The organism is Schleiferilactobacillus harbinensis, from assembly GCF_008694105.1.
In the GTDB taxonomy this organism is placed as follows: domain Bacteria; phylum Bacillota; class Bacilli; order Lactobacillales; family Lactobacillaceae; genus Schleiferilactobacillus; species Schleiferilactobacillus harbinensis.
Genome location: NZ_CP041364.1, coordinates 798,034 through 855,704, shown reverse-complemented (window position 1 = coordinate 855,704; position 57,671 = coordinate 798,034). Strand labels below are relative to the sequence as shown.

50 protein-coding genes, 1 other RNA gene and 1 pseudogene (2 of these 52 only partly in view) are annotated in these 57,671 nt (G+C 53.4%); 40 read left to right on the top strand and 12 right to left on the bottom strand.

Going from position 1 to position 57,671, the window contains the following annotated elements:
• The 4 genes from FMM01_RS04510 to FMM01_RS04495 all read right to left on the bottom strand — a co-directional run.
• Nucleotides 1-808, bottom strand: the 5' portion of a protein-coding gene (locus FMM01_RS04510; protein ID WP_150391772.1) for a phosphoenolpyruvate hydrolase family protein. Its footprint begins 23 nt before the window's first position; the window shows 808 of its 831 coding nt (coding positions 1-808); the start codon lies at nt 806-808; its stop codon lies beyond the left edge, outside the window.
• Nucleotides 808-2,046, bottom strand: a complete 1,239-nt coding sequence (locus FMM01_RS04505) for a Tm-1-like ATP-binding domain-containing protein (protein ID WP_150391771.1) — start codon at nt 2,044-2,046, stop codon at nt 808-810. The genes FMM01_RS04510 and FMM01_RS04505 overlap by 1 nt, the downstream gene beginning before the upstream one ends.
• A 65-nt stretch (nt 2,047-2,111) precedes the next feature.
• A complete protein-coding gene (locus tag FMM01_RS04500; protein WP_223850000.1) occupies nt 2,112-3,332 on the bottom strand; it encodes a phosphoenolpyruvate hydrolase family protein in 1,221 nt (406 codons plus the stop codon).
• A gap of 117 nt (nt 3,333-3,449) precedes the next feature.
• Nucleotides 3,450-4,607 (bottom strand): glycerate kinase family protein, encoded by a 1,158-nt coding sequence (locus FMM01_RS04495; RefSeq protein WP_150391770.1) that lies wholly within the window; start codon nt 4,605-4,607, stop codon nt 3,450-3,452.
• A gap of 511 nt (nt 4,608-5,118) precedes the next feature.
• On the opposite strand from FMM01_RS04495, the gene FMM01_RS04490 reads away from it, so the two are divergent.
• The 4 genes from FMM01_RS04490 (at nt 5,119) to FMM01_RS04475 (ending at nt 11,443) form a co-directional block, all read left to right on the top strand.
• Nucleotides 5,119-5,415, top strand: coding sequence for a hypothetical protein (locus FMM01_RS04490; protein ID WP_150391769.1), 297 nt, complete (start codon nt 5,119-5,121; stop codon nt 5,413-5,415).
• A gap of 99 nt (nt 5,416-5,514) precedes the next feature.
• Nucleotides 5,515-7,665 carry a glycoside hydrolase family 65 protein gene (locus FMM01_RS04485; protein WP_150391768.1) on the top strand — a complete coding sequence of 717 codons (2,151 nt, stop codon included), beginning with the start codon at nt 5,515-5,517 and terminating at the stop codon, nt 7,663-7,665.
• Between the two features lie 332 nt (nt 7,666-7,997).
• Nucleotides 7,998-10,241 carry an alpha-galactosidase gene (locus FMM01_RS04480; RefSeq protein ID WP_150391767.1) on the top strand — a complete coding sequence of 748 codons (2,244 nt, stop codon included), beginning with the start codon at nt 7,998-8,000 and terminating at the stop codon, nt 10,239-10,241.
• Between the two features lie 11 nt (nt 10,242-10,252).
• Complete coding sequence (locus tag FMM01_RS04475) at nt 10,253-11,443, top strand: MFS transporter (protein ID WP_146993707.1); 1,191 nt, start codon at nt 10,253-10,255, stop codon at nt 11,441-11,443.
• Nucleotides 11,444-11,548: 105 nt separating this feature from the next.
• Here FMM01_RS04475 and FMM01_RS04470 read toward each other — a convergent pair whose 3' ends face one another.
• Together FMM01_RS04470 and recU are read right to left on the bottom strand one after the other, a co-directional pair.
• Complete coding sequence (locus FMM01_RS04470; RefSeq protein WP_150391766.1) at nt 11,549-13,864, bottom strand: PBP1A family penicillin-binding protein; 2,316 nt, start codon at nt 13,862-13,864, stop codon at nt 11,549-11,551.
• A gap of 16 nt (nt 13,865-13,880) precedes the next feature.
• Entirely contained in the window at nt 13,881-14,507 is a 627-nt protein-coding gene (gene recU / locus FMM01_RS04465) for a Holliday junction resolvase RecU (protein ID WP_150391765.1), read from the bottom strand.
• A 72-nt stretch (nt 14,508-14,579) separates the two neighbouring features.
• Here recU and FMM01_RS04460 point away from each other — a divergent pair, with 72 nt between their 5' ends.
• From FMM01_RS04460 to FMM01_RS04430, 7 genes and pseudogenes are all read left to right on the top strand, one after another.
• Entirely contained in the window at nt 14,580-15,149 is a 570-nt protein-coding gene (locus FMM01_RS04460) for an SLOG family protein (RefSeq protein WP_027827462.1), read from the top strand.
• Nucleotides 15,150-15,323: 174 nt separating this feature from the next.
• Nucleotides 15,324-15,644 (top strand): annotated as a pseudogene (gene gpsB, locus FMM01_RS16420) (cell division regulator GpsB); the annotation flags it as partial.
• 462 nt (nt 15,645-16,106) lie between these two features.
• An RNA gene (gene rnpB / locus FMM01_RS04450) (RNase P RNA component class B) lies at nt 16,107-16,464 on the top strand.
• Between the two features lie 316 nt (nt 16,465-16,780).
• A complete protein-coding gene (locus FMM01_RS04445; RefSeq protein WP_146993711.1) occupies nt 16,781-17,965 on the top strand; it encodes a THUMP domain-containing class I SAM-dependent RNA methyltransferase in 1,185 nt (394 codons plus the stop codon).
• A 108-nt stretch (nt 17,966-18,073) separates the two neighbouring features.
• The gene (locus tag FMM01_RS04440; RefSeq protein WP_027827461.1) at nt 18,074-18,307 is read left to right on the top strand and encodes a hypothetical protein; all 234 of its coding nucleotides are present in this window, start codon (nt 18,074-18,076) and stop codon (nt 18,305-18,307) included.
• Between the two features lie 144 nt (nt 18,308-18,451).
• Nucleotides 18,452-19,822: an IS4 family transposase gene (locus FMM01_RS04435; protein ID WP_150391763.1), complete on the top strand. Its 1,371-nt coding sequence runs from the start codon at nt 18,452-18,454 to the stop codon at nt 19,820-19,822.
• 189 nt (nt 19,823-20,011) lie between these two features.
• Entirely contained in the window at nt 20,012-20,353 is a 342-nt protein-coding gene (locus FMM01_RS04430) for a hypothetical protein (protein ID WP_027827460.1), read from the top strand.
• 51 nt (nt 20,354-20,404) lie between these two features.
• Here the strand turns inward: FMM01_RS04430 and FMM01_RS04425 are convergent, their stop codons facing one another.
• Nucleotides 20,405-21,292, bottom strand: coding sequence for a DegV family protein (locus FMM01_RS04425; RefSeq protein ID WP_150391762.1), 888 nt, complete (start codon nt 21,290-21,292; stop codon nt 20,405-20,407).
• 146 nt (nt 21,293-21,438) lie between these two features.
• Here FMM01_RS04425 and FMM01_RS04420 point away from each other — a divergent pair, with 146 nt between their 5' ends.
• The gene (locus FMM01_RS04420) at nt 21,439-22,041 is read left to right on the top strand and encodes a nitroreductase family protein (protein WP_063515268.1); all 603 of its coding nucleotides are present in this window, start codon (nt 21,439-21,441) and stop codon (nt 22,039-22,041) included.
• Between the two features lie 74 nt (nt 22,042-22,115).
• On the opposite strand, the gene FMM01_RS04415 is transcribed toward FMM01_RS04420, so the two are convergent.
• Nucleotides 22,116-22,508, bottom strand: coding sequence for a reverse transcriptase-like protein (locus FMM01_RS04415; protein ID WP_150391761.1), 393 nt, complete (start codon nt 22,506-22,508; stop codon nt 22,116-22,118).
• Nucleotides 22,509-22,573: 65 nt separating this feature from the next.
• Here FMM01_RS04415 and FMM01_RS04410 point away from each other — a divergent pair, with 65 nt between their 5' ends.
• The 13 genes from FMM01_RS04410 to FMM01_RS04350 all read left to right on the top strand — a co-directional run bounded on the left by FMM01_RS04410 (nt 22,574) and on the right by FMM01_RS04350 (nt 37,237).
• Nucleotides 22,574-23,005 carry an EbsA family protein gene (locus tag FMM01_RS04410; protein ID WP_027827457.1) on the top strand — a complete coding sequence of 144 codons (432 nt, stop codon included), beginning with the start codon at nt 22,574-22,576 and terminating at the stop codon, nt 23,003-23,005.
• A gap of 27 nt (nt 23,006-23,032) precedes the next feature.
• Nucleotides 23,033-24,709: a formate--tetrahydrofolate ligase gene (locus FMM01_RS04405; RefSeq protein WP_150391760.1), complete on the top strand. Its 1,677-nt coding sequence runs from the start codon at nt 23,033-23,035 to the stop codon at nt 24,707-24,709.
• Nucleotides 24,684-25,169: a signal peptidase II gene (gene lspA / locus FMM01_RS04400; RefSeq protein WP_146993714.1), complete on the top strand. Its 486-nt coding sequence runs from the start codon at nt 24,684-24,686 to the stop codon at nt 25,167-25,169. Before FMM01_RS04405 ends, lspA begins: the two co-directional genes overlap by 26 nt.
• Nucleotides 25,166-26,086 carry an RluA family pseudouridine synthase gene (locus FMM01_RS04395; protein WP_150391759.1) on the top strand — a complete coding sequence of 307 codons (921 nt, stop codon included), beginning with the start codon at nt 25,166-25,168 and terminating at the stop codon, nt 26,084-26,086. The genes lspA and FMM01_RS04395 overlap by 4 nt, the downstream gene beginning before the upstream one ends.
• A gap of 287 nt (nt 26,087-26,373) precedes the next feature.
• Nucleotides 26,374-28,332 (top strand): ABC transporter ATP-binding protein, encoded by a 1,959-nt coding sequence (locus FMM01_RS04390; RefSeq protein ID WP_150391758.1) that lies wholly within the window; start codon nt 26,374-26,376, stop codon nt 28,330-28,332.
• Nucleotides 28,325-29,434 carry a hypothetical protein gene (locus FMM01_RS04385; RefSeq protein ID WP_150391757.1) on the top strand — a complete coding sequence of 370 codons (1,110 nt, stop codon included), beginning with the start codon at nt 28,325-28,327 and terminating at the stop codon, nt 29,432-29,434. The genes FMM01_RS04390 and FMM01_RS04385 overlap by 8 nt, the downstream gene beginning before the upstream one ends.
• A gap of 126 nt (nt 29,435-29,560) precedes the next feature.
• Entirely contained in the window at nt 29,561-29,776 is a 216-nt protein-coding gene (locus tag FMM01_RS04380) for a hypothetical protein (RefSeq protein WP_150391756.1), read from the top strand.
• Nucleotides 29,777-29,871: 95 nt separating this feature from the next.
• Complete coding sequence (locus tag FMM01_RS04375; protein WP_150391755.1) at nt 29,872-30,447, top strand: GDSL-type esterase/lipase family protein; 576 nt, start codon at nt 29,872-29,874, stop codon at nt 30,445-30,447.
• Between the two features lie 231 nt (nt 30,448-30,678).
• On the top strand, nt 30,679-31,182 hold the full coding sequence (gene pyrR, locus FMM01_RS04370; protein WP_051225075.1) for a bifunctional pyr operon transcriptional regulator/uracil phosphoribosyltransferase PyrR: 504 nt from the start codon (nt 30,679-30,681) through the stop codon (nt 31,180-31,182).
• Nucleotides 31,183-31,197: 15 nt separating this feature from the next.
• Nucleotides 31,198-32,517: a uracil-xanthine permease family protein gene (locus FMM01_RS04365; RefSeq protein ID WP_027827447.1), complete on the top strand. Its 1,320-nt coding sequence runs from the start codon at nt 31,198-31,200 to the stop codon at nt 32,515-32,517.
• Nucleotides 32,518-32,522: 5 nt separating this feature from the next.
• Complete coding sequence (locus tag FMM01_RS04360; protein WP_027827446.1) at nt 32,523-33,617, top strand: carbamoyl phosphate synthase small subunit; 1,095 nt, start codon at nt 32,523-32,525, stop codon at nt 33,615-33,617.
• On the top strand, nt 33,610-36,780 hold the full coding sequence (locus FMM01_RS04355; RefSeq protein ID WP_150391754.1) for a carbamoyl phosphate synthase large subunit: 3,171 nt from the start codon (nt 33,610-33,612) through the stop codon (nt 36,778-36,780). Before FMM01_RS04360 ends, FMM01_RS04355 begins: the two co-directional genes overlap by 8 nt.
• Nucleotides 36,781-36,919: 139 nt before the next feature.
• Nucleotides 36,920-37,237, top strand: a complete 318-nt coding sequence (locus tag FMM01_RS04350; RefSeq protein ID WP_150391753.1) for a hypothetical protein — start codon at nt 36,920-36,922, stop codon at nt 37,235-37,237.
• Nucleotides 37,238-37,305: 68 nt separating this feature from the next.
• Here the strand turns inward: FMM01_RS04350 and FMM01_RS04345 are convergent, their stop codons facing one another.
• Nucleotides 37,306-39,021, bottom strand: a complete 1,716-nt coding sequence (locus FMM01_RS04345) for an NFACT RNA binding domain-containing protein (protein ID WP_150391752.1) — start codon at nt 39,019-39,021, stop codon at nt 37,306-37,308.
• A 147-nt stretch (nt 39,022-39,168) separates the two neighbouring features.
• Here FMM01_RS04345 and FMM01_RS04340 point away from each other — a divergent pair, with 147 nt between their 5' ends.
• Nucleotides 39,169-39,462 carry a hypothetical protein gene (locus tag FMM01_RS04340; protein WP_063515250.1) on the top strand — a complete coding sequence of 98 codons (294 nt, stop codon included), beginning with the start codon at nt 39,169-39,171 and terminating at the stop codon, nt 39,460-39,462.
• A gap of 44 nt (nt 39,463-39,506) precedes the next feature.
• Here FMM01_RS04340 and FMM01_RS04335 read toward each other — a convergent pair whose 3' ends face one another.
• Together FMM01_RS04335 and FMM01_RS04330 are read right to left on the bottom strand one after the other, a co-directional pair.
• Complete coding sequence (locus FMM01_RS04335) at nt 39,507-40,235, bottom strand: hypothetical protein (protein WP_150391751.1); 729 nt, start codon at nt 40,233-40,235, stop codon at nt 39,507-39,509.
• Nucleotides 40,225-41,010, bottom strand: coding sequence for an ABC transporter ATP-binding protein (locus tag FMM01_RS04330; protein WP_223850041.1), 786 nt, complete (start codon nt 41,008-41,010; stop codon nt 40,225-40,227). Before FMM01_RS04330 ends, FMM01_RS04335 begins: the two co-directional genes overlap by 11 nt.
• A gap of 202 nt (nt 41,011-41,212) precedes the next feature.
• Between FMM01_RS04330 and FMM01_RS04325 the strand changes: the two genes are divergently transcribed.
• From FMM01_RS04325 to FMM01_RS04295, 7 genes are all read left to right on the top strand, one after another.
• Nucleotides 41,213-42,769, top strand: a complete 1,557-nt coding sequence (locus tag FMM01_RS04325; protein WP_150391749.1) for a serine hydrolase domain-containing protein — start codon at nt 41,213-41,215, stop codon at nt 42,767-42,769.
• An 84-nt stretch (nt 42,770-42,853) separates the two neighbouring features.
• Nucleotides 42,854-44,155: an alkaline phosphatase family protein gene (locus FMM01_RS04320; RefSeq protein ID WP_035439611.1), complete on the top strand. Its 1,302-nt coding sequence runs from the start codon at nt 42,854-42,856 to the stop codon at nt 44,153-44,155.
• A 27-nt stretch (nt 44,156-44,182) separates the two neighbouring features.
• Nucleotides 44,183-45,052, top strand: coding sequence for a DegV family protein (locus tag FMM01_RS04315; protein WP_027827439.1), 870 nt, complete (start codon nt 44,183-44,185; stop codon nt 45,050-45,052).
• A 152-nt stretch (nt 45,053-45,204) separates the two neighbouring features.
• Nucleotides 45,205-45,978: an ABC transporter ATP-binding protein gene (locus FMM01_RS04310; protein WP_150391748.1), complete on the top strand. Its 774-nt coding sequence runs from the start codon at nt 45,205-45,207 to the stop codon at nt 45,976-45,978.
• A 6-nt stretch (nt 45,979-45,984) separates the two neighbouring features.
• Entirely contained in the window at nt 45,985-47,763 is a 1,779-nt protein-coding gene (locus FMM01_RS04305) for a hypothetical protein (protein ID WP_150391747.1), read from the top strand.
• Between the two features lie 38 nt (nt 47,764-47,801).
• On the top strand, nt 47,802-49,574 hold the full coding sequence (locus FMM01_RS04300) for a hypothetical protein (RefSeq protein WP_150391746.1): 1,773 nt from the start codon (nt 47,802-47,804) through the stop codon (nt 49,572-49,574).
• A gap of 141 nt (nt 49,575-49,715) precedes the next feature.
• Entirely contained in the window at nt 49,716-51,140 is a 1,425-nt protein-coding gene (locus tag FMM01_RS04295; protein ID WP_150393235.1) for an MFS transporter, read from the top strand.
• 45 nt (nt 51,141-51,185) lie between these two features.
• On the opposite strand, the gene FMM01_RS04290 is transcribed toward FMM01_RS04295, so the two are convergent.
• Nucleotides 51,186-52,664 carry an alpha-amylase gene (locus FMM01_RS04290; RefSeq protein ID WP_150391745.1) on the bottom strand — a complete coding sequence of 493 codons (1,479 nt, stop codon included), beginning with the start codon at nt 52,662-52,664 and terminating at the stop codon, nt 51,186-51,188.
• 161 nt (nt 52,665-52,825) lie between these two features.
• On the opposite strand from FMM01_RS04290, the gene FMM01_RS04285 reads away from it, so the two are divergent.
• The 7 genes from FMM01_RS04285 to FMM01_RS04255 form a co-directional block, all read left to right on the top strand.
• Nucleotides 52,826-53,383 (top strand): NUDIX hydrolase, encoded by a 558-nt coding sequence (locus FMM01_RS04285; RefSeq protein ID WP_063515238.1) that lies wholly within the window; start codon nt 52,826-52,828, stop codon nt 53,381-53,383.
• 9 nt (nt 53,384-53,392) lie between these two features.
• Entirely contained in the window at nt 53,393-54,238 is an 846-nt protein-coding gene (locus FMM01_RS04280) for an aldo/keto reductase (protein WP_027827432.1), read from the top strand.
• A 102-nt stretch (nt 54,239-54,340) separates the two neighbouring features.
• Nucleotides 54,341-55,039 carry a deoxynucleoside kinase gene (locus FMM01_RS04275; RefSeq protein ID WP_051225072.1) on the top strand — a complete coding sequence of 233 codons (699 nt, stop codon included), beginning with the start codon at nt 54,341-54,343 and terminating at the stop codon, nt 55,037-55,039.
• A gap of 153 nt (nt 55,040-55,192) precedes the next feature.
• Nucleotides 55,193-56,002 (top strand): HAD family hydrolase, encoded by an 810-nt coding sequence (locus FMM01_RS04270; protein ID WP_150391744.1) that lies wholly within the window; start codon nt 55,193-55,195, stop codon nt 56,000-56,002.
• Nucleotides 56,003-56,094: 92 nt separating this feature from the next.
• A complete protein-coding gene (locus tag FMM01_RS04265; protein ID WP_150391743.1) occupies nt 56,095-57,132 on the top strand; it encodes a zinc ribbon domain-containing protein in 1,038 nt (345 codons plus the stop codon).
• An 85-nt stretch (nt 57,133-57,217) separates the two neighbouring features.
• Nucleotides 57,218-57,493, top strand: a complete 276-nt coding sequence (locus tag FMM01_RS04260; protein WP_051225060.1) for a hypothetical protein — start codon at nt 57,218-57,220, stop codon at nt 57,491-57,493.
• 41 nt (nt 57,494-57,534) lie between these two features.
• A protein-coding gene (locus tag FMM01_RS04255) for an inorganic diphosphatase (protein WP_035439609.1) crosses the window boundary here: on the top strand, nt 57,535-57,671 show its 5' end (the start). Its footprint extends 202 nt past the window's final position; 137 of the gene's 339 nt are visible here — the first part of the coding sequence; the start codon lies at nt 57,535-57,537; its stop codon lies beyond the right edge, outside the window.

Sequence of the window (57,671 nt, the reverse complement as noted above, 5' to 3'; positions counted from 1 at the left end):
CTTCCGTCTGAGCCTTAATACTAATCTCCGCGGCGAGCCGTTCAATGCTGGAGGCCCCGAAGAATCCGTCAATGCCGTTTACCCGCTGGATGACGTACTGGGCATCCTTGGGTTCAGCGATTGGTCCGCCGTGACAGATTACCATCACATCAGGGTTCACAGCCCGGCCGGCATCAAGAATATCTTGGACCTTCTTGACGCAGTCATCCAGCGTCAAGGCCGTTTTCGCCCCAATGGCGCCCTTGGTAGTCAGTCCCATGTGGGCGACCAGGATATCGGCACCGGCCTTAGCCATGGCGGTGGCTTGTTCTGGATTAAAGACGTAAGGTGTAGTCAGCATATCCAAGTCGTGGGCTTTACGAATCATGTCAACTTCCAAGTCATAACCCATGCCGGTCTCTTCCAGATTTTTACGGAAGGTACCATCAATCAAGCCAACGGTCGGGAAGTTCTGGACACCATTAAAGCCTTGATCCTTCAATCCTTTGAGGTATACGTCCATGATCCGGAAGGGGTCAGTCCCGTTGACACCGGCCAGGACTGGGGTATGCTTGACGACCGGGATAACTTCGCGACCCATTTCTTCCACAATCGCATTGGCATCGCCATAAGCCAGCAGACCAGCGAGAGAGCCGCGGCCAGCCATCCGATATCGGCCCGAATTGTAGATAACGAAAACATCGGCGCCGCCGGCTTCGCTGCTTTTTGCTGTAATCCCGGTACCGGCACCGACGCCGATCAGGAATTCTCCATGGCTTCTTTTTTCCTTGAAATCAGCAATGATTTGTTTTCGAGTACGCTTATCCATTATGCAGTAACCTCTTTCTTTGTTTTATCTTGTTTGGCCTTGATCAGGGCCAATAATTCATCGTCAGCCACCTGCGTAAACTCTGGATCATTAATGTTCATATCCAGTTCAATAACCTTAACGCAGTCGTTAGCCAGCGTGTCCTTAAACGCCTTGAACAAGGCTGCGTCTTCTTCCGGTCCAAAGAATGGCTGACCCGCCGCATCAATCTTCGAAATCCCTTTCAATGGGATCATCACGGTCACCGGCGCCGTGGCTTTGTTCACTTTACGAGCAATTTCCTGCCCAAGCTGAACATTTTCGGCCACAGTGGTCCGCATCAAAGTCGTTGTCGGATTATGTTTAAAGAAATTTCGATCCTTAAATTGCGCCGGCACTGAATCATACGGACCAAAGTTGACCATGTCCAGTGCCCCAAACGAAATTACCTGAGGAATCTGCGCGGCGATGCCAGCTTCTAAGCGATGCGGCCCAGCAGAAAGGACACCACCCACCAAGTTGTCGGCCATCTCGGTTGTTGTCAAATCTAGGATACCGGTGAAGTAACCACCCTTGATCAAATGCTCCATAGTCCGCCCACCAGTACCAGTAGCGTGGAAGACCAGTGTTTCATAACCTTTTTGATCCAACAGTTCTCGGGCATGATCGACAGCCGGGGTAGTCACACCGAACATGGTTGCGCCAACCAAAGGCCGAACATCGACATCCTGGACAAAGTGAGCATTCACCATACCGGAAATCGCAGCGGCTGCGTTGTCATAAATCACTTTGGATAATTTGTTCAAACCGGAAACATCGACAATTGATGGCATCATCATGATGTCGCTGGTCCCAACATAAAAACTAGTATCACCGGAAGCCACGGTGGACACCATAATCTTAGGCACTCCGATTGGCAACTCACGCATTCCTGGAGTAACCAGAGATGTGCCGCCAGAACCGCCAAAGGAAAGGATCCCATCGAAGCGATGCGCCTGATACAATTTTGGCAGTATCTTGGCAAATTCCTGACTCAAAGTGGCGGTGGCCTCACCCCGATCCGCATCACGGATGGACTGGATAGAAACACCCATTGCATCCGCCAAAACGGACGAATCAACATCGGGTACAAAGAACGGCTGATACACACCGGTGTGAATGGTGAAAACTTGATTACCTAACGATTCCAGAATTTGTTTGACATATGCAAACTCTCGACCTTTAGTATCGAACGTGCCGGCTAGTGCGACTGTTCCCACGATTGCTTACCTCCTTCTGAAGCTTACAAATTCAGTCTACGAGGTAAGCCCTTACTTGAAAAGGTTTACATGTTTGTATCGGTAGTGTCTATGTTAGAAGATTGAATTTGATATTTTTTAGGGGAAATGCCGAAATATACCCGGAAGACTTTATTGAACTGGGCATAATCCGAATAACCGACCAGTTGAGCGATTTCCTTCAGTGGCAAAGATGTCGATTTAATGAGCTCTACTGCCTTATTGAGTCGAAACCGAATGAGGTAAGTCGTGAAGGATACTCCGGCTTTCTTTTTAAATAGGGTACTCAGGTATGAAGCAGACATATGCAGCATATCAGCTAATTCTCCGATATAAACCGGCGCAGCATAATTTTCATCAATATAGCGCTTGATAAAGTCGGTAGGGGTGTAATAGTTTTGCGCGCCCTCCAGAATTTGAACAGTGAGGGTATCACTGGCCGTTGTTTCTGCCGATTTGAAAGCACGCATTTGTTCACTGATTGTTTGCTCTGGAATCAATCGTTTAAAGGTCGACCCGCCAATATAACCTTGAATCGCTGGAACACGATTGTACAAATAGCGTACTTCGGTGAGATCATTGATAATACCGCCGTAAATCATCAGGAAGCTGTGACTGTCGGCCGCTTTCAGGGCCTGGCAGATTTCATTGACCCGTTTGATCATACTGGTAAAACTGCGCACTCGCCTGGCGCCTAACAAACCGCCTTCTGTCAGACCGAGGTGAATACAAATAATATCTGTTGGAATTTGAGCAGCGAGGATGCCTTCATCAGGCGTTGTGACAAATGCCGCCGTACACAACTTACGTTCATGGGCCGCTTTGATTAAAACCATTTCCTGCGCAAAGGTTGCACCTTCCTCAGTCAAAGCCTCTCGAAATTGGCCGTCAATCAAGGTAACAGTTGGGTAGTTCACCACACCGACAATGGGCAGCTGCTGGAGCAGCGTCAGCAACTGCTCGGGTGATTGCGTCGGGTCGGTGGCGTTGAGGCCGACAAAAGTCGGGAAGCCATTAACGATTGGCAGAATTTCTTGGCGGACAATGGTCATGATCTGCTGATTGCTGTTGGTGAAGGCAAGGTAACCACCGAGGGAACTGCGGCCCATCTGACGAAATTTACCGGAATTCAGGACCATCACAAAATCAGCGCCAGAATTCTTTGCGTGTAAGGCGTTCATCCCCGTGGCGGTACTCACGCCAAGCAGATGATTTCCTTGGCGGATCTGTTGATGCAGGGCGTTCAAAAATTTGCTTTGAATCGTCAAGTTGGTGTCTTCCTTTCACTGCTCCTGTTCGTATTATCCCACAGAAGAAATGGGAAATGGGAACTAGAAACCAGCAGTCACCTGAGAATTGTTAACTACGGGTCAACCCCAGCATCCTCAATTTTGTTTACTGCGCTGTATCGCCGCAATCAGCCGGCCAATGTTCTCAGAGACTAGTTCAATATCTGATGCGGCGTCTGCGATTGCTTTTGCCAACGATTTAGCCGCCGTTGCCGTCGGAAAAATCGCATCAATGGCGTCTGGTCGATATAGAATGCTGAGACCGTCTCCAATATTACCGGAAAGGACGATCACTGGCGCCGTTGGGGCAACTGATTTAGCGGCGAGTGCCACACCAAAGGGAGTTTTGCCGTACTGAGTCTGGGAGTCGATGCCGCCTTCACCGGTAAAGACAAAATCAGCGTCTTGGACCCGTTCCTTCAAATGGGTGTATTCAATCACGAGGTCAATGCCTTTTTTCATTTGTGAGTTAGTAAAGGCCATCAATCCTGCTCCAAGTCCGCCAGCGGCACCAGCCCCGGGTGCATGGGCAATGTTTTTTCCCAGATCGTGCTTGATTATGGCCGCATAGCGGACCAGATTAGCGTCCAACCTCTTCACCATTTCTGATGTTGCCCCTTTTTGCGGACCGAAGATAACGGAAGCGCCGGTTTCACCAACCAGAGGATTAGTCACGTCTGAAGCAATCAAAATCTTAGTCTTGGGAATACGGGGATCAACATGGCGGATATCGATGGTTGCCAGGTTATCTAATTGCCCGCCGCCAGGCGCTAACTCATTGCCTTCAATATCCCGCAAATGGACCCCAATCGCTTGGGCCATCCCGGCACCGCCATCATTGGTGGCAGAACCGCCAATACCCAGAATGATTTTCTGAGCGCCATGATTCAGAGCGTCCATGATCAACTCCCCGGTGCCGTATGTTGTGGTAATCATTGGGTTGTGTGTGGCTTCATTGACGTATTGAATGCCGCTGGCTTGGGCCATCTCAATTGCAGCTGTTGTTCCATCGCCCAGCAGACCGTAAGAAGCCATGACTTTATTGCCCAGCGGGCCGGTCACCGAGACGGTAATCATTTCTCCGTGGGTGGCATCCACTAACGATTGAACGGTACCTTCACCGCCATCAGCCATCGGCACTAAATCATACTCTGCCTCTGGGAAAACTCGGCTCAGGCCGGTTTTCATCGCTGTGGCCACTTCGATTGCGGAACAACCGCCTTTGAAGGAATCAGGAGCAAGAACAAATTTCATAATCATTGGGCCTCCTTTTACATATTATGTGTTGATTCTCAATAGAATTACCAGCCACACCAACATTACCAGCCGGCCTGATATTTTCAAAGTGCACGACTGAGTGTTTCAATGACTAAAATGTTGGAAAGTTTGCTGACCGAAAGCGGCGTGCTTCAAGTGGGCAAAACAGTACAGCGGTGGCGGCTATCCGCTTTTGACAGCTGCGGTTAATTTTGGCGACCTTCGACAGCTCCTGCACAATATAAAGTACAAGGGCTCTCTCTTGACACCGCTTACAATGTACTGCTATGCTGGCTACGCCGACTGGATATTAGTCCTTAATCATATCGCGTAAGGAGGTTTTGACTTCATCATTGATTACCCAGGGTAGGGGGTATTTCCTAACTCATTCCTCGGAACAAAACGACGGTTGCGCTGCTTGCATCGTCCTGCGGTACAAAATGCAGAATGGCCCGGCATTGGGGTATCAGGCCTGGGTGTTGGTCGCGCGGAATGGAGAGATGGAAAAATGAGTCAACGAACACGACAAGTACAGGATTATATCGTTAACAAGTTCAAATTTATTCCGGTTTATACTAATATTAAGATTGACCAGAGCAAGATGGATTCGCTCTCCTTAGCAATATACAAGGCCGCCCAATCAGTAAACACCATGAGTGCGTCCACGAGTGCCTGGCCAGTGGGGGCGATTGACACCACCTTTGCGCCGATCACAGAAAAGTTTTTCTCCAATAAGTCGATGACTGGCCAGGAGTTGATGAAAGAAATTTCCGCCGGTTTTGTCTCGACGGCCAAGAGCAAATAAGTAAGTATGTTTTGAGCGTTACAGGCGCCGGAGCGGTCATCGTCCAGGCGCCTATTTTTGAGGACAATACGCTGCACCCAACTACGAGGGGGAAAGAGAATGTTTGATCCATACAAATTACAACTTGACGACTTAAAGAACCGGGATCCCAAATATCTGGAAACTATTTTTTCGATCAGCAACGGTCATTTCGGTTCCCGCGCCACCGATCCGCTCAAGCCGACCCATGACGGCGGTACGGTCATCAACGGCTTTTACGAAAGCAGCCCGATCATTTACGGCGAACAAGCTTACGGCTACGCCAAGAATCATCAAACGATCATTAATCTGCCGGATTTGCGCAGCATCCAGATTGCGGAAGGAGACGGCCAGTTCTTTGCGACTGAGCAGCTGATTAGTCAAACACTGAATCTGAAAACCGGTATCATGACGACGGAGAGTACTCTGACCAGCCCCAGCGGCCATCGGATCCGTTTGGCCCTGCAGGCGATTCTTGGCCAACATCGGCAGCAGGCGGCGGCTTTTCGATACACCTTAACCGCCCTGAACTTTTCCGGACCAGTCCGGATGGCAAAACAACTATGGTTGGATGCGGCGGACACCCAATCCGATGATCCGCGCCTGGCCCGCAGTGTGCAAACCTTGAATTTTACGCACAGTGCCAACGAAAGCGGACAGCAAGTTGTTGTCACTACTGACCGAAGCCAACTCCAGGCGGGGATAAAAATCGACGCGCCCGCGAAATGGGAACTGACCCTCGACGAAAGCATCAGCAGCTCGTTTGACGTTCTGGCAGCAGTCGGACCGATCGTGGATGCGGCAGCTGCGTATCCGGAGCTTGCTCTGCCTGAATCATTTGACATCCTGGCCGAAGATGCCCAAACCTATTGGAACAAGACCTGGGCGAACGGAAATGTGGAAATCAAAGGGGATGACGCGCTTGCCCAGGGTATTCACTACAACCTATTTCAACTGAACTCTTCCGCTGGCCGGGACGGTCTGACGAATATCGCGGCCAAAGGGGTCAGCGGCACCGGCTATGAGGGCCACTACTTTTGGGATACGGAAATGTACATGCTGCCGTATTTCACGTTGACTAATCCGACCATTGCCCGCAATTTGCTGGCGTACCGCTATCATGTGCTGCCAGCGGCTAAAAAGCGGGCGCGCGAACTCGGTGTTGATCACGGTGCTTTATTCGCCTGGCGCACGATCAATGGGGAAGAAGCGAGTGCCTACTATCCTGCCGGCACGGCTCAATATCACATCAACGGCGATATTGCCTATGCCATTGGCCAGTATTTTGCGGCGACGGGAGACTTTGCTTTCATGAGAGACATGGGTTTCGAGATGCTCCTTGAAACAGCAAAGTTCTGGGCGAATTTCGGGTCGTGGTTCACTGTTCATGGAGAAAGCCATTTTGGCTTCTTCGACGTCACCGGACCCGATGAGTACACCGCCATCGTCGACAATAACTTCTACACGAACAAAATCGCCCAGCACAACCTGCAACTCGTGGTGGCCGCGGCCCGGGCGTTTGAAAAAGCCGGCCAAGCGATCCCGCTCGGGGTTACTGAAAGCGATCTGACCGAGTTAGCCCGCATCGCCAAGGGCATCTATCTGCCCGTCGATGACGCCCTCAAGATCCATCCCCAGGACGACAGCTTCCTCAAAAAGCCGCGCTGGCCGTTTGCAACGACGCCGAAGGACAAATACCCGCTGCTGCTGCATTTCCACCCGCTGACCATCTATCGCTATCAGGTCAACAAGCAGGCCGATACGCTGCTGGCGGATTACTTGTTCCCGGACAGCATCAGCGATAGTCAGACCCAACGCGATTATGCATACTATGAGCCTGTAACGACCCATGATTCATCTTTGTCCCGGGCCATCTTCAGTGCTGTCGCCGCACGGCTGGGCATGGCGGACAAAGCTTACGCCTACTTTACCGACACTGCTCGCATGGATCTGGTTGATCTGCAAGGGAACGCCGCCGACGGGCTGCATCTCGCGAACCTTGGCGGCAGCTGGTTGTCGATCATCACCGGGTTTGCCGGCGTGAAATACACCGGCGCACAGTTATCTGTGACCAACCATCTGCCGGAGCAGTGGGAATCGTTAGCTTTCATTATTAACTATCAGGGGCGGGTGCTGAAGTTTACGCTGACCCATGGGACCACAACGGCAAGTTTGGAGTTTGGTGAGCCGATTGACGTGGTGATTGATGGGCATCAGACGGTGGTTTCTTAAAACCAGAATCAGTATTTTCGCCATATGTCAATCATTACAGATCATCCAGCAACAGTATGAATAACTTGTGAAATCGTGTTGAGTTTAACTCCCGCAACTTGTGCAGCGGTAGTAAAACTCAACACGATTTTTGAATGATTCAGATTGCCACGCCATAATGCGTTAATGTGTGAACAGGCATAATTATTGACGGTAATAAATGTTAGCGGTTACACTAGTCACGTCAAAATGTTCCCACCTCGAATGAAAGCTTTATTAACAGCACCGAATACTTGGCTACCGTCTCGGCAATGGTGCAAACCCTTGTCACTCCTAAAGGGAGGTAATTAGAAATGGGGATTTTCGTCACTCCAGATCATCACTTTGAACTCACCACTGATCACACAAGTTATTTGTTTAATGTCTTAGAAAGCGGCGATCTTGGTCATGTGTACTATGGTCCGAAGCTCGCTTGGCCAAATTATGCCAATTTAGAAGCCAATGAGTTTCGGATGGTTATGCCCGTCCTGCGGCCGGACACGCCGGAATTTTCGCTGGATAATTTGAAACAAGAATATCCCAGTTATGGTCATGGCGATTTTCGCTATCCAGCGTATCAAATCACTTACCCTGATGGATCACGCATTTCTGAATTTCAATATGACCATTATGCCATTGTCAGGGGAAAAACGGCCTTGCCGCATTTCCCCTCAGCGTTTAGTGACGGTGACCAAGACGATGTAGAAACTTTGACTGTCTATCTTGAAGATAAAACGGCCAAACTTTCTCTAGCTTTAAATTATAGTGTGTTTCCCCATCAAGACGTCATTGTACGGAGCGCTGCCTTCACAAATACAGGCACTGGTTCAGTTACTTTGGACGCCGCGGGCAGTTTCGCTGTTGATCTGCCCAGCAGCTGCTTCGACTTGTATCAACTATCGGGAGCGTGGGCTCGCGAGCGGCATCTGTATCATCGGCCGCTGACCCGGGGTATTCAGTCCGTCAGCAGCACCCGCAATAGCAGTTCTGCACAACAAAACCCGTTCATCGCCCTCGGATCCAAACAAATTGATGACGCTAATGGTGCTGTATACGGTTTTAGCCTAATCTATAGCGGCAGCTTTTTGGCTCAAGCGGAAGTGGACTATTACGACACAACTCGGGTGACCATGGGTATTAATCCATTTGATTTTGTGTGGCAATTGGCTCCAGAGGAGTCTTTCCAAACACCAGAGGGCATCTTAACGTATTCTGATCAGGGCTGGAATGGCATGAGCGATAACTTCCATCAATTCCTGACCCACCATCTTTTACCCCAACGGTGGGTCAATCAGAATCGTCCAATTCTGATCAACAATTGGGAGGCAACGTACTTCAATTTCAATGAGGAAAAGCTGGTTGCGCTAGGCGAGAAGGCCAAAGCGTTAGGTATTGAACTGCTTGTTTTAGACGATGGCTGGTTTGGCAAGCGTAATGATGCGACGACCTCGCTTGGTGATTGGGAGGCCAACTTGGCTAAGCTGCCCAATGGCTTGGCGGGGTTGAGCAAAAAAATTCATGGTTTGGGCCTGAAATTCGGTTTATGGTTTGAGCCGGAAATGGTTTCCCAGGAAAGCAATCTGTACAAGGCCCACCCAGACTGGGTAATTCACGTCCCTACTCGGCGGATGACACCGTCAAGAAATCAATTTGTCCTGGATTTCTCCCGGACAGAAGTTATTGATTATTTGTACAGGGCAATGAGTCAGGCAATCCAAGAGGCCCAGTTGGATTATATTAAGTGGGATATGAATCGCCATATCACTGAATTATACAGTCTGGCACTGCCGCCAGAACGCGAAAAAGAGCTGGGCTACCGCTATATTCGGGGCGTCTATCAATTGTATGAACGGTTAACTACCGCTTTCCCGGATGTTTTATTTGAATCCTGTGCAAGCGGGGGCGGTCGGTTTGATCCGGGCCTGCTGTACTATGCACCGCAAGCCTGGACCAGCGATGACACAGACGCAATGGAGCGGTTGAAAATTCAGTGGGGGACCTCACTAGTTTACCCGCTAAGTACAATGGGGGCCCATGTGTCAGCCGTGCCCAATCACCAAACTCGCCGGATCACTAGTTTGAAGACACGGGCCGAGGTAGCTTATTTTGGTTTGTTAGGTTATGAGTTGGATATTACCAAACTGAGTTTGGCAGACGAAACAACCATTAAAGATCAGATTCGTTTTTATAAGACCCATCGGACTTTACTGCAGCACGGAAAATTCATCCGACTGGTGAGCCCCTATGCCAATGATGGCAACGTCACCGCTTGGATGGTCATCAGTCCAGACGGAACGGAAGCAATCGCTGCCCGTTATCAAGTCTTAGCCGAACCCAACCCAGATTATCACTGGTTAAAGTTTACCGGGCTTGATCCCCAAGCAGTTTACACGATCAACGGCCAGGGCCAGTATGGCGGGGATGAATTGATGTCCGCCGGGTTGTTTATTCCCCAACTATTCGATATTCGAAAGGCTCGCGATCCAAGTTTTGACCAGAAACACAGCTTTGATTTCTCGTCGGCATTGTTTTTAATTAAAAGAGTTGCACCCCGTTAGGAGGGATTCAAATGACTCGTGCCCGTTCATTACTCACTGAATTTGGTTTGTTATCGATTTCCTTGGTGCTGACCTCCGCTTATGTGATGTCTGTCAGCCTGCCCGCGATGGAAAAGCAATTTACTAATGTCAGCCAATCATCTATCGAACTGCTGGCCACTTTACCCGCATTTTCGGTGATGATCATGGTCTTATTGAGCGGCTTTATCGCTGAAAAAATTGGCAACAAAAACACTACCGCGATTGGTTTGCTAATTGCTGGAACAGCGGGGATCATTCCGGTCTTCACCAATAGTTTTGCGATCATTTTTGCATCTCGTTTATTACTAGGGGTGGGGTTAGGGATGTTTAATTCCTTGGCAGTCAGTATGATTGGTTTCTTGTACAAGGACAAGCAGAAAGCTAATTTGATGGGCTTTCGCAGTGCTTTTGAAAATCTGGGCCAATCATTTCTGCTCTTCATTGCCAGTTATTTGATCTCAATTAACTGGCATGCTACTTTCTGGGTTTATGCCATGGCTTACGTGGTTTTGATTATTTTTTACACTACGGTGCCGGAACCAGAGAATCCAGCCAGCGCGAAGAACCAAGCCAACGGTAAACGGCCCAAGCAGCACATCAATATTAAAGTAGCCGGATTGGCACTCTTTTTCTTCTTTCTCGTGATGATTCACATTGCGATTATTGTTCATTTACCGTTTATCGTCACCGGTTTGAAATATGGCACTGCTGCTAATGCTGGGATGATTACTGGGTCCATGACAATTTTAGGAGTGATTGCGGCTATCCTCTATGGTCAGATTTATAAAGTGATCGGTCATTTTGTCCTACCGATTGGGCTGGCCTTCCTAGCGGTTGGGGTTCTGATCATGGCATTCTCCCGTAGTTTTGCAGTCACGTTGACCGGCGCGTGGATTTTTGGCGTTGCTTACCCTTTGATTGCTGCGCACATGTTCAATAATGTGTCCAAAGTCGCATCGCCTAACTCGGAAACCTTGACGGCGTCAATATTTCTGGTCGGTACAAACTCAGGCGCACTGTTAGCTCCATATGGTATTAAACTGCTCGCTGTGATTACCAATGACACGATTGGGGCTAAGACTTTTGTTTTATTGGGCGGGTTGTTGGCAGTTGCCACTTTAGTTGCTTTTGGCATTTCATTGAGGACAAGTCGTAAGAAAGTAAAGCCCTCGCTAACCTAGCCGTAATCAACAGAAGCCGATCATTTTTCTCGCACCAAGTCCATTTGAACTTGACTACGAGAAAATGATCGGCTTCTTCGCATTATTAGGATATTGATTTTAACTTTACGGCGTTTGTCCGCCGCCTTGATTATTACTGTTACTGCTGCTTTCAGCCGGCGGGGTGGTCGTACCGCCCGTTCCACCGGTATTGGTGCTCGACGAACTGGCCGCGCCGCCCTGACCTTGGTCGGTACCGGTGCCGGTACCGTCTTGTCCTTGATCCGTACCGGTGCCCGTTCCGGGCTGGTTTTCAGTCGTACTGCTGGCGGACGACGATTCTGCCCCCGGACCAGTGCCGGACGATGCGCTGCTGCTGGAACTGTTCTGGGCTGACCCATCTTCAGCGGCGGAACCGTCATTACGCTGGCTTTCCGAACTGGAGGAAGACCCCGGTGTCACAGTGGCCGCTGGTTGGGTCCCGCGGATGTAGAGTTCCTGACCAGAGCGGACGACATCACTGGGTTTCTTCCAATCGGTGTTGGTCTGCTTTTCAGCCAGATAACTCATGATTTGGCGATAGAAGAGGATCGCCGTGTTTTGTTCACTGCCGGCGAGGCCGCGTTTATTAGCCTGATCATATCCTGTCCAAATGGCGACAGAGAAGTGGCGGGTGTAGCCGGCCATCCAAGAATCCCGCACGGTATTATTCAACGCGGAATTATTGGCCAGAGTCGTGCTGTCGTAGTCGGTAGTCCCGGTCTTGCCGGCTTGATAGAGGCCGCTGATATTGGCCGCAGTGGCCGTGCCGCTAGTGAAGACACCCTTGAGCATATCAGTGATCATGTATGCCGTACTGGCCTTCATAGCCTGGCGGTGGGCGGCAGAATACGTATGGTCCACGCCGTCGGCCGTCGTGATTTTATTGACGTACTGCGGTTCGTAATAAGTGCCGCCATTGCTGAAGGCACTGTATGCGGCAGAAAGCTGAAGCGGGGAGACGTCGCTGCCGATACCGACGGATAAACCGGCCGTGCTGGGAATCTTGATGCCTAAACCGCTGGCAAAGGTAGATGCCCGGGATAGACCGACTTTCTCCAGCGTCCGAATTGCCGGCACATTCCGGGATTGGACCAACGCCTGACGCATGGTCATTTGCCCCATGTACTGGCGGTCCCAATCGTACAATTGAATGTCCGTCCCCGGATAGGTGTAGGCGGTATCGGATACCGGTTCGCTAGTTGGCCAATTCAGATATTCAATTGCCGGCCCGTAATCCATGATCGGCTTCATCGTTGAGCCATTGCTCCGGTCCGCGGTGACGGCTCGGTTCAAGGCCAGGCGCACATTGCCGAGTTTCCGTCCGCCAAGCATCGCCACCACCTGGCCGTTGTTCGGATTGGTAATGGCCACCCCGGTTTGCATTAGATTGTTGGTAAATACTCCGCCATCCGCGTTGGCCAAATCATAAAGCTGTTTCTGGACATCATAATCCACATTGGTATAAATCTTCAGATTATCGATATAGGGGTTATACCCCTTGGCCTTGACGTCATCAATGACCTGCTTCAAATACGGGTCCAGCACTAAATCCGTGGTATCGTTACTTTGGTGGCTTTCCTTCGGCTGCAGGCCATCGGTGATGGCCGTAGCCTTCGCCGCGGCGCCTTGCTGGGCAGTGATTTTCTTATTAGTCACCATGGCATTCAGCACCTGATTGCGGCGGTTGGTCGCCTTACTGGGGTCCTTGTATGGATCATAGGACTCCGGCGCCTGGGGCATGCCGGCCAGGGTAGCAGTCTGGGCGATGGACAGCTGGCTCAAGTCCTTATTGAAGTAATATTTCGCCGCGGTGGCCATACCATAAATGCCATTACCCATGTACACTTTGTTAATGTAGAATTCCAGCACCTGATCCTTCGAATAATCCCGGGTTACTTTGAAAGACAGCCAGGCTTCCTGGGCCTTGCGCCGCAACGTCTGATCTGATGCTTTAGTGGAGAAAACGGTCAATTTGACTAACTGCTGGGTAATGGTACTGCCGCCCTGGAGCGAATCGGTGGTCACGTTGTTGACGAAGGCGGAGGCGATTCGCAGGGGATCCACGCCCAGAAATTCCTGGTAGAAACGGCGATCCTCGATGGACACCACGGCATCCTTCAATTGCTGGGGAATCTTATCTCCGGTGACGTAAGTCCGGTTTTGACTGCCCAAGCGGGTGAGCTGCTTGCCATCGGCGCCGTAAATGATGGAGGAGCCGCCGCTTTGCAGATCATCTTGGGTAATGGCCGGGGCGTCCTTCGCGTAGTACGCAAAAAGCGCCGTGCCGGCCAGCAGCACGGTGACCAAAAGAATTGCCAGCCACTTGAAAAAGCGGCGGATCGGATGCCGTTTTTTCGGCTGGTGCTGCCGCCGTAATTCAGGTTGTTCTTTATCACTCATCTAATTTATCGTTCCTTTATTTTTGTGCTTCTGTCCGGGTAATCAGGGCATCCACAGCGTCAAGATAGGGAATTGGCGGGGCAAAGCCGACAGTCAGCTCAAACCCGGCGGCAGCGACTTCTTTGCGCGGAATCGAGTGCCGGCCTTGATACTGGTCCCAGTAAGCCAGCAGCGTCGTCGCCGGAAAGAGATAGACCGTCTCAGGATCCGCAAACTGCATCAGCGTAAAGCAGATGCCGTCTTGGGCCAAGCACCGGCGAAAATGATCGATCTGGTGCTGGTGGTAGTTCTTCAAGGGAAAGGACTGTTTATTCTTGGTTTGTTTGGCTTCGAAGTCCAGATAGTAGCCGCGATACACCCCGTTGTAATCGGTGGTGGAGGGTGTGCGGAAATAGGCTTCTTTGATCACGGCTTGGGAACGGGCGAGATAATCCACATGCACAATTTGCACGGGCGTGGGTTTCTTATACACCACAGCTTGATCATGAACGCGATAATAGTCGTTGCTTTCATTGATCGCGTCCTCCAGCCGCATGCCCCGTTTGCCGAAAATTACATGGTCATTCTCGTTTTTTTTCACCGGCGTCGGAGAATCTTGCGCTGGCGCGAGATATTTCTTACCATTAGGGTACGAGATCGTCATCGATAACACCTGCCTGTGAGCTTATTATACCAAGTCGCGGGCATAATTTGTACAGGAGAAGGGAACGAGAGTTTGGAACGTGTGTGGATCACGGGTTACCGCAGCTATGAACTCGGCGTTTATGGCGCTCAGGACCCGAAACTCAAAGTAATTAAGTATTTATTAGATCGTACCCTGCGCCGGTATGTCGACGACGGCTTGCGCTGGGTGATCACCGGCGGCCAGCTGGGCGTCGAGCAGTGGGCCTTGGAGACCGCACTGGCCATTAAAGCCGACATTGGCTTGCCCAAAGCGGCAATGATGCTGCCATTTGCGGATTTCGGGCAGAAATGGAACGAAGAAAATCAGGGCCATTTGGCGGCCCTGAAAAGTCAGGCGGATTTTTCCGCTAGCGTCACCTCAGCGACCTACCAAAGCTGGCGCCAGTTGCAAGCATACCAGCAGTTCATGCTGGGCCATACCGACGGTGCCATCCTGATTTACGATACGGAGCAAGAGGGCAAGCCGAAATACGATTACGACATTATAACGAAATACCAGGAAACGCGGCCTTATCCGCTGGAATTAATCGATTTTTATACATTGCAGGATGCCGCCAATGAGTATGAGGAGAGCCAGCGGCCGGATCAATGGGACGAATAAGGACATAAGAAATCCCGGTTGCCTTTCTCTCACCCCGGCACTTTGCTATACTGAAAGGGACAACATACTTGCTGTGGGTTTTTTAGTTGAATTACGAGGTGGATAAGAATGGATAATCGGAATAATCAAGCACAAGCCGGGCAGGGCGGGACCAATGCGCCGCAAAACCGGCGGTTGAACCTGACCCCGACGGATATTGTGAATCAAGACTTTGGTCATAAGATGCGCGGTTATGACGTGGAAGAGGTCGACAATTATCTTGATCTCGTCATCAAGGACTACGAAACATATAATGAGCAGATCAAGGCCTTTCAACAGGAAAATAACCGGTTGAAGTCCCGGATCGATGAATTGACGAAACAGATGAATGCCCAGGGCGGTCCGGCTGTGGCCGGTGCCGCTAATCCGGGCAGCAATGTTTCAAATTACGATATTTTGAAGCGGATCTCTAATTTGGAACGGCACGTCTTTGGTGCCAGCAAGGCCAACACCACGCCGAGTATGCCGCGCTCTTATACGGCGCCGCGGTTCTCCGCACCGCAGCCGCAACAGCCGAATCCATCGGCCGCGCCGGCGGGTTATGGTCCGGCACCTAAACCAAGCACGGAACCGTCGTTCGCCAGCGGCAGCCCGTTTCAAGAGTCCAGCCAACCGCGGCCGGCTCAGCAGCAAAGCGGTCAACCGCAGCAGTCCGCGGCGCCCCGCAATGAACCAAATCCCTATCAGGGCGGCGGTACGCAATACCGCAACTACGGTCCGGCGGCCAATAATGGCGGCCAGCCCGCCCCGCAACCGAATAATGCTCCGTACGGCAATCCGCGTCCCAGCAACCCAGCGCCCCAAAACGGACCGGAACAGTCGGCCAATGGCGAAAACAACAACGGCTATCGGCCGCAACAACCCCAGCAGTAAAGCCAGTGGACACCGGCATACCAATGGTGTATGATAATTAATCGTGGTCTTGAGTAATCGCGGTCAAGTTAGCTTGGCTGAGGAAAGTCCATGCCCGCACAGGCTGCGATGCCTGTAGTGTTCGTGCGTCGCCCAATAAGCGGCGGTACGCTTCGGCGTAACGGCAAGACTTAAGCTAAGGGTCCTCGGATCTATGCGGCGGTCTTTGAAAGTGCCACAGTGACGATCCCGTTTGGAAACAGACGGGTTGGAACGGGTAAACCCCGCGAGCGAGTAACCCAAACTTTTTGGTAGGGGCGTCCCATGAGGGAACTGAACTGGACATGGGAGCACTTCGGTGCAGATAGATGATTACTGAAGAGACGGCCGACACCCGTCTTGGAACGGAACATGGCTTATAGAGACCACATGTCAGCGACTGGTTCAGAGCGATCTGCCAGTCGCTTTTTGCATACAGAGAGCGAAAGCGGCCGTTCAGAAGCGTAGGCGTAAGACAAAGCGGGCCGAAAACCCGCCCTTAGGTTTTTGGCCCGCTTTGTCTTACGCCCTAGCTTCTGGCCGCTTGAGCCCGTTTAAGCGGAAGACACCTCTTCGAACCCGTGCCAAGTGCTCCGCACTTGGCACTAGATAGGCTGAAAAACTGGACCTGCCCAATTCAGAAACAAAACATCTATATTATTAAAAACCGATCAACCAGCAGAGGAGAAACACAAAAAAATATGGCAACAAAATACAAATTAATGGCCGCCATGGCCGGCGGTTTCGAAGCCGTCACCGCCCGAGAACTGATGGATATGGGCTACCAGACCCACAACGAAACCGGGCGGGTGGCTTTCGAAGGCACCATGGCTGACGTTTACCGCACCAATCTCTGGCTGCGCAGCGCAGATCGCATCTTGATCGTGCTGAAAGAATTCAAGGCCCTGACTTTTGACGACTTGTTTGAAAGTGTCAAAGCCTTTCCGTGGGAAGATTGGCTGCCGATGACGGCCCATTTCCCGGTCACGGCCAAGGCGGTCAAGTCGAAGCTGCACAGTGAACCTGATATTCAAAGTATCGCCAAAAAGGCCATCGTGGAGCGCTTAAGCACCTATTACCACCGGCGCACGCGGCTGCCCGAAACTGGCTCGACCTACCACATTGATGTGCGGATCACCAAGGATGAGGTTCGGCTCACGCTGGATACCACTGGTGAGAGTCTCTTCAAGCGCGGGTATCGGGCAGAATCCGCCGGGGCTCCGTTGAAGGAAAATTTTGCGGCTGCGTTGGTGCTGTTGACCCGCTGGCACCCGGAAGACATGCCGTTTTTGGACCCGACCTGCGGGAGCGGCACAATTCCCATTGAGGCGGCGTTACTGGCCCGAAATATTGCCCCCGGCATCCAGCGGCACTTTGCCTTCGAAGAATTCCAAGTCTTTGATCCCCAAGAATTTGCGGCCCAAAAAGAACAAGCGGTGGCCGGCCAAAAGAATGATCCGCTGATGATTTTCGGCCAGGATATCGACCAGAACATGGTCGAGCTCTCCCGCACCAACGCCCAGAAGGCAGGGGTACTGCACGACATTCGCTTCAAGCAGCTGGCCGTCAAGGATTTCAAGACCAGTGTGCCCAACGGGGTGATTGTCGCCAACCCGCCATACGGGAAGCGGCTTTCTGATGCGGCTGGCGTCCATGAGCTGTACAAACAAATGGGCGACGTGTTCCGGCCCCTGACCACCTGGAGCAAATACTTCCTGACCAGCGATCTGGCTTTCGAAAATCTGTATGGGGCTAAGGCCACGAAGCGTCGGAAACTTTACAACGGCGCGATGCGGGTCGATTTCTTCCAGTACTGGGGCAAACCGGATTGGAAACAACCCAAGGCTCTGGTCACATCGTTAAGCGACCCGGTAAAGGAAGACTAAAGCCGGGCTGGATTTCCCTATTCTCATCCCTCAGCGTGGTATAATAAAGCTACAGTGATATCGGTTACACCGATGCACTGCAATCGTTTCGAAAGGGTGGATGAGATTATGGCACATCGTCAAGATCTTCAAGAAATTTCTACTATTCTCGACCAGTCGCTGCAAAATGAGGCACCGGTCAAGATCAAGACCATCGACCACCGGACCTTGGGTGGTATCGTGACGGGCTTTGAAAATGGGACTGTGAAGCCCTACTTTGAACGGCGCACCGTCTTCCTTAACACCCGAAAAGGCATGAAACGGATTAAACAATATGCGATTCAGCAGGTCCTTGCTCAATAATTTGTGACTAAACTGAAACTTGAAAGCTGGAAATCACGTTAAACATGCGTGGTTCCTGGCTTTTTTGGCACAAAAATAAGCGCAGACTCTCCTGCGTTGTATACTTGATTCGACCAAAAATCTGATACAGAGGAGAGACGCGCCATGAATATTATAGAACATACACGGACTGAATTGGGACTTAAGAACATCATTCTTCGTTTTTCGTCACTCGTGGGCTTGAGCAAGCTGACAAAAAAGGCGAATTTTAGAAGACGCTCATCAATTTCACTGACCAAGGTGCTGGCATGGCTGATCCAAACCAAGTTTTTGGGCCGTTCCCTTTACCGAGCGATGCCCGATCCGGATTGTACGATTCGGACGGTCCGTAATGATCTGAACGATGGCCGTATCAATTGGCAACGACTGACTTGTCTGGTTGGGGCCGCGATTATTAAACATCTACGACCATACATTGATGCCCGCCGACGATTCGCGTTTATTCTGGATGATACCCTTTTTGCACGGGATTATTCCACCAAGACAGAACTGCTTGCCCGTGTGTTTAACCACGACGATCATGTCTATCAACGCGGATTCCGGGCACTCACTTTGGCTTGGAGCGATGGTAACACCCTGTTACCAGTGGATTATGCGCTGATGTCCTCTAAGAGTGCTGCCCAGCGACTGGGGAGCCCAGCTAAAACTACCAGTGGCCGGTCAATTGCTGGTCAACGCCGTGTTCAAGCCCAAGGCAAAATGAATGACGTCTCGGTAGAACTGCTAACGCAGGCTCTGGCAAATCATATTCCGGCTCACTACGTACTTTTCGACAGTTGGTTCAGTTCACCGCGGATGTTCTATACCTTGAAAACAATGGGGTTAGCCGGTATCGGGATGATCAAGCGCACGAAGAAGATCTACTACCGCTATCGTGGCCGACTTTACTCCGTCAAGGATCTCTACGAACGGTTCTGCGCTTCACGCCGGCAAACGCACACCAATTATCAGTACAGCCCCATCGTCACAGCTTATGTGAACTTGGATGATGGGACGCAAGTAGCGTACCCACTGAAGCTGGTATTTGTGACTAACCGGAAGAATGCCAGTAGTTATCTGGTATTAGCTACGACCCAAACTAATTTGCGTCCTGAAGAAATTATCCAGATGTACGGTCGTCGGTGGCAGATTGAAGGCTATTTCAAAGTAGCCAAGCAGTATCTACGTTTGGACAAGTCCCAGGTTCAAAGCTATGACGGTCTTTGCGGTCATTTGGCCGTCGTGATGATGACGTATGACCTGTTGGCGTGGCAACAGCGGTTAAACGAGGATGAACGCACACTTGGCGATCTGTTTTACGAGATGAATGAAGTCATGCCAGACATTGCAGTAACGCAAGCACTGGCATGGCTTCTGAAGGCACTATCCACACTGGGAGCCACTTTAGTGGGCACGGCAGAGGAAGTAATAAATAACATCGTTGACCATTTTGTCAGTTTTCTTCCGAAGAATCTTGTCAACCTATTGGGAATCTGACAAAAACAAGATCATTCCCGCCGCCATCTCACAATTACCAAGGCATCAGTGCACTTTCGGGCTTTCAAGTTTCAGGACTAAAACCAAAGACGCTGTACCGGCCGTTGTGGGGTCGGGCAGCGTCTTTTTATTTTTCTGAGCCGCTGGGGCGGCGAGGTGCGCTATAATCGAAGCATAGGAGTGATTACGATGGCAAAGAAGAAGCAACGCGAAGCGCGGCACCAGGCAATTGTGGATATGAACGACTTTTTATTCAATTACGCGCATAAAACATTGCCGGACGTACCTTTGGACCAATTGGCCGAAAAAGTGATCAGCGCGGCCAAGCCGGATTTGAAGGGGTTGGACGGGTTGTTCCATGATAACGGCATTGGCCGAGAGGATAATTTCTATGCGATCGGCCTCGGATTCGTCAAGGATTATTATGATCTGGGCGGCGAACAAGCCAAGCAGGAGACGGACAAACTGGCCGAAGAAGCGCTGGATTACCTCGGCGGGCACAGCAGCGACTTTGTACGTTGGGAACATTAAGCAGTGATGCAAAAAGCGCCTCGGCAATTAAATTTGCTGAGGCGTTTTGCATTATTGGGCGTACTTTGCTGCTAGGTCTTGATAATCCTGGGTCCAGATAATGGCCATGGTGCCTTTACCGGTATGCACCCCGATCACCGGGCCGATGATACTTTGATCAACTTGGACTTGCGGGAAGGAATCCTGCAGGTCCTTGACCCATTCAGCCTTCATCTTCGGCTCATCAGCATCGAAGACCGTGACCCGGACTGGATAGTCCACATTGGCGATCGCATCACCGAAGTCTTTTTTAATATGCTCAAAGGCCTTCTTTGCCTGACGCTCCTTGGCAATCGCCGTGATCTTACCAGCGCCCTGGATATCAATGGTCAAAATCGGCTTCACTTTCAGCAGCCCGCCGATTGTGGCCGAAACACCGCTCAAGCGGCCAGTCCGACGCAGATGGGCCAGATCATCCACCATGAACCGGACCCCCATCCGGTCACGCATCACTTCCAGCGCCTTTTCCACAGTATCCAAATCATTGCCCTGTTCCAGCATCGTCGCCGCCAGCAGATCCATGTAGCGCAGTCCGGCACAGGTGATGTGGGAATCGTAGGTCACCACTTTAATGGTGTTGAAGTGTTCTGCGAACGCGCGCAGATTGTCCACAAAGGACGAAATGCCGGAGGACAAGACGATACACAGCACGTTGTCGTACCCCTCGGCGGCTAATTTCTTGAAAGTCTCTTCCATTTCGCCCAACGCGGGGAACGAAGAAGTCGGCTGGACCGGATCGGATACCAGCCGGTCGTAAAAGTCAGTGAAAGAAATGTCGATCAGGTCGCGGTACGTGTTTTCTCCCCAATGAATCGTGACCGGGACGACGGTAATGTGATGCTTGGCCGCTTCCTCGGGGGTCAGGTAAGCAGTGGAATCAGTAACAATAGCTGTCTTCATAGATGTAAGCCCCTTAGTTTAGAATAATTGCAGTACATCATTGATTTTACCATGCTTGGCCAGAAAAACTGGCAAAAACCGGTTGACTTACTTTAAGTAAGCATGATAAAGTCTTGATAACGCTAAAAACAAGGTGGTAAACAATTTTGAATGATCAAGTTTTGACAACCCTGAAGAACCGTCGCTCCATCTATCAATTGGGCAAGAACGTCAGCCAGAAGCCGGCAGACATCGTTAAGCTGGCCGAGGATATTATTATGGATTCCCCGACTGCCTTCAACGGTCAAACGGTACGCGCCGTCTTCCTATTCGGCGCCAGCCACGACAAGCTCTGGGACATGACCGGCGCTCGGTTGAAGAGTGAAGTTCCGACTGAAGAGGCGTACCAGCGCACCCTCGACAAGATCAACGGCTTCAAGGCCGCTTTCGGGACGATCCTGTTCTTCCGCGATCAAGACATTGTCACCCAGGAAGAGAACGATTTTGTCCTCTACCGGGACAACTTCCACGATTGGGCCGAACAAGGCCAGGGTGGGGCGCAGCAAGCTATTTGGGCCGCTTTTGCGCAAAACAATATTGGCGCCAATTTGCAGCACTACAACCCGCTGATTGACGACCTGGTAGCCAAGGAATTCGATATTCCCAGCAACTGGGTTCTGCGGGCGCAAATGCCGTTCGGTTCCATTGAAGGTCAAGCTGGCGAGAAGGAATACTTGGCCCGGGAAGACCGGTTCAAGACGTTTGGTTAATTAATCGATTGATCACTCCCCACAAGAGTTGAAAAAAGGCCGGCACGTTTGTCATATTTGGCAGGCGTGTCGGCTTATTTTTTTCGTTGCCGCTGCAGCGCCTGCTGGGCCAGCGCATGGGCCTGATGGGTTTCTTTCTCCGGCACCCATTTGGGGAAAACTAATTGAAAGCGATCAGTGACCGCCAGCAGCGCGGTCAAATCATCCCCGTAACCATGACTGTACCGTTTCTGCATGGCGGTCACCACGGCTTTAGAATCCGTGGTAAACTGAATAATGTTGTCCGCCAGGCCCAAATCGTTAAGAATTTGGAAACCGGCCAGAGCCGCGGCGAACTCAGCGGCGTGGTTGTCCCGGGCACTGATCACTCGGCTGATTTGCTTGGTATCACTGTCTTTTTGCCACAAAATCCCCGCCCCGGCCAGACCGTCGGGGGCGAAGGCGCCATCGGTTTGTAACCGAATCATTGCAAAAGTCCTTCCTTGATAAGGTATACTGTATTACGTATCTTAACACGAAAGCAGGGATTGCTTTGCAGAGCAAGCACCGCAAGTTGTACTACCAGCCTGGTATTCCGGTGACCATCATTTACTGGTCCCTGACGATTGGGCTGATCCTCATCGGCTGTATCTGGGAAATGGAGTCGGCCAACTTCCATTGGTGGGCATTTGCCCTTTGGATCCCCGGAGTACTGCTGGCGATTTATGGCATTCTGGCCAACACGGTGACCCTGAGCGATGCAGCGGATGAACTGATTTTTCGCCGGATCTTTTGGCTCAAACCGCGGACCGTGCGGCTGGTCAATGTGGCGCGGGTCGAAACCACGAAGATTACTCGCACGGTGCAGTACAAACACCCGCGATATATGCGGCACGAGTTCATCTTTTTGAAAAAAGACCGGGCCCGTTTCGATGAGTGGACGCACGCGGTCCGCCGTATCAAGCGGCCGGACCAAGCAGAATAAGAAGTTTGCAGAAGGGAACGATGTTTAGTGAAAACTGATTTGGCGATTGCCCAAGAAAATGAAAAAAACGAGATCAAGCCAATTACAGACGTTGCCCAACAAGTCGGCCTGAGTACCGATGACATTGAAGTCTATGGCAAATACAAAGCAAAGCTGTCCTATGCAGCGATGAAGCGGCTGCAGCAGCAGAAACAAGGCAAGCTGGTTCTGGTGACCTCCATCAACCCGACCCCCGCTGGGGAAGGGAAGTCCACCGTCACCATCGGCCTGGGCGATGCGCTGAACCAGATCGGCAAGAAGACGACGATTGCCCTGCGGGAACCAAGCCTGGGACCGGTCATGGGGATCAAAGGCGGCGCCACTGGCGGCGGTTATGCCCAAGTCGTGCCGATGGAAGACATCAATCTGCATTTCACCGGCGACATGCATGCGCTGACGACGGCCAACGACACCTTGGCTGCGCTGATCGACAATCACTTGCAGCAGGGTAATGAATTGAACATCGATCCCCGTCGGATTCAGTGGAAGCGGGCGCTGGACATCAACGATCGGGCGCTGCGCAATGTGGTCATCGGCCTAGGCGGCCATGCCAACGGCATTCCCCGGGAAGACGGCTTCGATATCACCGTCGCCTCCGAGTTGATGGCTGTGCTGTGTTTAGCGGATTCTTTGGCGGACTTGAAGCAGCGGATCGCGGCCATCGTGATCGGTTATACGTATGACCGCAAACCAGTTACAGTGGCTGACTTGGGCGTTCAGGGCGCCATTGCGATGCTCTTGAAGGACGCCATCAAGCCTAACCTGGTGCAATCTTTGGCCCACACCCCGACATTCGTCCACGGCGGGCCGTTCGCCAACATCGCCCATGGGGCCAACAGTGTGCTGGCCACCCGGGCGGCGTTGGGTACCGGCGACATCGCCATCACGGAAGCCGGCTTCGGTGCAGACTTGGGCGGGGAGAAATTCATGGATATCACCGCCCCGGCCATTGGCCATTTGCCCGATGCCGTCGTGATCGTCGCCACTGTCCGCGCTTTGAAGTATAACGGCGGGGTCAAACTGGCTGATTTAAAGACCCCGGATGTGACTTCGTTAAAGTTAGGTTATGTTAACCTGCAAAAACACATCCGCAATATGCAGCGCTATGGCCGACCGGTGACGGTGGCCATCAACGTTTTCACCCAAGACAGCCAGGAAGAGATCCAGACCCTGCAGCAGCTTTGTGCCGCTGATGGCGTCCAAGCCTTCCCGACCACCGTCTGGGCCGACGGCGGGGCCGGGGCCAAGGCGTTAGCGCAGCATGTGGCTGAATTGGTGGACGAAAAGACAGAATTTCTGCCGTTATACGCCAATACCGATGACGTGGAAAGCAAACTGACGACCATCGCCCAGACCATTTACGGGGCGAAAGACGTGGAGTACAGCGTCGCGGCGAAGCGCGATCTGCGCCAGATCAAGCGCAACGGCTGGGAAGCTCTCCCAATTTGTGTCGCCAAGACACAATATTCGCTGTCCGACAACGCGAAGGTGTTGGGCGCCCCCACTGGCTTTACCCTGCATGTCCGTAATTTGGTGCCGAAACTCGGCGCGGGCTTCATCGTGGCGATGACAGGCGACATTTTGACCATGCCGGGTTTACCGAAACATCCGGCCGCACTGGATATGGATGTGGATGATAATGGCAAGATCACAGGTCTTTTCTAAACTCTGGTGGCTGTATAGCCTCTTAGTCGTGGTACTGGTCGTCATTGGCGATCAATTGTTAAAAAGGTGGATCGTCGCTAACGTGCCGCTGAATACCGCTAAACCGGTGATTCCCGGGGTGTTCTCCCTCGCCCACGTGCGCAATGACGGCGCGGCTTGGAGTATCCTTTCTGGCCGGCAGCCGTTTCTGATCGGGATTACCGTCATTGCCCTGGTGGTGCTCGGTTATTTACTGTTCCACTACCGGTACTCAGCCTTTCTTACCATCGGCATTAGTCTGATGATCGCGGGGGCAGTGGGGAACTTCATTGACCGGCTGCGTCAGGGCTATGTTGTGGACATGTTCCAACTCGACTTCATCAACTTCCCGGTGGCTAACGTCGCCGACATTGCCATGACCGTCGGGGTAGCGCTGCTGTTCATCTATCTGCTGTTCCTAGATAAGGGGAGAAATTCATGACTGCACCAATTGACTGGACCGTGACCGCTGCCGGGGCGCAAGCCCGGATCGATAAAGCACTGGCGACGGCCTTGGCCGATCAGGACATCACCCGGTCCCAGATTCAGAAATGGATCAAAGAGGGCCGCGTGACCGCCGCCGGCCAGCCGGTGAATGCCAAGGCAAAACTGGCCGAGGGCACCGTGGTGACCGTCACGCCGTCTGCGCCAGCACCCATTGCAGCGGAACCCGAGGACATTCCGTTGGACATTGTCTACGAAGACCACGATGTGATTGTCGTGAATAAGCCCCAGGGAATGGTCGTTCATCCCGCGCCCGGGCACCATCATGGCACGCTGGTCAACGCCTTGCTGGCCCACGGTCAGCTAGCCACGATCAATGGCGCCATTCGGCCGGGCATCGTGCATCGGATCGACAAAGATACATCGGGCCTGCTCATGGTGGCCAAAAACGACAAGGCCCAGCAAAGCCTGACGGCACAGTTGAAGGCGCACAAGAACGCGCGCAAGTATTTGGCCATCGTCCATGGTGTGATCCATGAAGACCAGGGTACGATTGACGCGCCCATCGCCCGCAACCCGAAAGACCGCAAAAAAATGGCGGTAGTCGTCGACGGCCGGGAAGCCGTGACGCATTTCAAAGTGCTGCGGCGATTCCGCCACTACACTTTCATTCAGGCGGTGCTGGAAACCGGCCGAACCCACCAGATCCGGGTACACATGGCTTATATTGGCCACCCCGTGGCCGGAGACCCGTTATACGGGCCGGCCAAGACGCTGCCAGGGGCGGGTCAATTTCTCCACGCCGCCACGCTGAGCTTGACCCAGCCGACGACGGGGGAAGAAATGACGTTTTCGGCTGAGCCGCCGGAGAACTTTCGAGAGATGTTAAAATGGCTAGCGGAAAACGACGATTAAATAACGGGAAACGGTTGCATTTTCCTCCACACCGAGGTATAGTTTGCTTGTTAGGTAATGCACGAGACTATGGGTGTGTGGGGACTTAATTTGTGGAGAGAGTCTGGACAAACTGTCCAGGCTCTTTTTTTCGGCCTGATGCGCACTGAATCACCACGGTCAAAGGCAAGTGCAAATGCTAACACATCAGACCACTGAGCCGATATAATTTCGGTGATGAGCGAAATGAGAACAATAGGACATTGAGCAAACGCATGGCCCAGCCGTAGTTGGTAGGAGGCGCCGACATGATTCAATTGGAATTGACTAAGTTGTGGCGGCAGAATAAGATGCTGCCTGGTGTGCTCTTTCTACTCCTAGTGATGATCGAGTCACTCGAAGCGTCCTTGTATTTTCAACAACGCAGTATTGATACCAACATTGAAGCAGGCCAAATAGCGATGGCCAACATGAAGGCCAGCGTAGGCAGACATTCGCCAGATAATTATTGGTCGCCCGCTGATAAAGCTTATTTGGAAACAATCGAAAAGCAAATCACAAATCTAAAACATCGTAACGGCAATCAAGCCGGTGCAGATGCCTGGACGAGTTTTACGCGGTCATCTCCTTGGTTGTCTTATTCAGGCGACGGAATCATCGACGGCTTGCACGCTGGCGAAGTCGAAGCCACACGCCAAGAGTTGCTTTACATGCACCGCCTTCATATTGCGTCCATGCTTCCAGTAACCTTGCGGACCAATCCGCAAACTGCGATCACCAATGACATTCCGACAAGCGAAATTGATCTCTATCACGCCCTTGTCGATCGCTACTATGAACGCGGCTGGTGGCAAATCTGGTTTTGGGCTACCGCTGGCGGCATATTAATCTCGCTAGCCATCATCAATCTATTTTTCGGGGACATCCTAGCCAGCGAGTGGGATGGATCGACGGACCGTACCCGCTGGCTGCGGCTGCAAAACGAAACCCATACTAAACTGATCCTCACCAAGTTCGCCATCCATTTTGGGCTCTCCTGCTTATTGCTAGGCTTAGCACTAGGGTTGTTCCTGCTCTACGCTTGGCTGCGCGCGGGTTTGGGTGATCTGCGCTACCCAGTACAAACTTGGGCATTGGGTAAAAGAGTGGTCTCTACTTATCACTGGATGACTGCGACCGCTGAGGCCAACTACTTTCACCCGCTGCACATCGTTTTTATCCCTTTGGCCCGTTACCTTGGACAGTTGGGCGTTTTCTGGGTGAGTCTGCTGTTCTTGAATAGTACCGTAACACTCTTGGTGAACCGCATCTTGCACATTCGGCTGCTGGCACTGCTAACGATGGTGATCGTCCCGTTACTGGGACTCGTCTTGCCAACCAGTATCTACAACCCCTTCACATATCTGAAGGGGGATTGGGTCATTACCAACTATCTCGGATATCTGCTGAATCAGCGTGCACCGGTATTTCCCTGGGTCGTCGGGATCATGATTGCCGCAGGCGCCGTGTGTCTCGGGTTGACTTTAGTGCGGTTGCCGCACAGAGGGGTGTTCATTTTGACTGACTCGATTTTTCAAATTCAGAATCTCAGCTTTGCGTATCACCGCCAAGTGATTTACGATCAGGCCAACCTGACATTAACTGATCCGGGGGTCTACGGACTGATTGGGCCCAACGGTAGCGGGAAGAGTACCTTATTTAATTTGATCACGCGGTTGTTACGTCCGGCCAAGGGCACAATCTCGTTAGATGGCACAGTACTCACGCCCGCCCGGGTCTTCGCCAGCGTGGCTTATGCTCAAGACAGCAGTGTGCTCTATCCTTACCTCACCGGCCGCGATCATTTGCGTTTTGTAGCGAAGCAGCATGGCGTGGCGCGGGAACGAATCAACCTGCTGAGCGACGAACTCGAAGTAACGGACTTCATTGATCGGCGCGTCGCCCGGTTGTCTTTAGGGCAAAAGCAGCGGCTGCTGATTGCGCTGGCGCTGTTGCCGGAATCGCGGCTGCTATTGATGGATGAACCGCTGAATGGACTGGATCCGGACAGCGTGATCATCATTCGGGATCTGCTGGAGGTATTCAAAACCAGCGATCAAATCGTCATTGTATCGTCCCATAATTTGGACGAACTGGATAAAGTTACAGATCGCTTGATTTTCAAAGTTGATCACGGTCTCTCGCTGGAAACCGTCGCCGAGGGGGCCGAAGTCCGGTATGCCGAGCTCTATCGCCACCCGCGAAAGAAGTTGGTGCACCATGCGTAATTTACTGTTCTTTTCCTGGCTGCGCATCCGCCGGCGCTTATTCTGGCTCATGATCCTGGGCACGGCGCTGCTCATCAGCAGTGCTTTTTTCGGCATCACCAAATGGCAATTGCAGGAAGAGAACACGACTGTTGTGCGTCAGTTGGACCGCGGCAGTGACAGTTTGGGCATGGCACTGTATAATGTGCCGCCCAAACCGGCGAAAGTCCCGCCGAATCAACTATTGTATTGGCAGATCATTGAGGCCAAGAAAGTATTATTGGTCGCGATGCACCGCGCCAGCCAGGCCAAAACGGCGGGAGATGAGCACGCTTTTTTGCGCCAACATATCGCGCTGTTGCAAGCCGCACAGAAGCTTAACCACTATCAGCCCGGTGTCGCCGCGGCATATATGTCATTGGATGCCCCGACCATCGCCAAAGAGCTGAAGCAGGACAAATTCCTCCAATCCACTGGCCAAACGCTAATTGCCTCAACGTATTCCTTGGCGCCGCGGGCGCTCATCACGCGCCTATGGCAATTATTGCTTTGCCCGCCGATCTTAATTTTCCTGCTGGTCGGTCTGAACTGGCTTTGGCGGGACGACTTTGATACCAATGCCCATCAGTTCCTGTTAATCCATGTCCGTCACCGCCGCCAAGTGGTCAGCGAAAACATTGTCAGTACGGTGGCAGCGACCGGCGTCTTTGGCCTGGTCGGTACGGCGGTATTATGGATGCTCGGGGCGCTGTTTGGCCGTAACGAGGCCATTCGCTGGCTGTACCCCCTCAGTCCCCAGGTCTCTCTAGGCCAGCAAGCAATCAGCGCCACTTTGTTTACACTGCCGGTGATTGTCTGTTTGGCCGCGATCGTACAAGGCAGCACATTGCTGCTGCATCATCTCAGCACCCGAATTGCGGTGCTGGTCATCGTCGCGGCGGGCGGCACATTTCTGCCATTAGCCCCGCACTGGAATCCGTTTAATCAGCTGGGGCAAACCCTGCTCGCCTGGCAAACACCAGTCAATAACTGGACTGCTGGAATACTGCTTGGCATGGCCATTGTTCTCATGATGCTGGTAAGTATCCTCCTCAATCACCGCAATAACCGATTGGCGGATTGACGTCTACAAAAACTCGTATGATCCGATAATCACCATTTTCATTTGCCCTCGCATGTGCTTTTAGCTCAGTCGCCGTACAAATTATTGCATCCAATTTGTCAACATTACATGATGGAGGTGTGCCAAATGACCAAAACAACGAAACTGATCGTATGCGGGGTAATTGATGTCATCACAATTATCCTGTTGCTGTTTATTCCGAGTCTCATTTCCCTTTGGCTGGCCTTTAGCCAGCTTTCCCATGCGGCTGACCTTGGCGCGTTAGTGGTCTTGGTACTAACAATTGTTGGTACCGATACTGGTCTTTTGATTTTGCGCCGCGATATCATTAAACTATTGTAATGAGTTGTTTTTCTTACCCAAAGAAGGCGCGCGACATGAATCATTCTGGGCATAGGCTAAATTGATTCTCGATTTGATTGAGGGGGAGTGGGAAATTGCGCCTATTACTGACTGGTGACAGCATCATCGCCCGCAAAGAAGGACTGGCTGAACCGCGGCTCAACGCCACGCTAAAATCAATGCACCCTGGCTGGCAAATCGAAAACACCGCTGTCTCTGGCATCAATTCTGAAGCACTGTTAGTGCAGCTGCCTCAATTGGTTCTCCAACCGCCGGCAGCCGATGCCGTCGTCATTCTAGTTGGTACCAATGACCTGGCCCGAAATAAGCAGGTCCCGTTGGCCCGCTACCGGCAAAATCTTGCCGGCATTGCGGCGAGAGTGACCAAGCAATACGCTCCGAAGCGGGTCATTTTCATTTCGCCGCCGGCGGTGGATGAGACCAAGCAGCACATGCGGGACAACCGGTTGATCAAAGCGTATGCGCAGGGCATGGCCGCCACAGCAGCGGCATATCAGTGCCGTTATGTTGATTTGCGGTCCGCCATGATGCAAACCGGTCAATTATCCGAATTATGCCGGGGCAGCTTAAACGACGGCCTGCATTTTGGTCAACCTGGCTACGACGTGCTGGCTCATTTAATTTCTGAGACTGTCACTCAGCTGGCTTAACATTTTTCGCTCCCGTTCACGCCGTCAAAGCATTGACATCCATCTCCCCGTTACGTATGCTGTATCTAGCATTCCTTTAAGGACTGGTCCTGTGAGGCTAGGAAGGTAACTCGGCATTGGCCCCTTATTCTCACGCGGAATAGGGGGCTTTTCTCATCTAAAGGAAGCCAAAAAACTTGGAAGAGGGCATTTATTGTGGCAGAGAATAAAGAAATCGTTGATGCGCAGGCCATGACCCGGGCATTGACCCGGATCACGTACGAAATTATCGAACAGAACCATGGGGTGGACGACCTGGTGCTGGTGGGGATCAAGACCCGCGGGATCTATTTGGCCCAACGGATTGCTTCCCGCTTGAAGCAGCTGGAACACGTCGACGTCCCGGTGGGCGATCTGGACATCACCAATTACCGGGATGACCGGGGCCGCCGCACGGGTCAGGATCCGGATGTGACGGCCACAGAAGTCGGCTTCCCAATCAATGGCCAAAACGTCATTCTGGTGGACGATGTGCTGTATACCGGCCGGACGATCCGGGCGGCGCTGGATGCCTTGATGGATCTGGGCCGGCCGAAGAAAATCGGCTTGGCTGTCTTAGTGGATCGCGGCCACCGGGAACTGCCGATTCGGGCGGACTTCGTGGGCAAAAACATTCCCACGTCACTGAACGAACGGATCCAGGTGCGGGTGAAAGAAATCGACGGCAGCGATGGCGTGGCCATCATCCAAGACTAGCGGAGGACACGACTGATGGCAGAGAAAGAAACCTACCATAACGACGATGTCGTCCTCGACATCCATGACAAGCCGCCTTTTGGTCACTGGGTCGGGCTGTCCATTCAGCATTTATTCGCCATGTTCGGTTCCACTGTGCTGGTGCCGATCCTGGTCGGGTTAGACCCTGGTATCGCGCTTTTTTCTTCAGGTGTGGGCACGCTGCTCCACATCATGATCACCAAACGCCGGATTCCGGCGTACATGGGCTCATCGTTTGCCTTCATCGTGCCGATGGTGGCACTAATGAAGACGGCCGGGTATCCGGCGATCGCCCAAGGTACGGTGGCCGTCGGTCTGGTATACTTAGTCGTAGCAACCATCGTGTATTTTATGGGGTCGGGCTGGATCGATAAGGCCTTGCCGCCGATCGTGGTGGGGCCGATCGTCATGGCGATTGGGCTGTCCTTAGCGGCCACCGCCGCCTCTGATGCCACGATGAACGGGAAGCAGTATGACTGGCGCTTCTTCGCCGTCGGTATGCTCACGGCCCTGATCACCGTCGCCTTCAACATGTACCTGAAGGGCTTTGCCAACCAAATCGCCATCCTGCTGGGCATCATCGCTGGGTATCTGATTGCGGTGGCCTTTGGCATCGTTGATTTCTCCGGCGTGATCAATGCGCCCTGGCTGCGGCTGCCGAATTTTGAGATCCCGTTCATCCAGTACCAGCCCAGTTGGCATATTGATGCCGTTTTGAGTATGGCACCGATTGCCTTTGTCACGATGACCGAGCACATGGGCCATATCATGGTGCTGAACGGCCTGACTCATCGGAATTTCTTCAAGGATCCCGGCTTGCACCGCACCTTGACCGGGGATGGGGTGGCCTCCATCGCCGCTGGTCTGCTGGGCGGCCCGCCGGTTACCAGTTACGGTGAAAACATCGGTGTCATGGCGATCACCCGGGTACACAGTGTCTATGTCCTGATCGGTGCCGGGATGTTTGCCATTCTGTTCAGTTTCATCGGCAAACTGGCTGCCTTAATTGAAAGTATTCCGTCTCCGGTCATCGGCGGGATCTCGTTCCTGCTCTTCGGCGTCATCGCCTCCAGCGGCTTGCGGGTTCTGATCGATAACCACGTGGACTTTGATAAGAAACGCAACCTGATGATTGCGTCCCTGGTCCTGGTTATCGGGATCGGTAATGCCCATCTGCAGCTGACCACCAGCAACGGGATCCTGGATTTCTCCGGGATCGCTATTGCCACAGTCTTGGGTATTTTATTGAATTTAATTCTGCCGGCGGAAGCCCGGAGTGAAAGGGCCATGGCGGAACAGAAAAAAGAAAGGTAATGCTTATGAAGCGGTATCTCATCCTGGAAGACGGCTCGTTTTTCCCGGGGATCGGTTTTGGTGCGCCGGTGATCACCACCGGCGAAATGGTCCTGAATTCCGGTAACGGGGATTACACAGCAACCATCACCGACGCGGCCAACTTCGGCCAGATTATTGCATTCACCGACCCGATTATTGGCAATGTGGGCATTAATCAGGAAGACATTCAAAGCCTCTTGCCGAAGATTCGCGGGGTGGTGGCGCGCAACATCACGGATGTACCGCGCTCCCGCCATTCCCAGTTCAACTTAGCCGATTATTTGAAGCTGTATAAGATTCCCGGGATCACGGGAGTCGATACGGCGGCTTTGAGCCGGATTTTGTTAGCCAAAGGCCCGTTGAAGGCCAGTTTCATGGATACCGCGGATGAACATGCCTTTGATCAGATTCGGGCCCTGGTGCTGCCCCATGATCAAGTGAAGCAGGTTTCCACTAAGCAGCCTTACGCCAGTCCCAACGTCGGCCAAAATATTTTGGTCGTGGATCTGGGGGTACGGCATGCGCTGCTGCGCGAACTGTCGCGGCGGGACTGCAACTTGACCATCGTCCCGTATAACACGACGGCGAAGGAAATTTTGGCTTTTGCCCCGGATGCGGTGGTGTTCACCAGCGGCCCGGGGAATCCGAATGATGCCTTGCTGGTGGCGGAAAACATTAAAGAACTCCAGGGCCATGTGCCGATTCTGGGCATTGGTCTGGGGGCCGAACTGATTGGTTTGGCCAATGACGCCACGATCGGACTGACCGCAGCCAATCATCGGGGCGGCCCGTTCCCGGTCCGGGAAGTGGCCACCGGGCGGATCTGGCAGACAATGCAGAACCATACCTATGGCATCGATCGGGCTAGTGTTGCCGATACGCCGCTGATCGTGACCCACGAAGATATCCGGGATCACAGTGTCGCCGGAATCCGCCATCGCCAGTATCCGGTGAGCGGGGTGCTCTTCTATCCTGAGGCTGATCCGGAACCGACGGATGCCACGCAGTTGATTGATGAATTCATGGAAATGGTGGCGGCGGCGCGCCACCATGGGGAAGGGGTGATCGACGATGCCTAAAGTCTTAGTGCTGGGTTCTGGGCCTAATGTATTAGGTCAAGGCGCCGAGTTTGACAAAGCCGGGGCGGCCGCGCTGGGGGCGCTGCACGACGTCGGTTACGAGACCATCGTGATCAACTCCAATCCGGCGACGGTGATGACGGATACCCACAGTGCCGACCGGGTGTATGTCGAACCGGTGACCCGGCAGTTTGTCAGCCAGATCATCCGTCAGGAAATGCCCGATGCGATTCTCGCTACGTTCGGCGGCCAAACGGCCCTGAACCTGGTCATGGAACTGGCCAACGACGGCCTGCTCAGCGAACTGCATATCAAGATGCTGGGCACGCCGCTCAATGCCATCGAACAAACGGAAGACCGGGAGCTGTTCTACAACCTCCTGCGCAACTTGCAGGAACCTGTCCCCCAGGCCACGGTGGTAGAAGATCCCCAAGACGCGGTTCAGTTTGTGCAGCGGGTCGGCTGGCCGGTCATTGTTCGGCCGGCTTATACTCTGGGCGGCACTGGCGGCGGCATTGCCCACAGCGACAAGGCGTTAGCGGCGTTTGTGCAAAATGGGATCACCCTGTCGCCGACGGGGCAGGTCGCAGTGGAACGCTCCATTGACGGCTACCGGGAGATCGAAATCGAATTAGTTCGGGACCATGCCGACAACACGGCGGTGGTCGCGGTCTTGGAGAATATCGATCCCGTTGGTATCCATACCGGCGACTCCATTGTCGTCACGCCGGCCCAGACGCTGAGCCACACGGAGCTGACCCGATTAAGGGAAGCAGCGATCAAAATCATCCGGGCGCTGGAAATCGAAGGCGTCTGCGATGTGCAGTTTGCCGTGGACCCGAACAGCGATGCCTATTACGTCATTGAGGTCAACCCGCGGCTGGGCCGCAGCGCCGTTTTAGCGGAAACCGCCACCGGCTATCCGGTGGCCCGGGTCACCGCCATGCTGGCGATCGGCCAGAGTTTGGCGGATATTCCGCTGAGCCCCGCAGGCGCAACCGCGCCAACGACCGCCGCCAGCGAACCGGTGCTGGATTATCTGGTCACCAAGCTGCCCCGCTGGTCTTATCAAAGTGTGGGCGCTGATCGCCGCATCGGCACTCAGATGAAGGCCAGCGGCGAAGTCGTCGCTTTCGGCCGCAGTTTGGAAGAAAGTATTCTCAAAGCGATGCGCAGTCTGACCTGGGATACGGATGACGAGTATTTGAACCGGGTCCGCCATTTTGACGACGATACCCTGGCCAGTCACCTGATTCACCCCGAAGACGATCGGCTCTTTGCAATGCTGGAGGCGATGCAGCGGGGGTATTCCGTCAGTGAAGTGGCGGAATTGACCAAAATTCATCCCTATTTCTTGGAACGCCTGCATCACATCGTGGCCATGCTGAAAACCGTCGCGGACCAGGCTGGTGATACCGACACGCTCATGGCGGCCAAGCGACTGGGCTTATCGGACCGGCGCATCGGCGAGTTATGGCAATTGCCGGCGGAACAGGTCCGGGCCCTGCGCCTGGAAGCCAAGATCGTCCCGCACTACAGTGTGTCGGGGACCAACGACGGCAATAATTTTGGTCCAGCAAAACTGTTCTTCAGTACTTACGGCGAAGCCGGTCAGCAGACCCCGATGCAAAAGGACGCAGTCCTCGTGATCGGCTCCGGCGCTTACCAGACCCGCCAAGGCCAGGAATTCGACTATGGTACCGTCCACGCTTTGAATGCCATTCACCGCAGCGGGTATGCCGCGATCCTGGTGAATTGCAATGCCCAAGCGGTCTCCACGGACCGGGACCACAGTGATCGGCTTTATTTTGAACCCTTAACGATTGAAGATATTCTCAATGTCGTGGACGCGGAAAAGCCGGTGGGGGTGCTTACCCAATTCGGCGGCAGTACCGCTGCCCGCTTCCAAACGGCACTCAGTCAAGCTGGCGTCAAACTGTTTGACAGCCCGTTGACCGAACTGCCTAAGCAGTCGCTGAAAGAGCCGCTGAAGCTGCGCGGCCGGATCCCCACGGATCCGGCGCACGTTACGGCGCAAGCGGCCCAGATCGGCTATCCGCTGTGGGTCAGTCCGTCGAAGCGGCACTTTGCCGCCCACGCCCACTTCATCACCAGTGCAGAAATGCTGGCCCAGTTTTTGACCAGTGCCCATTTAGCCGATGATCAAGTCATTCGCTTGCAGCCGTATACGGATGGGGCGACGTACGAAGTTTTTGGTTTGAAAGACGATACTGACGCTTATGTCGCTGGTATTGTGGAGCACCTGTGGGCGCAAAACGCCAACGTCGACCACATGCTGTCGGTCTTTCCCACCAATCACCTGTCCGCCGCCCAGCGAACAGCGCTGGCCCAAGTGGCAACAACTGACCTGGGCCAGCTGAATGCCCGGGGTGTGGTGCAGCTGACGTATATCTGGCAGCGGGATCATTTCCGGCGGCTCTACGTCCAGACCATTGGCGGCGGCTCCCTGCCGTTCTTTGCCAAAGCCAGCGGGATCCCGCTGGTGGAGCTGGCCACGCGCATCTTCCTGGGCAACACCTTGAAGGAATTGCCATTACCGGAAATCACCCAGAAAAAGCGCCAAACCGTTTACGTCTGGGCGCCGGTATTCTCCGTGGCCAAACTGACCCAGCAGGCTGACGACTTGAATGTCACCACTTACCACACCGGGGAGGTCATGGGGAAGGCCGGCACCTTTGCCAAGGCTTACTACAAGACCTTGGCGGCGGGGAATAACCCATTCCCCAACCACGGCAACATTCTCTTCACCGTGGCCGACAGCGACAAGAGTCAGGCGCTGAAGCTGGCCCGGCGCTTCCGGGCGATCGGCTATCAGATCCAGGCCACACCGCACACGGCGAATTATTTCCAGGCCCACCATTTGCCGATCCAGCGGATTCAAAATAAGCACGCCGTCGCCCTGAGCATGGCCCCGCAGCATAATGCGGACGGCCCGCAGGCAATCGTGTACACCAACGACCCGATGGACGCGGCGTCGATCCGCGACACCGTCTTGATTCGCAATGTGACGCTGGTTCAGGGCATCCCGTTATTTACTGAACTGGATACCCTGGGGGCGCTGCTGAATGTGCTGGAATCCCAGCGTTTTGCCACGGTGCCCCAAGGTGCTGAGCCGGAAGCGGACGATGAGGATGACGAATAGCACTGTTTTTAAGCAGTCCTCCGGGGCTGCTTTTTTGCCGGCGTTAGGAATGTGGTAAGAAAGGGCTGGCATACTTGACGGCACTGCGCATCCTCCGCTATGGTCATGAGTAAGAACACGCGGAAGGGTGGGGCGGACAATGTTTCCTAGTTACTTGTCAGTTTTCTTCTTTGGTCTGACGGCGTTTTGTCTCTGGCGGGATCGGCGGGTCCGGCAGTATCTCTTTTCGACCGCCATGGCGGCGCTGACGCTGGGCTATACGGTGCTGCAATGGTATGCACTGTTTGCAGCGTTGGATAATGGGCTGGTCGTGGCGAATCAAAATTGGATCACGTACCTTGACTTGGCAGAAATCGTGGTCAGCGTCCTGTTGCTGGTCTATGTGTTGGTGCGGGCCGCAAAAATCGAACTGCCTAACGAGTTGGACGAACCCGCACGGAAAAAGAAGGTCCCATGAGGCATAAAAAAAGCCTTATCCGACGATGGTCATCGCTGATGATCACGGTGGATAAGGCTTTTTTCATTCTAAACAGTTTCCGGCTTCTTTCGCCGCGCCAGCACATCACTTTCCTTCGGTGTGACGTACAGCGTTTGCTGGCCTTCATAAATCACGAAACCCGGTTTAGCACCGTTGGGCTTATGGATTTTTTTCACCTCAACGGTATCCACCGGCACGTTGGCGGACCCGCGGGCCTTGGAATAATAAGCCGCGATTTCAGCCGCTTCCGTCAAGGTCTGATTGCTGGGGTCGGCTGAGCGGACGATCACGTGGGAGCCCGGGATGTTCTTCACGTGCAGCCAGTGATCGGTCTTCGCCGCCTTGTGCAGCGTCAGCTGATCATTCTGCAAATTATTTTTTCCCACTAGGATTTGCGTGCCGTCACTGGCGTAGAACTTCTCCGGTTTGCCCAGCGGCGTGCGCTTGGCCTTTTTCCGCCCGCGGATCTTCTTCTCCCGTAAGTAGCCCTGCTGGGTCAGCTCCGTCTTGATGTCGCCGAGGTCGCCTGGATCGGCTAATTGGATCTCGCTCAAGATGTTCTCCAAATAGTCGATTTCTTCCTTGGCCAGCTTGATTTGGGTATTCAAGAACTGGACAGCGTTCTTCAGCTTCTGGTACCGGGTGAAATACTTCTGGGCATTGCGGGACGGGGTGAGCTGATTCGATAAACTGATCTTCAGCGGGGCGTTATCCGCATAGAAGTTGGGCAGGGTGATTTCTGTCATCCCGCGTTTCACCTCATGCAGATAGGTCGTCAGCACTTCGCCTTTTACCCGATACGTATCGGCCTTTTCGGTCGCCGCCAATTCCTTTTCTTGTTTGCCCAGCTTGGTCTTTTCCTTGTTCAGCGTGTTGTTCACCACCCGCAGCAAGTCGCTGGCCATGCCGTGCACCCGATCGCGCTGGGCTTTATCCCGATAATAATCATCCAGCAGGGCGGACAGGGACGCGGCCTGCGCCACCGGTTTGGTGGTTAAGGAGTAGGCGAAGGGGGTGAAAATGGTTTTGCCCTGGTCCGTTTCCGCGATGGTCGGCATCGGCTGATCATTGGTGATTGGGGCAAAGAAATTGGACCAGATAAAGTCCCACTGATTGGCGGGTTTGTCCTTTAAACGCGCGACTAATTCACTTGCTGTGTCTGCGCCCAGACCTTGAAACGTGCTTTGCAGGGTCTTACGGTCCAGATCCCGCGTCAGCCCGCTGAGGTCCGCCTGCGCGGCCAGCGGGTCCCGCCGATCTTCGTGGGGCGGAGCGACATAAGTGGCACCGGGCATGAGCAGCCGATATCGGTTCTGCTCCGGTGACACATGGCGGATCAAATCAAGGATCTTACCGCCGTCTTTTTCCACCAGCATGATGTTCGAGTGCCGACCCATCAGCTCCACGATGAGCAATAATTCTTGGGTGTCACCCAGCTCGTTACGGGAACGGAAGTGGATATGCACCTGCCGGTCGCTTTCAACCTGACTGATGCCTGTCACCACGCCGCCATCCAGATATTTGCGCAGGGTCATGGCAAACTTTGTCGGGACATCGGGATTGACGTAGGGAATATCGGTCACTTGAATCCGCGCATAGGTCGGGTGCGCCGACAGCAGCAGCGGATGATTCTTCCGATTCGCCCGAATCGTCAGGACGATTTCGTTGTCATAGGGTTGTTGAATCTTGGTAATTTTGCCAGGGACAATGGTCCGATTGAGTTCGTTGACCATTCCCCGGGTGAAGATGCCGTCAAAGGACATGGTTCACCTGCTTTCTATTCGTTCAGTGAAGCGTCGTCAACTTACTATTATATAGGTGCAATCAGACTGCTACAAGGTGTGGTATGCGGTATAATAACCGTGACGAGTTGGTATTGGTTATTAATGAACTGGAAGAGGTGGCTGTGCATGTCAATCAATCCTGAAACCATGCAAGAAATTGCAGTGTTCAATTTTGTCGCCGTATTTTTCATATTGCTCAATCTAATCTCGTTTTGGGCACCAATTGTCCGGCGCGTCATGCGCGGGCCCGTTTGGTGGGTTGCTCTGGTTGCGTTTTTACTGTACTGGATCGTTATTGGCGTGCGGGCGTATCTCAATCCGGTACCCTGGGGACTGGTCGTTGTCGTTGGTATGGGCGTAGCAGCGTCCATGACATTGCTACAAATGCGCATCCGCGTTCGACCCAGAGAAGAAAAGTAATAACGTGTTATTTCAGGAATGGACAGCTGGCTGCCCATTCTTTTTTATGCCATTTTCCGCCGTTGCTGCCACGCATAAGAAACCCCCGCCATCACGCCGGCATACAACAACTGAATGCCCGCCCACAACAGCGCTTGCCCGTTGCTCAGGGACGCAAACTGATTCAGCACCGTCAGCGCCTCGCCGGTCGGCGGCAGCAGCCAGCTCACCCAGTGCCACCACGCATAGTCCGCCGCCAGGGTAGGGGTAATATAGCCGCAGATCAGCACCAGAATCGTCAACAGGACGGCAAAATACCGATTCGCCACCACGTGCCGATTGAAGAAATTACCAATGGCCATTCCGGGCATTGAAATGGTCCACATGAGCAGAAAAGCGGTCAGAAAATGCAGGCCGGTCAAGTGTTCAAAGAAAAATGGGGTGCCCGGAGCGAGCCAGCGGACCAGCGGGAAAATAATGCCTATTAGGCTGAACAGGCCCGCCACCAGCGCAAAGAAGAGCCATTTGACCCAATAGGTCGTCCACCAGGAGCGGGCTTGGACCACGGCAATACTCAGGGCGGTGTCGCTGATAATGCTGTTCACGGCGTAAGCCACCCAGGTCATCAAAAGTACCAGGACCAGCGCATTGGCCCCGATGGCCGAAGCAAAGTACTGGGGGGCGATGGCATAATTCGTGGTTAGGAAAATAAACCACAACAGCAAGGGCAGGATCAGATAAATACTATGTAAGTACCGATGCACGTAGAACAGCAGCATGCCTTTAATTTTCATGGTGCACCTCCTGGATCGTGTAACCGCGCTGAATCAGCGTCGCCAGCACTTGGTCATGGTTGGCGGCGGGCACCCGCAGCTGATCCGGCGCCCAATCCGCTGGCAGGGGTTGTGCTTGGTCGGTTGGGGCGAACCGAATCACGTAGGTGGGCTGAGTAGTCGGCCCATTTTCTGGTCGTAATTGGCCCTCCGCCAACCGGTACACTGTGGTACCCAGCTGCTGAATCACCGCGGGTTCGTGGGCGATCACCACCAGGGCGCCGCCGGCTTGGCGGAACCGCTGCAAATAGGTGATGATCTTCGGCCGGGCATCTTTGTCGATCCCGGACAACGGTTCATCCATCAGAATCAGCCCGGGGTTGCCCAGCAGCGCTTGAATCACCGCTGCCTTTTGGCGATTCCCCTTGGACAAATTGCGCAAGGGGGTCGCTAAATAGGGGGTCAAAGCAAACTCTGCCGCCAGCGCGGTGATTTGGGTCTGCCGGTCCGCGGCGGGCAGGCCGCCAATCTGACCGCACTCGGTCAGAAAAGTCCGGGTCTGCAAGGCTTCTCGGGACAAGCTATCCGGACACCATTGCCAGAGCAGATCTGGCGCAAACGTTACCGTCCCGCTGCGCGGCCGCAGCAACCCGGCAATGATCCGCAGCAGCGTGGATTTGCCCGAGCCGTTGGCCCCGGTGAGCATCACGGCCTCGCCGGCCTGGACGGTAAAAGACACATCCTGCAACAGCGGCTGGCGGTTGAATTGGTGGGCAATATGGGAAACAGTCAGCACAGTAGTCAATCACATCAGCTTCTTTCGCGGTGCTTGTGTCTTTGATGATACCTGTTTTCACGCCGCAGTTGAACTATTTTTCTAACCCAACTCACGCTTTGTTTCAGCCTGTCATCGGTTTGTAACCAATCTTGAACACTTTTGACGTGCACAAACGGTCGCAAATGCGGTAGGATAATGCCCGTGAGGAGATTACAAACTGATGATGAAAAAGAAAACGATGCGCGTTATGACACTGTCACTCCTGGCCTTGCTGGCGATTGCCCCAATAGCGGGCCAAAACCGGCCCGTCCACGCGGCGACCACCACGACAGCGGCAGGGACGATCACGCCGCTGCCGGCCAATGATGTCATTGGGATCAACAAACCCGCTATTTTATACACCGGCTTTGGCGCCGCTAAGCAGAGTACCGGCCGCACGCTGGCCGTGGGGACGTCCTGGAAGACTTGGAACAAGGCCGAAGCAGCCGGTACCACGTGGTATGAAGTGGCCAATAACCAATGGGTGGATGGGGCCGATGTGGGTGCCCTGCCGCAAACGAGTACGCAATCTTTCAAAGGCACCGTTCAACTTAAAAATAACGAACCCCTGTGGATCGGTTTGCAGGGCAGTTACGCTGGCCGCTGGCTGAATCAAGGGTCGCGCTGGCAGGCATTTTCCATCGCCACCACCAGCGATGGCCAGCACTGGTACAACTTGGGCGGCAACCAGTGGGTGAACGCCAAGGCCGTTGCAGTGGACCAGAGCTACGCCCAGCAAAATGGAACGGCCAGTGTGGATCTGTTAAACCAGAGTGCCAATGATCAGCTGTATAATCGGTTAATGAGCGAGCAGTTCAATGGGACTTTACTGCTGGTGCGCAACGGACAGGTGATTTTCCACGGCGCCTATGGTATGGCTGATGCAGCCGCTACCCGGGCGAATACCGTGCAATCCCTATACCAGATCGCCTCAGTGGAGAAGTCCTTGACTGGAGTGCTGATCGCCCAAGCGGTTGGTGCCGGTCAGCTCAGTTACACGGATAACATCAATCAATACTTGCCTGACGTCCCCGCTTCATACAACATTACGATCCGTGATCTGTTGGATATGCGGTCCGGACTGACCATGACTGACGATGTGCCGACTGATGTTTTGACCGACGCTCAGGTTGTACAGCGGGCAATTTCACTCATGCAATACGATCCCAGCCAGCATGGCGTCTCCAATTACCAGGGGGTAAACTATTGGCTGCTGACGGGTATCTTGGAACAGGTCACCGGCCAAAGCTACGAGCAGCTGGTCCAAGACCGGCTCTTCAAGCCGCTGGGTCTTGGAGCCGACCAAGCAGGCTTTGCTTGGGATATGGCCAACCAGCCCAACCACACCGTCAGCTACGTCACCGAAACCGGCTATGACCGCACGGATGACGAGACCTTGGCCGACATGCACAGCGAACTGGGCACCGGCAACATTTATATGACCTCTTTCGCCCTGTATAAGCTGGAACAAGCCATCACCCAGGGCAAGATCATCAGCCAGCAAGCCTTATCCGACCTGTGGACGGCGACCGACGGCACTTACCGCGGCGGCCTGTACAATGACGCTGATCATTATTATTCCCATGGGGTCAAAGCCTCCCAGGAGACTATTTTCTTAATGAGCCGGGACGGCAACACCGCGGTGGTCTATATCGACAACCGGGACTTCGACATTGATAATGCCGCCAGCCGGGGCGAATGGTATTGGCAGTTCGTCAACAACGCCGGTTTGCGTTAAACCAGAATGTCTATTGAGCGCCGGTCATCATGCATGACCGGCGCTCTTTTAACATATGCTATAATATCCTCCGAGGTGATTTTCGTGGGGAATCGTAAACAAAAACTGGTCGTGGTGTCCCTGGATGCGATGGGTGCTGATGATCTTAAGCCCGAGGCGTTACAAGATCTGCCCAATTTGCGGGCACTGATTGCGAGCGGGACGCATGTGCAAAATGTCCGAGGCATTTACCCGACATTGACCTATCCGTCCCATACCAGCATCATTACCGGCATGTATCCGCGCACGCACGGCATCGTGAATAATACTAAGATCCAGCCAGAGCGGCTGTCGCCGGACTGGTATTGGTACCGCAAGGACGTCCACGCCACACCGCTGTATCAGCTGGCCCATGAAGCGGGGATGACGACGGCGGCCTTTTTGTGGCCCGTCACAGCCCGCAGCGGGATCGACTACAATATCGCCGAGATTTTCCCTAATCGAATCTGGACCAACCAGGTGCTGATTTCCCTCTGGGCCAGTTCGCCGCTGTTTATCCTGCGGTTGAATGCAAAATATGGGAAGTTGCGGGACGGCATTCACCAACCCCAGCTGGATGACTTCGTCACCGCCTCCGCGGTGGACACCATCGTCCGCAAGCAGCCGGATCTGACTATGATCCACCTGGTGGACATGGACTCCCAACGCCACGCCCATGGGGTATTGTCCCGGGAAGCCCTGGCTGCCCGCAAGCGGCTGGATACGCGACTGGGTCGGATCATTCAGGCGACCAAGGACACTCACACCTACGCCAACACCACTTTTGCTGTTCTTGGCGATCATTACCAGATCGATGTGCATACGATGATCCGGCTTAACGCGCTGTTCCGGGCTAAGGGCTGGCAGCGGGCGACGCCGGAGGGCATGATTGCCAAGGACTGGCGGGTTTTGGCTAAGTCGGCAGACGGGTCCACCTACGTTTATGTCCGCGACCGCAATGCCCAGCTGGACAAAGAGATTGCCGACTTGATTGCACCGGTCCCGGGCATTGAGCACGTCTATTCTGCCGGGGCTGCTGCCGATTTTGGGGCCGATCCCGGCTGCGCTTTTCTCGTCGAAGCCAAACGCGGCTTCTACTTCATTGACGACGCCAACGGCGCGATCACTGAAGACGTGGACCCCAACGACATCGGCCAGCCGGAGCGCTACCGGGCTGTTCATGGCTATTCGCCGTTCAAGGACGATTACGCCACGACCCTGATCCTTAACGGTCCCGGCATCAAGTCCGGCTTCACGATTCCCAGCGCCAAGCTGGTGGATGAAGGCCCCACTTTTGCCCACGTTTTGGGGCTGCGTTATCCCTATCCCACGGATGGGGACGCATTGCTAGACGCGTTTGATAAGTAATGAGTGATTAGAAAGGCAGGGTACCGGATGCGCATCGCCATCGTAACCGATAGTACCGCATATTTAACTGATGAAGAGGTGGCGCGCTACCATATCTCAGTCGTTCCTATTCCCGTCATTTTGGATGGACAAGTGTACGACGAAGGTGTGACGATTGATTCGCCCACTTTCTATGCTAAAATGCGGACCAGTCAGTCTTTCCCCAGCACGTCCCAACCGCCGCTGGGCGAAGTGACTAAACTGTATGAAAACTTAGCCAATGAAGGCTATGACACGATTCTTTCCATTCATTTGGCCAGTACGATCTCTGGCTTCTATAACACCTTGGTCGGTCTGGCGCCGACGCTCACTAATGTCCGGCTGGTGCCTTACGATTCCCACATCACGGTCAAGCTGATGGGCTACCTGGTCATCGCCGCCGCCCGCTTAGCCGCCGCGGGCAAGTCTCTGGACGAGATTTTGGCCAGCTTGGACAAGCTGCGCGCGACTATGGATGAAGTTTTCATCGTCAACGACCTGCAAAATCTGGTCCGTGGCGGCCGGCTGTCCAACGCCTCGGCCTTCATCGGCGGGATGCTGAAGATCAAGCCGCTGCTGACGTTCAATGATGAGGATAAGATCGTCGCCTTTGAAAAAGTCCGCTCGATCAAAAAGGCTTATAAGCGAGCCGAAACGATCTTCAGCGAACGCATCGCCGATGTGGACTATCCCGTCCGCTGTCTGGTGATCCACGCCAACGACCCGGAAGAGGGCAAACGCTGGTTGGCGGATCTGGAGCCGCGCTTCCCTAGGGTCGCCTTCGAGCTGAATGAATTCGGGCCGGTGATCGGCACCCACTTGGGTGAAAAGGCCATTGCCATCGCCTGGATGGCAGATGTTTTGAAAGTCACCAACTAACATTTTTGTAAGATAACCATACCAACCGCCAATGCCGCATCCCACCGGCACTGGCGGTTTATTCATTCTCTGCGATATACAATAATTGTTCATTTTTCTTTAATTTTCCCACGCGGTATGCTATCCTGCCGATAGAAAGCGGGTGTGTCAGCATGGCAGCAATTATTGAATTATCTGATGTTTATAAATCCTATGAAGTAACCCCAATTCTCACTGGCCTGTCGTTCTCCGTCGACCCCGGGACGATCGTCGGCTATATTGGTCCCAACGGTGCCGGCAAGAGTACCACGGTGAAGATGATATTAGGTCTGACTAAAGTAGACCGGGGGACGATTTCCGTTTTTGGCCAAGAGATCCATCCCGGGGACACCGACTATAAGAAACGCATCGGGTATGTGCCAGAAAGCGCCGATGTTTTTGACGTGCTCACAGCTAAAGAGTACCTCGGTTTTGTTGGTCAACTGTACGGTATGCCCCAGGCCGACGCGGAAGCGAAGGCCAGTGAATTATTGACGATCGTCGGGATGAAGAGTTCTATTGATGCCCGGATCAGCGGCTTTTCCAAGGGGATGCGCCAAATGGTCTTGATCATCGCCAGTCTGCTGCATAATCCGGACTTGTTATTCTGGGATGAACCGTTGAATGGCCTGGATGCCAATTCAGTCTTGATCATTGAAGAAGTCCTTCAACGATTGCGGGATTCAGGGAAGACCATTTTCTATTCTTCCCATATTCTGGATGTGGTGCAGAAAGTGTCCGATCGGATTCTATTGCTGAACGATGGCAAGGTCATCGCCAACGGGACCTTCGCTGAATTGAACGCCGAAAAGGACCAGACCTTGCAGGAACTGTTCAATGAACTCACCGGCTTCTCCGAACACGGACAGAAGGCGGCGGACTTCGTGAACGTCATTGAAGCGGAGTGACGGACAATGATGAATCTATTTAAGAAGAAAAACGAGTTGGATGACGGCAGTACGCCGAATGAACCGGCACCGGATACGCCGGATGAATTGCTGAGTAATTCTCGGTGGTTGAAGTTTTTTGACTTGTTCAAAGGATTCTTGACCCGAGTGGGGGTGGATTATCCGCAGTTTCGGTTGATTGTTGGGTACAAACTGTATATGGACGCCGTTGATCCTAGCTTCATGAGCACTTTGGATAATGGCCGCCGGCGGGCGGGGAAGAATGCGTTCTTTCGGGGGCTGTGGGTCTATGCGCTAGTCAGCCTGATGCTGATTCTCATGTTGTCGATATATCCCAAGAACGCAATTATGGGACTGGGAACAATTATGCTGTTTTACACATTCATGTATATGACTGTGTTGGTGCAGGCTTTCTCTGGCAGCCTGCTGGACGTCCGAGATGTGGGAATTCTAGAAACCCGTGGGGTGAGTGAGAAGACGCGGTCAGCCGCTCAGACGGCGCATATCTTGGTTTATGTGTTGTCCTTGTTTGTCGCCATGATGACTGCTCCAATAGTTGCGTCATTCTTCTTCTTGGGCATTCCGGGCGGAATTGTTTTCCTGATCAGTGCGCTTGTGCTCATGCTGGTGAATTATGTGGTCTCAATCGGTCTTTATGCTATCGTGCTCCATTTCTTCCAAGGCGAGCGGTTGAAGAACATTCTTAGCATGATTCAAATCTTCATCATCGTGCTGTCTGTCCTCATGTACCAAATGCCGAATATTTTAACCCAGTTGTCTGCCCGCGGGGGAATTCCAGATTTAAACCGCCCAATGCCATTTTCCTGGTACATGGCATTGATTTACCCATTTTGGTTCACTGGACCGAATGACTGGCTGCAAACTCAACAGTTCAATGCCGGTGGCATCCTGACACTTTTCATGCTGGTCGCCATGATTATCAGTTACTTTGTTTATGGCCCAGCGATGCGCCGGCTAACCAATAACTTGAGCAAACTCAATGAGAGCGGCGAAGAGCCCGTACATTCCGGTATCTTCTTCCGTGCGATGCGGCGGCTCGTACCCCAGGATAAGGATCAGCGCACATTCTTCACCCTTAGCTGGCGGATGATGCAGGCGGATGGAGATTATAAGATGCGGGTGTATCCGCAGATGGCGATGGGCTTCATCATGATCATCATCTTTTTGGTGCCCTCCATCAGCAATTCCGGTGAACGCACAAATTTGTGGACAGCCTTGCAACAAAACTTTATTTGGAATATTGCGCCGCTATTTTCCACTATCGGCATTGTAACTGCGGTGTACTTCCTGCGGTTTAGCAAGAACCCAGCCGCAATGAAACTGTTTGCGACGATCCCAGCATTCGATAAAAGTGTGCTGTATCGTGAAGCGGTGCGAACCGTGTTTGTGCGCTTGGCTGCACCGATTATGATCATCGTAGGGGTAATCACCATGATCTTTATACCCCCGTTGAGGGCTCTGGCAAATACAGTTTTAGCCCTAGGGCTTGGTTTGCTGATCACAATCATCATCGGCAGTTTGATGAAGAGTACGGCGCCTTACAGCACCGTTTTCCAAGCTGGTCAGGTGAACTCTGGTGCCACTATTGGCGGGATGCTGATTGCCATGGCTGTTGCCGGTGTTGGCGGTGTTGCCGGAGGCTTCCTGCCCTGGTGGCTCACCTTGATTGCTGGCGTCATTATCCTCGTTGGCAGCTGGTTCATCTTGAACCACAGTTACAATCACGTGAACTTTACCTTACCTGGCGAAACTGATTTCGAGTAATCTTCCTAGAAAGAAATCTCAAGCGGGGGGTGACAACGATGATGAATCTGTTCAAGAGAAAGCCGGATCCTGCCGGCGGCAATGCGCCGCTGCCAGACACCCCAGCGGATCTGTTCATTCATTCCCGCTGGCTGCAAGTTTTTGACCGTTTCCGCGGATTGCTGATCCAGTTGGGTGTCAATTATCCGCAATTTCGGCTGATTCTGGGTTACAAACTGTACATGGACGCGGTGGACCCCAACTTTATGACAACGCTGACCAATGGCCGCCGGCGGGCGGGAAAGAATGCGTTTCTTCGCGGCTTATGGATCTACGCGTTGGTGAGTCTATTACTGACAGCAGTGATAGTCGCTATGCCAGGCAATCCGGTGCTGATTTTGGGGGCGGCTTTGCTCTATTATTCTACGATGTACATGACCGTCCTGGTTCAGGCTTTCTCCGGTAGCCTGCTGGATGTCCGGGATGTGGCGATCTTGGACACCCGCGGCGTGAGCGAAAGGACTAGGTCTGCAGCGCAGACCGCGCATATTCTGGTATACGTCCTGTCCCTGTTTGCCGCTCTGATGGCAATTCCGATCATTGGTTCATTTTACTCACTTGGAGTACTCGGCGGGTTGCTGTTCTTAGTCAGCGCGCTCGTTTTGCTGGTGGTCAATTATGTCCTGTCCATCGGCATCTATGCCGTGATACTGCGGTTCTTTCACGGTGAGCGATTGAAGAACATCTTGAGTATGATCCAGATCACCATCCTGAGCATTTCGGTGGCCTTGCCCCAAGTAGTCAATATCATTACGCAGCTCAGTAGCCGCGGGGCCGTGGCGGCGGTCGTGAAGGCGAGCAGGTTCCACTGGTACATGGCCATCGTTTACCCATTCTGGTTCGCTGGTCCCAATGGGTGGTTGACCAGCGGCCAGGTGAACCCTGGCGGCATCCTGACTGGGCTCATGCTGGCGGCCTTCATACTCAGTCTTTTCACTTACGGCCCAGCGATGCGCCGGCTCACCACGAACCTGAGCAAACTCAATGAAGAAAGTATCGAACCAGCCCACACCGGGTGGTTCTTCCGGCTGGTACGCCGGTTAGTGCCACAAAGCCGCGATCAGCGAACCTTTTTCACCCTGAGCTGGCGCATGATGCAGGCTAATGCCGATTACAAGATGCGGGTCTATCCGCAACTGGCCAGTGGTTTGGTGATTATGATCCCGCTGGCGCTGATTCCTTTTGGTCTGGCCGACGGCACCCACCGCAATTTCTGGGCCGCGCTGCAGGGCAGCTGGACGTGGAGTTTCTTGCAAGTCTATGCCATCGCTGAACTGCCCGTCGCCGTGTACTTCCTGCGCTTCAGTCAGCATCCAGAAGCGATGAAGATCTTTGCGACGCTGCCGCGTTTTGACAAATCGGTGCTTTATCGGGAAGCCATCCGGACCGTGTATCTGCGCTTGGCGGTCCCGTTGATTCTCGTTTTAGGTCTGATCACCTTAATCTTTTTACCGCCGTTGCATGTATTGAGCAATACGATTCTGGCCCTCGGGGTCGGCTTGCTCATGACCCTGCTCAACGGGACGTTTATGTCCGGCACAGCGCCGTATAGCCAAGTTTTCCAAACCGGCCAAGTGAATACCGGGGCGACGTGGGCGGCCTCGCTGCTGGACTTTATCATTGCTTTGGTCACCGGTCTGCTCGGCGCCTTCGTGCCCTGGTGGGCGGTGCTCATCGTTGGGACAGTGATTCTGGCTGGCGGCTGGGTGGTATTGGGCCGCAGTTTCAAAGACGCTAACTTCATCTTGCCGGGTGAAGCAGATTTTAATTAATCGATCCCGTGTTGATCAAGCCGCTGACTGACTGTCGGCGGCTTTTTGCGTTGGCGTATAATAGACCCCAGTCATATTTTTTAGAAAGCGTGATGTGTTGTGTCCCAGAAGCAAGTTAAACCCGCCCGGCGGGGAATCGTCATGACCGCCGTCTTTATTGCTACCTTCATGACCAGTGTGGAAGTGACCATCGTCACTACCGCCTTGCCGTCGATCATCAGTGCCTTGCATGGTCTGGCGATGCAGAGCTGGATCATGAGTGCGTATCTGCTGACGACGGCGATCACGACCCCGATTTACGGCAAGCTGGCGGATGCCTGGGGCCGGCGGCGGATCTTCCAGTGGGGCGTGGTGGTCTTCACGGTCGGGTCCTTTCTATCCGGTCTGGCCCCCAGTATCGGTTGGCTGATTGCCGCCCGGGGAATCCAGGGCATCGGCGCGGGGGCAGTGATGCCGCTAACGTTCACAATCATTGCCGATTACTATGACTTCAGCGAACGGGCTAAGGTCCTGGCGCTGAATAACACCGCCTGGGGGCTGTCGGCTTTGGTAGGGCCGCTGATCGGCGGTTTTCTAGTCGATACGCTGTCCTGGCATTGGGTATTCTTCGTCAATGTACCGCTGGGTATTCTGGTGGCATTCTTGATTCAAGTCGGCTATCGGGAGAAGCGGCCGGCCTCGGTTCAGCTGACCATCGACTGGCCTGGCATCCTTTGGCTCACCAGCTGTTTGGTCACTTTACTGCTGGGAATCCAATTCCTGCTGCGGGCCCCTTGGCCGGCCGGTCTCCTGCTGGTCATCGCGGCCGTCAGCTTAGTGTTCTTCGGGCGTACAGAAAAGCGCCAGCGTGATCCGCTGATTGCGCCGACCATGTTTGCTAACCGGACGTTTGCCATTCAAATCGCCACCGCCATGATCCTCAGCGGGGTTTTGATCGGTTATCAGGTGTATTTCCCCATCTGGCTGCAATCCCTGTACCGGATCGGCGCGACGGAGGCGGGCTTCGTCGTTACTTCCAGTTCCGTGATGTGGCTGACGTCGTCTTTCTTTGTCGGACCGCTGATCGCGCGGTTTGTGCCGAAACGGATCAGCCTGGTGATTATCACCGTCTTGCTGCTGAGTTATGCTAGTCTGACGCTCGCCGGGCTGCATTTTCCGATGTGGGTGTTCTACGTCATTGCCATGATCAACGGCACCGGCATGGGCATCGTCATTTCGATGAATACGATCCTCAGTCAGCATATGGTGCCGGCCGCGATGGTCGGGTCAGCAACAAGTGTGCTCACCCTCGGCCGGTCGCTGGGCCAGACGGTGATGACTGGGGTGTACGGCGCGGTATTGAATCTGGTGATCCGGTTCACCCGCGGGAATATTCCCTTTGCCCAAATCAATGGGGTGATCAGCGCCAAGGGCAGCCGGGTCCGGCCCACGCTGGCGATGGATCAGGTGATTCTGACCAGTCTGCACGGCGTCTTCTGGGTCGTCGTGATCATGCTGGCCGTGTTCTGGTGGATCAACTGGCGGGATCCATTGCACACCGTTATTGATCAAGATCAGGCGCATTAAAAATAAGGGCTATCCCCGGGGGGACAGTCCTTATTTTTAATGTGCTTAATTCATTTGCTCTTCGGCTTCCAGACCAGCGACAACGTCTTCGTTCACGTAGACAGACACTTGGCCGTCACTCACTGGGAAGGTGCCGACGCCGTTTTCGTCCAACTTGACCTTGGCGTCATTGTTGCCCAGCATGTCCACGAAAGTTTGGCCGGCATGGACAGCGGAGACCGTCATTTTCTTTTCGCCGCCTTGCTGGTTGGTCATGATCACCGCGTAACCGGACAGGTCATGATCAAAATCACCAGTCCGCGTCCAGCCAATGATGTTCGGGTCGTCTAAGTAGTCCACCATGCGGCCATAGGCGAGGTACTCGCGAATCTTCAGCATCCGGACTAACCCTTGGCCGACCGGCGCGGTATCCTTCGCCGGGATACCAAACAGGTCGCCCCAGAAGACAGTGGGGATACCAGCACTGCGCAGCAGAATCAGCGCATAGGCGTGGAGCTTGAACCAGCCGTCAACCCAAGACTCCAAGCTCTGGCCGACTTGGGTGTCATGGTTGTCCACGAAGGTGACGGCGAAGTCCGGCCGGTCTTTGACTAAGGTATGGGCAAAGATATGGCGCATATCGTACTTGCCCATGGTGGTGGCGGCTTCGTACAAATTGAAATGCAGGGGCACATCAAACAGGCTGATGATATTGCCGGAGTTGTCCAAGTAATTATTCAGGGCGTTGATATCGTCGGACCAGTATTCGCCGACCACGAAAAGATGGTTGTCGTGTTCGGCCCGGCGGTGGAGCAGCCAATCAACGAAGGCATCGAACTTGATATGCTTGACCGCATCCAGCCGATAACCGTCCGCCTGGGTCTGTTCCTGGAACCATTTACCCCATTTGTCCAACTGTTCCTTAGTATCGGGATTGCTCATATCCAAGTCGCAACCCATTAAATAGTCATAGTTGCCGTTTTCGGAATCCACTTTAGGTTCCCACTCTTTGGTGTGGAACTTATAGATGGCGTGATTCTTGCTGCGGCCATCGTAGTCGATGCCGGTGAAGTTCTTCCAGGTCCACACGTAATCATTGTACTTGCCGTGCCGGCCGGGGAAGGTGAACTTGGTCCAGGCTTTGATTTCCTGAGTGTCGCCGGTGGGCTTCAACCGGTCGTCAAAGGAATAGCTCTTAGCCTTGACATTTTCTGCCTCGTCGGCACCCATGAAGTGATCCACCACGATGTCGGGAATGACTTTCAAACCGGCTTCGTGGAGGGCTTTGATGGCGGCCAAATACTCGTCTTTCGTACCGTATTTAGTGCGCACCGTTCCTTTTTGATCAAATTCGCCGAGGTCATACAAGTCGTAGGTGCCATAACCCACGTCGTCGATGCCGGCGGCACATTTAGAGGCGGGGGGCAGCCATACAGCGGTGAAGCCCATGGCTTTGATCTGTTTTGCCTGGTGGGCGAGACGCTGCCAGTGCTTACCGTCGTTGGGCAAATACCATTCGAACGCCTGCAGAATTGTTTCTGCCATGACAAAACTCCTTCCTAGAATATGCCAGGCGCGAGCGTCTGGCAGTTACCTCTATTGTACCCGCTTGCGGGGTCGGCGGGCGACTTTTTTCGGGCGATGGCGGTGGCCAATCCGTGGTAAACTAATATTTAGGTGTATTTTTCAGAAAAGGGTGTGGTGGCGTGTTACCGCAATTAACCAATCAGGGCAAGATTCTCAGTGAAAAGTCTGTATTTAAGGGCCGTATTTTCTCCGTCAGCCAGAGGCAGATTCAGACACCGGACGGGCTGACGGTGGAACGGGACGTCGTGACCCATATTCCGGCGGTGGTCATTCTGGCCCTGACCCCAGACCGGCAGCAGGCATTGCTGAATGTGGAGTACCGGGCCGGGATCAACGCGGAAAGTTACTCCTTGCCGGCGGGGCTGCTTGATCCGGGTGAAACGCCGCTGCAAGCAGCCGTGCGGGAGACCAAGGAAGAGACCGGCTATACGCTGACCCAACCCCAAGCGATGACTCAGGTCAGTACCAGCGAGGGCTTCAGCAGTGAGACCAATACGTTGGCCTGGGGCATTATTGACCCCGCCGAACGCGGTCAGCAGCACTTTGACCACGATGAATTCGTGAACTCCAAGCTGGTGCCTTTTGCCGATATCGTCGAAGCCGTCAAGAACGGTACGATCCATGCCGGCCAGGCGGTGGCGGCGGTCACTTATTACTTAAGCTTTATTCAGAAATGAGGTTGTGACATGCAAGATGCCAAGTTTACGCCACCATTATTTCCCATCGGCCTGGGATCCTGGCACATCGGCGATGACCCGGAGGCGGCGGACCATAACGCTCAAACCGTACGCTTTGCTCTGGATCACGGGGTTAACGTTCTGGACACCGCGGAGATGTACGGTGATGGGGCGTCCGAAACGGTCGTTGGCCGGGGGATGGCTGGTGTGGACCGGGATAAGGTCTTTCTCATCTCGAAATTCTATCCGTGGCATGCTTCGGCCCGCGACCTGCCCAGAGCACTGGAAGGCTCGCTGCGCCGGCTGAATACTGATTACTTAGATCTCTACTTGCTCCATTGGCCCGGTCAGGTACCCCTTGCTGAGACGATCAAGACTTTGCAAGATTTGCAACGCCAAGGGCTGATCAAACAATATGGGGTGTCGAACTTCGATGCCGCCGCCATGCAGGAATTGTTCCGGGTACCCGGCGGATCTGAAGTCCAGTATAACGAAGATTTGTATCACCTGGGTAGTCGGGGGATTGAATATGACCTGCTGCCCTGGCAGCGGCAGCATGGTGTGCGGCTGATCGCCTATTCGCCTCTGGCCCATGATTGGCAGACACGGCAAAAGATTACCGGTAAGGAGACCTTGCGAGCGGTGGCCAAGGCTCACGGGGCAACACCGTTCCAAATCATGCTGGCTTGGGCGATCCGGGATGGGCAAACCATTGCCATCCCAGAATCCACGAATCCGGATCATGTGGCGACAAATATTGCTGCGGCAAAAATCACACTGACGAAACAGGATCTGGCCGCGCTGGATCACGCTTTCCCCGGACCAACGCAACCGGAAGCACTGGACGTTCTGTGACAAATTGCTTGCACCGATTCTGGCCGGCCAGTATACTGGAACAAGTTCGCGCGGGTCATCCGCGCAAGTTCGTTACGGAGCAGAGAGGGGAAATCAGTGACAGTGTTAGTTATGGCTGGTGTGATCGGCAGCGGGAAGAGTTCGTTGACCCAGATCGTCGCCGATCGATTGGGTACGCAACCGTTCTATGAGAGTGTGGATAATAATCCCGTACTGCCGTTGTTTTACAAAGGTAATAAAATCGCCGAAGAGAAACGGGCGGCAGGTGATTTAGAGGCCCGCAATCCCTATGCGTTTTTGCTGCAGATCTACTTCCTGAATACGCGCTTCCATTCGATCAAGGCAGCCTTGACCGACGACAACAATGTCTTGGATCGGTCAATCTATGAAGACGCTATTTTCATGAAGATGAATACGGACAACGGCAACGCCACTGAGGAAGAGTACCTGATCTACAAGGATCTCTTAAATAATATGATGGAAGAACTCAAGGGCCTGCCTAAGAAGGCCCCGGATCTGCTCATCGACATTCACGTCAGCTACGAAACGATGGTGGAGCGAATCACCAAGCGTGGGCGGCCGTATGAACAGATTACGACCGATCCGTCCCTGACGGACTATTACCAGACGCTGATTCAGTATTACCAAACCTGGTATGCCAACTACGACAAGAGTCCGAAGATGCAGATCGACGGTGATCGCTATGATTTTGTCAGCAATCCCGCTGATCGGGCGGCGGTGATGGAGCAGATCACCAGCAAACTGCATGCAGTCCGAGGCGACATGAACGCCACGGCTTAGGCAGGCTGGCAGGAAACGACTTTGCTGAAGAGGCAGAGTCGTGTTTTTTCTGTTTCAACGGATAAAACTTGTCCTCTTACGCACCTTGGACTAGCAATCCAGGGGAGTAATCGGTACCATGACAGATAAAGACATTACGAAAGGGAGTTCATCATGCAGGATATACGGCTGATTGCCACGGACATGGACCATACATTATTGACAGAAAAGGGGCAGCTGCCGCCGCAAATGGGATCTTATATCGACCGTCTGACCGATGCCGGCATCCTCTTCGCCATTGCCAGCGGTCGGCCCATCTATACGCTGCGCAAGCTTTTTGCGGCCAGCAAAGAGAAAATGGCCTTTATCTGCGATAACGGCGGGTCGATTTATCTCCACGGCCAAAATATCTACAAATCGTTGATTCCGGTTAAGGAATACCAGGAAATGGTCGGCTATGTGCTGGACGATACCGATGGCCGGCCCATCGTCTGCGGTCTGGATGCCGCGTATATTCCGAAAGAAGACGCGCGGTTTGTACCGGTGTACAAGACTTTCTATGCCAATGTTAAATTGGTGGACGATATCCGCCATTTGGATGTGGAAGCCAACAAGTTTACTATTTACTTCCCTAATTTGGACAGTGAGAAGCAGTACAAGGACGTCTTCGGTCCGGCTTTCGGCAATCGCTACTCCGTAGCGGTCAGCGACAACGATTGGATCGACATCATGAACTTCGGCGTCGACAAGGGCCGGGGCATGCGTATGTTAGGCAAAGAGCTGGGAATCAAGGCAAACCAAATGATGGCCTTTGGCGACTCCTTCAACGACGTGGAGATGCTGCAAACGGTGAAATACAGCTACCGGGTCGGCAACGCCAACCCCGGTATTTATCAGTACGCGGATTACGTCACGGGCACCAACGATGACTATGGGGTCCTGCAAGTGATCAAACAAGTCCTGGCTGCTCAGCGGCAGGGCTAGCAGCCGCTTTTTCGGTTTCCCGCGTGAATGTGCTATCATTTTAATAAAAGCAGACGGTCCAGGAAAGTACACAATACCGAGGGGGAACGCGCATGCGAAAGAAAACAATTGGCTGGTTAGTCGGCATCGTTGTTGTCGTGCTGATCGTTTTAGGTGTTGGCGGGTATGCGGTCAACGGCAGTCGAACGCGGCAGCTGGACAGCGCTATCAGCGCACTGCGCAGCAATAATGCGGCCAAGGTGCTGCCGTATTTGACCGTGGACGATAATACCGTGCCTTTAACCACGCGGAATATCAAACCGCTGCTGACCTATTTCCAGACGCACCCGGATCAATTGAACCGCCTGGCCCACGAGGCTCGGCGGGGGGATGGCGACGATGTACTGGATCTGGTGGAATTCGACCGGATCGGCCGCCGCTGGCTGGTTTATCCCCGTTACGGCTTCAAGCTCGAAGCGGTTCACCCGCGGCTGACCACGAATGGGACAACGACCCAAGTTCGAGTCAACGGCCGGTTATTGACGACAGTCCAGGGAACGGTTCGGGGTCAGCGAATCGGGCCGCTGCTGCCCGGGCGCTACACCTTTACCGCCAAGGACACTCAAGGCGCTGGCCGTACCGTGGTGAAAGATTATGTTAACTCGGATGATCCAGAACTGAATTTAACATTCCAAGCCAACCAACGGCCAGCTAGCGGGAGCGGGACGACCGCCACGGCGCTGCCAACGGCGAAAGAGGCTGACAACCTGATCGAAGATGCCTTTGATGAAATCGAAGACGTCAGCAATGGTGATTTGACCCAAAATAATCAGCAGCTGGACGTGATCTTCGTTAACGGTGAACAGAACAAGGCTTACCAGACTGTTCTGCAGCAGGCGAAGGAATACATTGGCCAACAGCACGTGGGCGAATTGAATCTCGACGTCCAAACCAACGGTGCGCAAATCGACACCAAGGGCGCGGTTACCTTAGCCTTCACCGCAGCGTTTGGCCCCGACGAAGACGATGATACCGATGCCCGAGTGCGGACGTACGACTATACCGCGACGCTGGTACATCAAAATAACCGCTGGCTGATTCAGGACATCAGCAAACCGACCCAAGTGGCCAATGCGGCCGACGATGATTAAGATTCAGCAGTATCGGTCCTAAGCCGCTTGCCGACCACCTAATCTTTCCGTTACACTCAAATAACAGAAAGGCAGGGTGGTTTTTATGACACCAGTTCTTACCTTGGCGGCACCAATCGTCGCTAAAGAGCATTCCATCGGTGGAGCGATTGCCATTGGGGCATTGGTCGCCATCGTGTTGATCGTTTTCTTGATTATTAAGCTGTTCGGCATGATCCTGCGGCATCCAATTATCAGTATTCTGCTGTTTGCCGTGGGCGGTTTCGCTATTTTCAAATTCGCTCTGGCCGGCATCATCGCCGTGGGCGCGCTGGCTGCTGTGGGCGCCGGAGCACTCTGGCTGAAGACCGGAGACCAGTAACTAATTCAAAAGTAAAGGAATGACTGATTATCGCAGCGCCAATGATTATTGGACTTCATGTCCAAGTAAAAGTAGATCGTAAACTCGGCAGTACTCATCCAGAGCACGCCAACATTGTTTATCCGTTAAACTACGGGTATGTTGACGGCGTCGTGGGCGGGGATGGTGATCCCCAGGA

What these genes read in the sequence shown, in the direction of transcription:
- FMM01_RS04495 (WP_150391770.1), bottom strand. Translation starts at nt 4,607, where the DNA reads ATGAAATTTGTTCTTGCTCCTGATTCCTTCAAAGGCGGTTGTTCCGCA.
- FMM01_RS04490 (WP_150391769.1), top strand. Translation starts at nt 5,119, where the DNA reads ATGAGTCAACGAACACGACAAGTACAGGATTATATCGTTAACAAGTTC.
- FMM01_RS04485 (WP_150391768.1), top strand. Translation starts at nt 5,515, where the DNA reads ATGTTTGATCCATACAAATTACAACTTGACGACTTAAAGAACCGGGAT.
- FMM01_RS04480 (WP_150391767.1), top strand. Translation starts at nt 7,998, where the DNA reads ATGGGGATTTTCGTCACTCCAGATCATCACTTTGAACTCACCACTGAT.
- FMM01_RS04475 (WP_146993707.1), top strand. Translation starts at nt 10,253, where the DNA reads ATGACTCGTGCCCGTTCATTACTCACTGAATTTGGTTTGTTATCGATT.
- FMM01_RS04470 (WP_150391766.1), bottom strand. Translation starts at nt 13,864, where the DNA reads ATGAGTGATAAAGAACAACCTGAATTACGGCGGCAGCACCAGCCGAAA.
- recU (WP_150391765.1), bottom strand. Translation starts at nt 14,507, where the DNA reads ATGACGATCTCGTACCCTAATGGTAAGAAATATCTCGCGCCAGCGCAA.
- FMM01_RS04445 (WP_146993711.1), top strand. Translation starts at nt 16,781, where the DNA reads ATGGCAACAAAATACAAATTAATGGCCGCCATGGCCGGCGGTTTCGAA.
- FMM01_RS04440 (WP_027827461.1), top strand. Translation starts at nt 18,074, where the DNA reads ATGGCACATCGTCAAGATCTTCAAGAAATTTCTACTATTCTCGACCAG.
- FMM01_RS04435 (WP_150391763.1), top strand. Translation starts at nt 18,452, where the DNA reads ATGAATATTATAGAACATACACGGACTGAATTGGGACTTAAGAACATC.
- FMM01_RS04430 (WP_027827460.1), top strand. Translation starts at nt 20,012, where the DNA reads ATGGCAAAGAAGAAGCAACGCGAAGCGCGGCACCAGGCAATTGTGGAT.
- FMM01_RS04425 (WP_150391762.1), bottom strand. Translation starts at nt 21,292, where the DNA reads ATGAAGACAGCTATTGTTACTGATTCCACTGCTTACCTGACCCCCGAG.
- FMM01_RS04415 (WP_150391761.1), bottom strand. Translation starts at nt 22,508, where the DNA reads ATGATTCGGTTACAAACCGATGGCGCCTTCGCCCCCGACGGTCTGGCC.
- lspA (WP_146993714.1), top strand. Translation starts at nt 24,684, where the DNA reads ATGGCAAGATCACAGGTCTTTTCTAAACTCTGGTGGCTGTATAGCCTC.
- FMM01_RS04395 (WP_150391759.1), top strand. Translation starts at nt 25,166, where the DNA reads ATGACTGCACCAATTGACTGGACCGTGACCGCTGCCGGGGCGCAAGCC.
- FMM01_RS04390 (WP_150391758.1), top strand. Translation starts at nt 26,374, where the DNA reads ATGATTCAATTGGAATTGACTAAGTTGTGGCGGCAGAATAAGATGCTG.
- FMM01_RS04385 (WP_150391757.1), top strand. Translation starts at nt 28,325, where the DNA reads ATGCGTAATTTACTGTTCTTTTCCTGGCTGCGCATCCGCCGGCGCTTA.
- FMM01_RS04380 (WP_150391756.1), top strand. Translation starts at nt 29,561, where the DNA reads ATGACCAAAACAACGAAACTGATCGTATGCGGGGTAATTGATGTCATC.
- pyrR (WP_051225075.1), top strand. Translation starts at nt 30,679, where the DNA reads ATGACCCGGGCATTGACCCGGATCACGTACGAAATTATCGAACAGAAC.
- FMM01_RS04365 (WP_027827447.1), top strand. Translation starts at nt 31,198, where the DNA reads ATGGCAGAGAAAGAAACCTACCATAACGACGATGTCGTCCTCGACATC.
- FMM01_RS04360 (WP_027827446.1), top strand. Translation starts at nt 32,523, where the DNA reads ATGAAGCGGTATCTCATCCTGGAAGACGGCTCGTTTTTCCCGGGGATC.
- FMM01_RS04355 (WP_150391754.1), top strand. Translation starts at nt 33,610, where the DNA reads ATGCCTAAAGTCTTAGTGCTGGGTTCTGGGCCTAATGTATTAGGTCAA.
- FMM01_RS04350 (WP_150391753.1), top strand. Translation starts at nt 36,920, where the DNA reads ATGTTTCCTAGTTACTTGTCAGTTTTCTTCTTTGGTCTGACGGCGTTT.
- FMM01_RS04345 (WP_150391752.1), bottom strand. Translation starts at nt 39,021, where the DNA reads ATGTCCTTTGACGGCATCTTCACCCGGGGAATGGTCAACGAACTCAAT.
- FMM01_RS04340 (WP_063515250.1), top strand. Translation starts at nt 39,169, where the DNA reads ATGTCAATCAATCCTGAAACCATGCAAGAAATTGCAGTGTTCAATTTT.
- FMM01_RS04335 (WP_150391751.1), bottom strand. Translation starts at nt 40,235, where the DNA reads ATGAAAATTAAAGGCATGCTGCTGTTCTACGTGCATCGGTACTTACAT.
- FMM01_RS04325 (WP_150391749.1), top strand. Translation starts at nt 41,213, where the DNA reads ATGATGAAAAAGAAAACGATGCGCGTTATGACACTGTCACTCCTGGCC.
- FMM01_RS04315 (WP_027827439.1), top strand. Translation starts at nt 44,183, where the DNA reads ATGCGCATCGCCATCGTAACCGATAGTACCGCATATTTAACTGATGAA.
- FMM01_RS04310 (WP_150391748.1), top strand. Translation starts at nt 45,205, where the DNA reads ATGGCAGCAATTATTGAATTATCTGATGTTTATAAATCCTATGAAGTA.
- FMM01_RS04305 (WP_150391747.1), top strand. Translation starts at nt 45,985, where the DNA reads ATGATGAATCTATTTAAGAAGAAAAACGAGTTGGATGACGGCAGTACG.
- FMM01_RS04300 (WP_150391746.1), top strand. Translation starts at nt 47,802, where the DNA reads ATGATGAATCTGTTCAAGAGAAAGCCGGATCCTGCCGGCGGCAATGCG.
- FMM01_RS04295 (WP_150393235.1), top strand. Translation starts at nt 49,716, where the DNA reads ATGACCGCCGTCTTTATTGCTACCTTCATGACCAGTGTGGAAGTGACC.
- FMM01_RS04290 (WP_150391745.1), bottom strand. Translation starts at nt 52,664, where the DNA reads ATGGCAGAAACAATTCTGCAGGCGTTCGAATGGTATTTGCCCAACGAC.
- FMM01_RS04280 (WP_027827432.1), top strand. Translation starts at nt 53,393, where the DNA reads ATGCAAGATGCCAAGTTTACGCCACCATTATTTCCCATCGGCCTGGGA.
- FMM01_RS04270 (WP_150391744.1), top strand. Translation starts at nt 55,193, where the DNA reads ATGCAGGATATACGGCTGATTGCCACGGACATGGACCATACATTATTG.
- FMM01_RS04265 (WP_150391743.1), top strand. Translation starts at nt 56,095, where the DNA reads ATGCGAAAGAAAACAATTGGCTGGTTAGTCGGCATCGTTGTTGTCGTG.
- FMM01_RS04260 (WP_051225060.1), top strand. Translation starts at nt 57,218, where the DNA reads ATGACACCAGTTCTTACCTTGGCGGCACCAATCGTCGCTAAAGAGCAT.